The sequence below is a fragment of the Carboxylicivirga fragile genome, assembly GCF_050589805.1.
GTDB classification, from domain to species: Bacteria; Bacteroidota; Bacteroidia; order Bacteroidales; family Marinilabiliaceae; genus Carboxylicivirga; species Carboxylicivirga fragile.
In genome coordinates, this window is record NZ_JBNGOY010000042.1 from 1 (window position 1) to 54,487 (window position 54,487).

Below are 54,487 nucleotides of genomic sequence, written 5' to 3' on the forward strand. Positions count from 1 at the left end.
ATGTAACTCCCATTGAATATGAATTAAATTATTACCAAGTTTTAATTGCGGCTTAAGGTCTTAAAAAAACGTCCGGTTTTTATTTGTAATTCCAATAATCGTTTTGAATGGAAAGACAAGTTTAATAAGGTTAAAACTGATGAGCTGCAAGCTATTTTTAACGAAGATGTAAAAAAACGAAGTATAAAAGAATATAAAAAATCAAAGCTGGTAATGATTGGCCGTGGATGGGTAAAAGCGGGTTTTGATTTTGGGAGTTTTAATGAAAAGAACTTTATCTATAACAAAAGGCGGCAAACTATTTATTTAATTGGCTTACAGCCTGAAATAATAAGTACTACCATTAATCCTTGGTTTATACCCGAAGAAGGTGTTGAGGGCTTTGAGTTTGTACTGGCTAAAAAGGGAGGTTTGTACAATCCGGAGTATACTAAGAAGGTAAAAAGAAACTGTTTGAATAAATTAAAGGCTCAGGCTCAGGAGAAACAAATATTAGAGAAAGCCAAAGAGAATGCGCAAACTAAGCTTAAAGCTTTTTTCGATATTCTAATTGAAGAGGACCTGAAAGATCTTAGGTTCTATTCGAATTACCTTAGCTATAATTTAAATGCATTTCTGAATGATAGCCTTATTGATAAAGATGTGGTTGCTTTGGATTCTATTTTATTACGTTATCATGCTAAGTATGATTCAAAAATTGGGGGCAATTATGTTTTAAGTGCTTTTATGGATTCGATAAAGCGAAAAAAGTACTATGTAAATGATGTAAAATTTCAAGTTCATTCACGAAGCTCTGTGCTGTACGATATAATTAACGATGATCAAATTGATTCATTGGATTATTTAAAAATTAAACAAGCAGATAAGATTAGTTTGACGGATTCTTTATGGTACAACAGTATTGAATTGGATGATCTTCATGCTTACGTTGCAAGCGATGTGGATAGTTTAGTGTCTGGGATAGTTAGATTTTTAAATCGACCTAATACGGTATTTAAGGATTCTGTAACCAATGAACTAAGTAAAGTTCATATGGATAGATTATTGTTTCAACTTGAAGATAAATTTGGAAGTAAAGACGAATAGTGAACCTTCATTTATTTTAGAGTTTTGTCAATCTATTCTTTTAACAGCTCCTTTTTAAGGATTTGATATATTTTATGGCTTGGATATTTATCTATAGCTTGATTTATTGTTTGTAAAGCCTCAAAATAAAAATGCTTATTGTAGTAGCTTGAAATAGTATTCATATATTCATAATGAGACTTTGGCTGATCTACTATATTAAGTTCCTGCAGTTGCTTATTCTTTGCTATTATAATTGTGCCTATTTCAGGTTTCCCGCTTGGAGTATTGCTAATTATCCAATGGTATGATTTGCCTGTTTTAACGTCAGCTTCTGCTAAAGAAACAATACTTTCCGTTATGGAGGTTTGATAAACAAGCTTCTGTGTTTGTGAGTCAATGAGCTTTAACGATAGGTTTAATTCTTTGATATTGTCGTAATTAATGGTTAATGCAATGTTCTTTGGGAATAAAACCTTTGAAGAGCCTGGAAAAACAGCGCTCGTACCACGTATCTGATAAGCCACACCTGATTGGGATAGCAAACTTTTACCTGATTTATTGGTGTTAGCCATTTTTGATAGTTCAGAGGTTTTAGGGGTGTCTTCAATAGGGATAGTGTAATCAGATACAGCGGATATATTAATCTCTTCACCAGAAAATAACATGATGCTAGCATTTCCTTTATTCACTTTTAATTGGTCACTCTCGAGATAGCGCTGAGGTAACTCAAGATTAATTTCTTTCGAGTCACGAATCAAAACCCCTTCGCCATCAAGCGTAAGAATCATGGCTGAATACTTTTCTTCATTTTGCGCGTTGCATAATTGAACTAGACTAATAAAGCCAAGTAATAATGTTATTATTTTCATGAATCTCCATAAAAGTGAAATCAAAAATAGTACTAAATATTGGCTTTTAAACGCTTTGTGTTGTATTGATTTACTTAAATTGCGTCCATGAAAATTATTAAAACCATTATAATATTTTTAATCTGTTCACAACATTTTGTTGCATCTGGTCAAGATGAATCTTCATCGCTATTATACGATTCGATTAACGTGAAAATACAAAATGACTTGCTTGAATACCGAGCTTCTATATCATCAATAGATGCCATTGAAGAGATAAAATTATTAAAAGAAGTTGGGACTAATTATCACCGAATAAATGCTTTGGATAGTGCCGTTTTTTATTATGATTTAGGTGCACAGAAGGCTTTTAATATACAGAACAAGGAGTTATTTTCTGCGTTAAAGTACAACCTTAGTTTGGTGTATTTTAATAAAGGCATGTTCCAATCGGCACTCGACGCGGCTATAATAGCATTAGAAACAGATAAGAAACAGAATAACTTGGATAAGGTGGCTTCGTCATTAAATATTGTTTCACTTATATATCAAGAATGGAGTATTTATGATAGAGCCTTAGAGTATCGTTTGGAATCTATAAAAATAAGTGAGGAGACGGGTAACTATGTGGAGCTAGCAAATGGATACTTTAACTTAGGAAGCCTTTTTGTGAAAATAGGAAAGCACGATAAGGCGATGAATAATTTTAGTACGGCTAAAAAGAAATACCAAACTTTGTTATTCGAGAATCCTTTGGATAAACAATTAAAACAAAATTTGTCGGAATGTATCTATTCTATCGGAGGGGTTTATCTTTATAAAGAAGATTATGACACGGCTCTGGAGATGTTTAACGAAGCCTTGGAGATAAAAATAAATTTAGTTGATAAGATCGGTATAGGGAATTGTTATTATCAAATAGGTTTGCTTAGTTTTTTACACAATGAGTTGGAACAAGCTAAGCAAAGTTTTTTTCATGCCTTGCAGTTTAAAAATAGTGCCGGAGATAAAAAAGGAATAGCACTGGTTTATTACCGAATAGCTGACCTCTATTACCATTGGAAAAGGTTTGATCAGTCAGAGAATTTTGCTAGAAAAAGTATTCACGTGGCAAACGAAATTGAAGATCGTGAGCTGTTACAAGAGGGTTATAAATTGCTTTACCATATCTACTCTGATCAAAAGAAGTATAAAATGGCACTGCATTACCATGAGCTTTATAAATCACATTCTGATTTAATCATCAATGAAAACATAGCTAGTGTTGTTGAGGAGCTTAATGTGCGATACGAAACAGAAAAGCAAGAGAAGGAGAACAAGATTCTTATTGGAGAGAATAGAATAAAGGAGCTAACCATTCAGAAACAGAAATCGATGGGATTCTATTTGATCGGAATGATTGTTTTAATTCTGGTAATCGTTATAGTGCTTTATATACTATATCGCTCCAAACGAAGAGCTAATCGCATAGTCTCGCATAAAAATATCTTATTGGGCGAACAGAATGTGAGAATTGCTCATCAAAATAAAGAGATTGAAGCTAAGAGTAAAGATTTAACGGACAGTATACAATATGCGTTAAGAATACAAGAAGCCATGTTGCTTGATAGTAAACAGTTAAATGAAGTGGTGCAAGATGCTTTTATTCTGTTAAAGCCAAAGGATATAGTAAGTGGTGATTTTTATTGGTTTACTGAGCATGAAGATAAAGCGATTATTGCTGCTATTGACTGCACTGGTCATGGCGTACCCGGTGCCTTTATGAGCATGTTGGGAAATACACTTTTAAACCAAATAGTTTTACGCGAGGGCATTACTTCGCCAGAATTGATATTGGAGCGATTGAGTCAAGAAGTTCAACTGGCACTTAAACAGGAGAAGACTCAGAATCAGGACGGAATGGACATGGCATTGTGTGTGATTGATAAAACAAATAATAGTGTTTCGTATTCAGGTGCCAAAAATCCGTTAATCATCATTAAGGATGGCGAAGCAACGCGTATTAAAGCCAATAAGAAACCCATTGGGATTAGCCGATATGAGAAGGAAGAGTTTGTGAAACATACCTTTGAGGTGGATGAAGAGACTTTTTTTTATATGTTTTCAGATGGTTTTGTCGATCAATTTGGCGGACCTAAAGGAAAGAAATTTATGGTGAAACGCTTTCAACAATTATTATTGGATATTCATCAGAAACCCATGCATGAACAGAGCGATACTTTGAATTCCACTTTAAATAAATGGATGAGGAACGACGAACAGATTGACGACGTATTAGTGGTTGGTTTTAAGTTAGTTGGTAAATAGATTACAGTCAAATTATACATTATTAGATATGCAAAAAGCATTAATTTCCATTCTTTCTATTCTTCTTTTCTATACGGCTTATTCGCAAGAGCCTATTCAGACCGTTCTTCAGAAAGGACATTCTCGTTATGTGACTTGTGTTGATATTAGTGCTGATGGAAAATATGCCATTACAGGTAGTGCTGATAATACCTTAAAGCTGTGGAATATAAAAAGTGGAAAAGAGATTAGAAACTTTACGATGCATACCGAAGCCATTCGTTCCGTTTTTTTTAATGCCGAAGGAACTAAAATAGTGAGTGCTTCAAATGATAATAAAGCCATTGTATATGATGTGATAAAGGGTAAGGTATTGGCCGAGATGCAAATTGATAATAAGTTGGAGAAGGCCTGTTTTACACCTGATGGTAGTAAAGTAATTACGGCTGATGACCGTAATTTGCTAAGCCTTTGGGATGCCAACACTGGCCAGCTTATTGGAGATTACAAGAAGCATTATTCGGCTGTAATATCTAAGCAATCATTTACTAACGACGGTAATGCTTTTCTGCAATATGTGGATAGAAACGAGATGGTAAGCGTAAATCTACAAGATAGTGCTGCTGTAATTTCGTTTAAGGCCGATAAGCCGTACGACTATGCCATTAGCCCCAATAATAAGTATGTTGCTATTGCTACCGAAAAGAAAGAAGTGCTTTTGTTTGATTTAAAAACGGGAGAGAAGTTACGTGATTTAAATGCCACTGTAGATAAACCCTGCGATGGTTGTAAAAGTTATTTGGTGTTCAGTCATAATAGTAAATACATGGCAACGGCATCAAAATATGCACCGGTAACTATTTGGGACATAAAAACAGGTAAGGTTGTTGCCCAATTTGAAACTGACGCCGATTGGTTTGATGAGCTTAAGTTTAGTCCTAATGATGAAAATGTTGTGTTATCTGCCGACGATGAAATGTGGGTATGGAATATTAAAAGCGGTAAGGAGTTATTAAACTTATCATTCGATGGTCTGGAATGCATACCCGTTATAAGCCCTGATAGTAAATCGATTTTAACAACTGGTACATTTAATAGGACGGCACTTTGGAGTTTATCATCTGGAAAATCGTTAAAACACTTAGGAGGATACCTGAATAAGGAGCACCAAGATGGCATACCTTTTAAACAAGGCGATTGGTTTCATACCAACATACTTCGCTACCTTGGTTTGAAGTCAGGAATAACATTGAGTAGTGATGGTAAGTTTTTGGTAAAAGGAAGCATCGACTCAACAGCTTTTAGGCTCAACCTTGAAAATGGTAAAGTGGAGAAGTGGTTTCAAGGGCACACGAAGAAAGTAATAAGTACAGATCTTAGTCCTGATGGTAAATTATTGCTTACAGCCAGTGCCGATGGAAAACTGAAACTGTGGGATGTCGAAACAGGAAAGCTAAAACGCACTTATAAAGGGCATAGTGATTTGGTTTTTGATGCCCGGTTTAGTAATGATGGAACCAAAATAGTGAGTGGTAGCTGGGATTCAAGTTTAAGAATATGGGAGCTTGAAACAGGAAAGATTCATAGCTCAGCTCATTTGGATCAAGCATCACCTTATAGAGTCTCTTTTACACCTAACGATTTATATGTGCTTAGTAGCGACCTAAGTGAGCAGCTTCGTATGTGGGAGGTGGATGTAGCGAAACAATTTAGATCCTTAATCGGCCACACTAAACTGGCCACCGACATTTGTTATAGTCCCGATGGTAAGTACGTGCTGACTGCCAGTTTAGATGGAATGGTTAAAATGTGGGATTTGTTTTCGGGTATGTTGGTGAACAAATTAAGTGGACACAGCTCTGGAGTATATTCACTGGCATTTGCACCCAATGGTGAATTTATTGCATCGGGAAGTAATGATAGAAGTATCATTATTTGGGATCCTACGAGTGGAAAAAGAATTAGAACTTTAAAAGCTCATTCGGGGGCTGTCTCCTCCATACAAATTGACGCTGCAAGTCAGCGTATGGTTTCTTGTAGTGTTGATGGCGAAATTATTGTGTGGGATATGGCTAACTATACGCAGCTTTATACCTATATTCAAATAGATAGGGATAATTGGTTAGCGAAAACACCTGGAGGATATTTTGATGGGACACCCGAGGCCATAAAGAATATCAATTATGTGTCGGGACTCATAGTGGTGGCAGTAGAAAGTTTATTTGAAAAGTATTATACGCCCAACCTTATTACACGTATCAATGCAGGTGAATATTTTCTGGACGAACAAAATGATATCACCACGCAAATTAATACTGCACCTTCTATTCACTTAAATATTCATGATGAGAATTTTCACAATCATTTATCCGAGACTGATTCGGTAGCATGGTTTCAGAATCAAATTGATTTAACAGTTGCGCTTGTTGATGAAGGAAGTGGCTTGGATGAGCTTAGGGTGTTTAACAATGAGAAGCTGGTTTATAGCGAACAATTTTCTAAATCAAGTATTCGTAGAGGTAAAAAAGTAAAGCAGCATATTAATATCGCTGTAGCTCCAGGTGAAAACAATATTACAGCCATCGCCTATAGTAAACAACGTACCGAATCAGCCCCTTCATCCATTAAGATTCATTATGATGGAGTGGAAACAGATGCTAAACTTTTTATTTTATCGGTGGGGGTCAATAAATATAAAAACCCGTCTTATAATTTATCGTATGCGGTTAACGATGCGAAAGCTTATACCAAAGCTATCCGAAAGAGCTCATCTGCTATTTTTAGGGATGTTGAAGAAGTATTTTTAAGTAATGATGAGGTGAGCAAGGAGTCACTAACAGAAGCTTTTGCCAACATCGCATTAAAATCAGAGCCACAAGATGTTTTTGTTTTCTATTATGCAGGGCACGGTGTTATGAATTTGTCAAAGAATAGCGACGAAGATTTTTACATTATTCCACATGATGTCACCCAAATGTATGGCGATAAAGCAATGTTGACACAAAAGGCATTGTCGGCAAAGGAAATGTTAGAGCTATCGAAGGAAATACCCGCACGTAAGCAGATGTTTATCCTCGATGCCTGTCAGTCGGGAGGAGCCTTATCTACTTTTCAAACACGAGGAGGGAATCGCGAAAAAGCCATTGCTCAGTTGGCACGTAGCACTGGCACCTATTTTCTTTTAGCCAGTGGTGCTGTTCAATATGCATCGGAAGCGAAAGAGCTAGGGCACGGTATATTTACTTATGCTATATTAGAGGGTTTAGAAGGGAAAGCTGATGGTATTTCGGGTGATGAAAAAATTACTGCCAATGAGTTACGCGCATACGTAGAGGATCGTGTCCCAGAGCTAACGGATAAATACATGTTAACCCCTCAATATCCTACTGGTTATAGTTTTGGTCAGGACTTTCCAATCGTAATAGTAAAGTAAATATGAGAATCCTTTTTGAGATTGACTAATTTTCCTACGTTACCCATGTAATAAATCTTTAATTGCGGTATGATTACAATTTGTGCGACTATAAGTCCTACTAAAAATATTCGTGCAATGTCACGTAATATCATAGGCCAAGAAAATATTACGGAGATATTTTTAAATACGCCAATTAATGTTTGTGAAAAGCGAGATGTGAAAGGTCTTTATAGAAAGGCCAGGGTAGGGGATATTACAAATTTTACAGGTGTTTCTGCAAAATATGAAGAGCCAACAAATGCTGATTTAACAATCGATACTTCCCTAGTTGAACTTGAAGAAAGTATTAAAATGATTATGCAATTAATAATTGCAAAGATTAAGGATTGAGAGAGTGTTTTTCCATCTGACACTCCTGATAATCTAATACTGTAAGCTTTCCAATATTAAGACTGATCCTCCTCCCAAACTATACATGTACTTCCCTTTTTTGTGTTCAATAAATTAGCTACGGCTTTACTTTCCGATACAAAAGTTCTTAAAGATATTGCCCAATACCTCGTCAGTGTTGATGTGACCAGTTATCTCGCCTAGAAAATGTAAAACCTCACGTATATCTTGTGATAGCAAATCGCCAGACAAGCCAGTTTGTAGACCATCACTTACGCGCAAGATAGCTTCATGCGATTTTGAAAGGGCTTCGTAGTGACGGGCATTGGTAACAATTACTTCATCGTTATCTAAAGCGGTTAGGTTAACTGTTTTAAGTAATTCCGATGTGAGCGTGTCAATGTTGCTTTGCATTTTCGCCGAAATGGGTACAAGAGAGTCAATGCCATTTAGTTCTCGAAATGCAGCTTGATCGAAACGGTTTTCGACCACGATATCTTCTAATAAATCGGTTTTATTAATGACCACGATCAACTGTTGTTGCCCTTCCGTTAGTCGACTCTTAACATTGGTGATGGCCTCATGTATTTTTTCATCCGGATCGTTCACATCCAACATTAATAAAACAATATTGGCTTTGTCAATTTTACTATAAGTACGTTCAATACCTAGATTCTCAATTTTATCTTTGGTGGTACGAATACCGGCTGTGTCAATAAAACGGAATGTGATGCCTTCTATGTTAATGGTATCTTCAATTACATCGCGTGTAGTACCATGTATGTCTGATACTATGGCTCTGTCTTCTTGCAATAGCGTATTGAGTAAAGTTGACTTGCCTGCATTGGTATGTCCAACAATAGCTACTGGAATACCGTTTTTTATGGCGTTGCCCAAGGAAAACGACTGACACAATTTATTAATTAAGGATTCAATGTTATTGACAAGCTCACTCAGTTCTGATCGGTCAGCAAATTCAACATCTTCTTCACTAAAATCGAGTTCGAGCTCAATAAGGGTGATGAAGTTTAACAGTTGCGCACGTAGATTGATTAATTCGTTAGAGAAACCACCACGCATTTGTTGCAGTGCAACACGTCTTGCTGCTTCACTTTGAGAGGCAATTAAGTCAGCCACAGCTTCAGCCTGCGACAAATCCATTTTGCCGCTTAGGAATGCACGCTGAGTAAATTCGCCAGGAGTGGCGAGGCGTGCTCCTTTTTTAATAAGCAATTGCAAAATCTGCTGCTGTATATAGGGCGAACCGTGACAAGCTATTTCGGCAATGTCTTCGCCTGTAAAGGAGTGAGGCGCTTTAAAAATACTTATTAGTACTTCATCAATATTTGTTTCTTCATTGACAATAGAGCCAAAATGCACCGTGTTAGCTTTCTGATCAGCTAGAATTTTATTCTTCGAAGCTGGTTCAAAAATTGATTGACAAATTGAAAAAGATTCAGCTCCAGATAAACGGATGACAGCAATGGCTCCCATGCCTTGAGCAGTTGATATGGCACAAATTGTATCGTTAAATTGCATCTGATAATAGTATTTAGTGCAAAATTAGTAAAATAGATGGTTTCATAGGATTATTAATTCAATGAACTATTTCAAAAATTATAGTAAATTTACATTGTTAAATTATTTTTATGCTTCAAAATCGCCTATTTATTTCATTGTTGATGCTATTGATACTACCGTTTGCTCATGCCAATGAAGCGGATAGTATTCAGGCTCTTATCAATTCAACAAATGATGTAAAAGCAAAAACAGAATGGTACATTGAGTTAGGTAATTATTGGCGAAATAAAAAGATTACGAAGGCGGAAGAGGCATTTAAACAGGCTGTTGTTCTTGCCGAAAGCCTTGATGATAAATCGTTAATGGCACAGGCTTACCTGGGCTTTGGTATAGTCCATGGCCGCTTTCATCGCAGAGATTCAGCCTACTATTATTATAAAGAAGCATTAGTCAGATTTAAGGAGCTGGATGACAAATTATTAATTGGCCGTACTTTAAATAGCCTTGGCTTATTGAATTATAAACAAGGAAATTATTCTGAGGCCAGTAAGTGTTTCGATGAGGCATTAGCCATGCCGGAACTGGAAAATGATAAGGAATTATTAACCATGCTGTATGGTAATATGTCGCTTCTGTATAAGCGTATTGGTGACTATTTGAGTTCTTTGGAGTATTCGCAGAAATCCATTGATTTATGTCGTGAGCAAAATGATTTATATGGCTTGAGCAAGATACTGTCTAATCATGGTTTGTTATATGGACATCTAGGTAAGCATAAAACTGCCATTAAATATCATCTGGAGTCAATTGAGGTAAGAAAGCAGTTAGGCAATCTTTCGCGTTTAGCTTATCCTTTGCATAATATTGGTTTGGCCTATGAAGGTTTAAAGCAATACGACGAAGCTTTGGATTATTATCAACAATCGCTGGATATTAAAAAGAAAGTTAATGATGAAGCAGGAATTGCACGCAGCTATAACAATATAGGAATCATTCATAAGAGTAAAGGAGAATATGAACAAGCTTTGTATTATCTCGAAGAATCATTGAAGATAAAAAAGAAACTAGGTTTAAAAAGTGGCATTATTCATACCGAAGTTAATATTGCAAATCTGTTTAAAGATAAAGGAGAGCATATAAAGGCAATTGATTATTATCTTACTGTTTTAAAGAGTAAGCGAAAAATAATTGATAACTCTGAGTTGTTACGTGTATACAAGGGGCTCTATTCATGTTATAAAAGTGTTGGAAATCTGGAACTCGCCATTGATTATTTAGAGAAATTTAATGTCTTGGAGGATGAGCAAATAAATGAGGAGACCAATAAACAGATAGCTAATCTTGAGGTGAAGTATCTGACAAAAGAAACAGTTGCTAAAAACCTTAATCTGCTTCAACAAAATGAGATAATAAGCTACCAAATTAAGTTGCGAAATATATACAGTTTATTATTAGCTTTGGTATTACTACTTGTTCTTGTGTTAGCTTTCCAGTTTTACAAGTCTAAGATTAGAGTTGCTAAAACCAATCAACTGTTGCAAAATAGAAATGAGGAAATAACTCATCAGGCCAAAGAGTTAGAGAGAGTGAATGAGGATTTGGTAAAGCTTACCCACTTTAAGGATGATGTCAATAGTATGTTGGTGCATGATTTGAAAAATCCTTTAAATACGATTATCAATTTACCAAAACAACTTGATGTTCCCGACAAGGATAATATGATTATTAATGCTGGTAAGCAGATGCTGCAATTAGTGCTTAATATGCTTGATGTGAATCAGTATGAACAAGGTAAATTAGAACTTAATAAGGGCAAGTGCCATTTTTCTGAAATTCTCATTCAAGCCATTGAAGAAGTGTCGTTTTTGGCAAGAACCAGATCGCTTACCATTAAAGATGATTCTGTTCAGGATGTGTTGTTAGAAGTAGACGCAGAGTTAATAAAAAGAGTATTGGTTAATTTATTATCAAATGCCATTAAATTTTCTCCTCTGGATGGGATTATTACTTGTGAAGGAGAAGTGAAAAGTGGAATGTTTACCTTTAAAATTAGCGATCAGGGACCTGGTATTAGCGAAGATTTACAAGGCAAAATATTCGACCGTTTTGAAAGTTCCAAGGGCTTTGATACGGGTTTGAAATCAACCGGTTTGGGCTTGTCTTTTTGCAGAATGGCTATTGAAGCTCATAGTGGAAGCATTGACGTTTCATCTGAATTAAATAAGGGAGCAACTTTCATTCTTAGCTTAAATGTCGAAGAAAGTCCGTCATCTGTTATTGAAGATATTAAAGAGAATCATTCCAGGATTGATTCTCTTTCCATTGATTGTAAAAATACCCTGGTTGAGTTTTTACAAACAATGCAATCTATGGAGTTATATCAACTATCGGAGCTTGAAGTAGTCATTTCAGATTTTGATAAGAAAGGTATTTGTGAGGTTTCATCTTGGTTGCAGCAATTGCGTGAGGCTATTCAGGTTTGTGATGAGAGTAGATACAACGAGTTAATAAATCAAATGAATGAAGTACTCGAATTATAAAATATTGGTGGTTGACGATAAGGTAGAAAGTTTACAAACCATTGTTCACTTTTTAAAGCAATCGTACCAAAATTGTACCATTTATCAGACTAATATTAGTTCAAAAGCTTTGACTATTGCCATTAAGGAACTACCTGATTTGATTGTAACAGATTGGGATATGCCTGATATGAATGGGATTGAGTTAATGAAAGCTTTGAAGTCGGATACAATCACCCGCGATATTCCAGTTATTATTGCTACTGGCGTTATGCTTACCTCTGATAATTTGAAATTAGCGCTTGATGCCGGCGCCATGGATTATGTGCGTAAACCCATTGACCCTGTTGAATTGAAGGCACGTGTGCATTCAGCCTTGGTACTAACGCAATACCATCGGCAGATGATTGATTTAAAGAATAAAAAATTAGCAGATAATGCGGTTAATCTAATTAAAGCAAATGAGTTTAATGTTGAAATTAAAAACAAGATTTCTCATTTAGCCAATCACTTAGAATTACATAATGTTGATTCGCATATTTTATGTGAGATTCAAAGTGAGATAGATTTTAAAATCAAAAGTAATGGCTGGGATCAATTTGAGTCAGCCTTTGAAGCCGTACATCCAAACTTTAAAAAGACCTTACTGGATGCTTACCCGGGATTAACGCCAACCGAATTGAAGTATTGTGCTTTTATCAGGATGGGAATGAGTAGTAAAGATATTGCTTCAGTTTTATACCTTAACCCTGCTAGTGTTAAAGTAACTCGCTCTCGCTTACGCAAAAAGTTGGCCTTGGAAACGGCACAAAATTTAGAGATCTTTTTATCAAATTTTTAAACTGCAGGATTTTTGGCTTATTAGCCGATCGCATAAAGATATTAAGGCTTTACTTAATTAGAGCGTTGGTATTCTCAAAAAAAATTATAACTCTAGTGTTTTAGAGAGCGATTATTTAGAATGTCGAGATAAGTCAAGATGCGTGATGTTCAAATTAACAATGGTGATTACCGAACGTTCTTAGTATACGATATTCTATGTTTTCTCATTATCATAGATTCTTTTTTTTCTTTCATCAAACAAACGTTTACTTTCATCAGCTTTACATTTCAATTTATCCGTGATTTGTGTATTGTTTACCTTTTGCTAACCTATTTTCTGTATCCTTAGTGGGCTTAGTTCGTATCAATGGTGTTAACAATTTTTGTTAACGCTTACTATGCCTTAAAATTTGGCAATTGATATTGAAGAAAATTAATTAAAATAAACCCAGTAAGTAGAAGTATGGAAAACTTTACTCAACGAATTAAACTTTTATTGTGGTTGATGTTATTGTCAACCAGTATTATTTTTTCACAAGAGGAAATTAACGGACCAGTTAATAATACCGTAAAAATTATTAGTGTCACTGATCCTAATTGTGGTGATTGTGATTCACGTGAAGATTGTTGGTATAGAATTGAAGTTGAGGATGCCTCTGCATTTTCGGCTGATGATAGAGTGTTAATTGTGCAAATGAAAGGAGCGTCCATTGATGTTTCCAACACGGCTAGTGGAGGTCAGATTACAGATATTGGAAATGCTGGTAATTATGAGTTCTTTTTAGTTGGTAAGGTTGATTACGCTAACAATTATATTTATCCAAGAGGTGAATTGAAGCGAACCTACGATTATGATGGTTTGATGCAATTGATTAAAGTGCCTACTTACACCGGTGATGTTGAAATTAATTCAGACTTAATTGGGGAGGCATGGAATCCTGCAACAGGCAGAGGTGGAGTCATTGCCATTTTTGTTGACGGTACTTTAACTTTTAATGCCAACATTGATGTATCAGGTAGGGGTTATCAAGGGGTTACCGTAAGTGTTAATGGTTCGCCTGATAATTGTAGTGTGAATCCAAGTACTCAGATGGTATGGCCATCAGCGAATGCAGATGTGAGTCCAAAAGGGCAAGGTATTGTGGTTGATGACCCTCTCTATAATGGTGGACGTGCGCCTCGTGCCAATGGAGGCGGTGGCGGAGTTAGTGGTGACTCTGGTGGCGGCGGTGGATCTAACTATGGTGCCGGAGGTGCTGGAGGTGATCGCTGGTGTGATAATGGAGCTGCCCCGGCAGGTGGTTTAGGTGGTGTTGAAATGACTTCATATATAGCACAGAATCGTATTTTCTTTGGAGGAGCCGGAGGAGCTGGTTTTGTTACAAGTGGTAATTCTGCATCTGCTGCCCATGGTGGTGGATTAATCGTTATAAAAGCCAAAAAAATTATCGGTAACGGACATTCAATTTTGGCATCAGGATCGTCTCCTTCTGCTGCAGGAACAGGTATTGATGGTGGCGGCGGTGGCGGCGGCGGTGGTACCGTTGCTTTTGAAATACAGGAGTTTGAAGGAAGCTTAACCGTAGATGTTTCAGGTGGAGATGGACAAGACCTGGGAACAGCTGTTCTTCACGGCCCTGGCGGTGGTGGCGGCGGTGGTGCCTTTTTGCATAACCTTCCAATATTACCTTCTGGTATTATAGTAGAAGCTAATGGAGGAGAAGGTGGAATACACAACGGAGGCGCACGAAATAATTCAGTTGATGGATCTGCTGGAGGTGTTGTTTCCTATTTTAACTTGGTTTATTCAGATGAGGATTCAGATGAAGATAACATTAGTGACTACTGTGATTTAGATACTGATAATGATGGACTTCTTGATTCAGATGAGGATGGAAACACTGGGTTTGATCCTAGTAAAGATGCCGATGCTGATGGTATTCCTAATTACAAAGATAACGATGATAGTACACCTGGTTTTCCGGCTATGGTGGATACAAATAGTGACGGGATAAATGATCTTTACGATAGAGACAAAGATGGTATTGCGGATTTTCTTGATCTGGATAGCGATAATGATGGTATAATGGATGCTACCGAAGCTGGAGGTGTTGCAGATGCCTCTGGTGCTCTAAGTAACTATACTGATACAGATATTGATGGATTGAATGACTCTGTCGATCCTGATAATGGCGGAACGCCTCTAACTAAACCTGATTATGATGGTGATGGTGCTCCTGATTTTCTTGATTTGGATTCAGACAACGATGGTGTTTCTGATGCATACGAATCATCCGCCTCAACCATCGCTACAGGAGTAGATGATGATAACGATGGTATTGATAATATATTTGATGTTGATCAAGGAGGGGTGTTTAATACGGTAATTGATCGCGATGGAGATACGATTGATGACATGTTTGATATTGATTCCGATAATGATGGAATAACCGATTATTATGAAACCTCAGGTATTGCTCCAAGTGGATCAGACTCTGATGCTGATGGCATTGATGATACCTTTGATCTTGATCAAACCGGGGGAGCTGATGTTGATGGTGATTGGATCGACGATAAATCTTTACCTCTGGATTCAGATAGTGATATGCTTTATGACATCCACGATTTAGATGCTGATGCTGATGGTATCGTTGATAATATTGAAGCACAGTCTACATCTGGTTATGTTGCCCCACTAGGCATAGATACCGATACGGATGGTTTAGATAATGCTTACGATGATGATAATGGAGGAACAATAATTATTCCTTCAAATATTGATGGTGATGATAAACCAGATTTTATAGATACCAACTCAGATGAAGATAGTAAATCTGATATTGTTGAAGCTCATGATTTTAACAGGGATGGTGTTAGTGATATTTTACCATTAGGAACTGATACAGATAATGATGGTATTGATGATATTTTTGATAGCATTGTTGGAAATGACCCTGCTGATGGAGGGGAATTACCAACCGATTATCCAGATGTGGATGATCCTGGTAATGATCGTGATTGGAGAGAGAATTTACCGGGAGTGGTTCTTTCTGTTGACAGAGCTTTATTGGCTGAAAATGTTCAAGTTGCAACTATTACTTTAACATTGAGTGAAACTTCTTACCAACCAGTGACTATACCTTTAACTTATACTGGATCTGCTACAAATGTTGATGATTATAATCGGGCGGTTTTAAGTAATGCTCCAGACGTTAATTCTGTTGTAATACCTGCTGGACAATTGGTCGGTGAAATTACAATTACCACAGTTGATGATTCTGTGGATGAACAACCTGAAACAGTGATTGTGACAGCAGGCGTTGTGACCGGTGGAAAAATAATTGGTGATGATAATAGAACTATTACCATTGTTGATAATGATGCAGCCGGATATACTGTTTCGGCTATTTCAAATAGTATTGATGAAAGCGGAACTACAGCAACTTTTAGTGTTGTTTTAAACTCAGTTCCAACAGCTGATGTCGTGTTGGATTTAGCATTATCAGTTGATGATTTAACGGAGGCAAATATTGATGCTCTAGGAAATGAGCTTACTTTTGAAGTTGGTAACTGGAATGTTGCCCAGGTCGTAACTGTTACTGGACAAGATGATGTCATTATTGATGGTGATCAAACTTTTGATATTGTTATTAGTATCAAATCTACCACTGATGTCAATTATAATGTTTTAGGAGCCCAAACTATAAGCGGAACTAATATTGATGATGATGAAGCTCCTGTTGCTAATGACGATACTGATTTAGTAGCAAATGAAACAAATGAGGATGTTCCTTTTATAATAAATGTACTTTCTAATGATACTGACGACAAGGATGCGCTTAACTTAGCTTCTGTTGACTTAGATCAGGTAACAGGTGGTGTACAGAATAGTATTACAAATGCATATGGTACGTGGAACGTTAGTAATATTGGTGTAGTTACTTTTACACCTTTACTTAACAGTAGTGGCGTGGCTACAATTAATTATACAGTAGCCGATACGGATGGGCTTGTTTCTAATGAAGCTACCTTGTCGGTAAATGTTGTGGCTATCAACGACGCACCTGTTGCTGTTAATGATCTTAATAATTCTACAAACGAGGATACATCTTTAAATGATATTGTGATAGCAGATAATGATACCGATGTTGATGGTTCGGTTCAGGCTTCCACCATCATTTTAATCGATCCGGGCAATGTGACCAATACCGGTAATTCTTCAACTCCACTTATAATTGCTGGCGTTGGTGTTTACTCTGTTGATGCTTCAGGAAATGTGGATTTTGTTCCAGCATTGAATTATAATGGACCTGCTAATGTCAATTATACTATAGATGATGATATGGGTGCTACATCTAATGTTGCAACTGTTTTTATTACTGTGGATTCACAAAATGACGAACCTACTGCTGTTGACGATACAGGTAATAGTACCAATGAAGATAATCCGATTACGGTTGTAACCATTAATAGTAATGATACGGATGTTGACGGAAATGTTGTAGCAACAAGTATTGTATTAATAGACCCTTCGGATGCTGGTAACACAGCTAATAGTGGTGCTGATTTAGTAATTTCAGGTGTGGGAACTTATAGGGCGGATGTTATCGGTAATGTTTCATTTACTCCGGTAGCAAACTACAATGGTGCTGCCAATGTAAACTATACAATCCTGGATAATAGTGGCGCTATTTCAAATGTAGCAACAGTATATATAAATGTTGTGGCTCAGAACGATGCTCCAGTTGTGACAAATCCTGTTAATGTAATTACAGCAGAAGATACGCCATATACTTTTACTGGTGCTTTCCTGATAAGTGTAGCTGATGTTGATGGAGATGATCAAACAGTTACCGTAACAGTAACTAATGGAGTTGCATCTTTATCACAAATTACAAACCTTGCTTTTACAACAGGTGATGGTGATGCTGATGCAACAATGGTATTTTCAGGTACATTAGGTGATATTAATGCAGCTTTAAATAACATCGTTTATACGCCAACAGCGGATTACGATGGATTGGCATCATTAAGTATAAATACTTCTGACGGAACTGCCTCCGATGATGGTGCTGTAAGTATTACGGTAACACCAGGTAATGATGCCCCAGTTGCCGTTAACGATTTAAATAATTCTGTTGATGAGGATAATCCAATAACGATTAATTTTATTGCAAGTAACGATACAGATGTTGATGGGTCAGTATTAGCTTCTACTATTGTTTTGATAGATCCAAGCAATGGAACTAATACAGGTAATTCAAGTACACCACTAGTGATTTCTGGTGTTGGAACTTATACTATTAATGCGCTCGGTAATTTAACTTTTACACCAGTACAAGATTTTAACGGATCAGCAAATGTATTTTATACAATTGATGACGATGGAGGTTTGACATCTAATGTTGCAACAGTGCAGATTACTGTTGATCCGGTTAACGATGCCCCAGTAGCCGTTAATGATGTATTAATTGCTGATGAGGACAATGATGCGACTGTTAACGTAACAACAAATGATACGGATGTTGATGGAACAGTTGATGTAACAACTGTCGATCTTGATCCATCTACCGGAGGTATTCAAACTACCTTTGCAAGCACCAATGGTGATTGGAGTGTAGATAATACCGGATTAGTGACCTTTACTCCTGATGCCAATTGGTTTGGAGATGAAGTAATCAACTATACAGTTAACGATAATGATGGAACCGTTTCAAACAGTGCAACTATAACAGCTACCATTAATGACATTAACGATGCCCCAGTAGCCGTTAATGATGTATTAAGTGCTGATGAGGACAATGCCGCGACTGTTAACGTAACAACAAATGATACGGATGTTGATGGAACAGTTGATGTAACAACAGTCGATCTTGATCCTTCTACCGGAGGTATTCAAACTACCTTTGCAAGCACCAATGGTGACTGGAGTGTAGATAATACCGGATTAGTGACCTTTACTCCTGATGCCAACTGGTTTGGTGTTGAGGTAATCAACTATACGGTTAACGATAACAATGGAACTGTTTCAAACAGTGCAACCATCACAGCTACCATTAATGACATTAACGATGCACCAGTGGCTGTTAATGATGTGTTAAGTGCTGATGAGGACAATATTGCGACTGTTAATGTAACAACAAATGATACGGATGTTGATGGAACAGTTGATGTAACAACAGTCGATCTTGATCCATCTACCGGAGGTATTCAAACTACCTTTGCAAGCAGCAATGGTGACTGGAGTGTAGATAATACCGGCTTAGTGACCTTTACTCCTGATGCCAACTGGTTTGGAGATGAAGTAATCAACTATACAGTTAACGATAACAATGGAACCGTTTCAAACAGTGCAACTATCACAGCTACCATTAATGACATTAACGATGCACCAGTAGCCGTTAATGATGTATTAAGTGCTGATGAAGATAACAATGCAACAGTTAATGTTACGACTAACGATACAGATGCTGATGGTACAATTGTAGTAAGTACAGTTGATTTGGATCCATCTACCGGAGGTATTCAAACTACCTTTGCAAGTACCAATGGTGATTGGAGTGTAGATAATACCGGATTAGTGACCTTTACTCCTGATGCCAACTGGTTTGGTGTTGAGGTAATCAACTATACGGTTAACGATAATGATGGAACACCATCTAATAGTGCTACTATTACAGCTACTATTAATGATATCAATGATGCACCAGTTGCAGTCAACGATGTATTAAGTGCTGATGAGGACAATGTTGCGACCGTTAACGTAACAACAAATGATACGGATGTTGATGGAACAGTTGATTTAACAACAGTCGATCTTGATCCATCTACCGGAGGTATTCAAACTACCTTTGCAAGCAGCAATGGTGACTGGAGTGTAGATAATACCGGATTAGTGACCTTTACTCCTGATGCCAATTGGTTTGGAGATGAGATAATCAACTATACGGTTAATGATAATGATGGAACTGTTTCAAACAGTGCAACTATCACAGCTACTATTAATGACATTAACGATGCACCAGTAGCCGTTAATGATGTATTAAGTGCTGATGAGGACAATGCTGCGACTGTTAACGTAACAACAAATGATACGGATGTTGATGGAACAGTTGATGTAACAACAGTCGATCTTGATCCATCCACCGGAGGTATTCAAACTACCTTTGCAAGCACCAATGGTGACTGGAGTGTAGATAATACCGGATTAGTAACATTTACTCCTGATGCCAACTGGTTTGGAGTTGAAGTAATTAACTATACGGTTAACGATAATGATGGAACTGGTTCAAACAGTGCAACCATTACGGCTACTATTAATACAATTAATGATGTGCCAGTTGCACAAGATGATGTGTACAGTGTAGCCCAAGGTCAAACAATCAATATCAATGCTGCCTCTGGTGTACTTGATAATGATAGCGATATTGAAAATGATCCTATAACAGCCATATTGGTGGATGATGTTTCTAATGGCACATTGACATTGAATGCAGATGGTTCGTTTGATTATTCACATGATGGAACTGTTACTTATACCGACAGTTTTACTTACAAAGTAAATGATGGAACGGAAGATGGTAACACTGTTACAGTAACCATTAATATACTTGGAGTCAATAATATTCCTGTCGGTAATAATGATGTCTATTCGGTTAGTGAAGGTGGTACATTAACTATTGATGCTACTTCAGGCGTATTAGATAATGATACTGATGGTGATGGAGACGCGCTTAATGCCATTTTTGTTGGTGATGTTTCTAATGGTACATTGACATTAAATGCGGATGGTTCATTTATTTATACTCATGATGGCTCAGAGACAACAAGTGATAGTTTCACTTATAGGCCTAATGATAGTAAGCAAACGGGTAATTTGACTACAGTTACAATAACTGTTACACCCGTTAATGATACACCTGTTGCAGTAAGTGATGTGGCTTCAGTTGATGAAGATGGTGTATTGAATGGGACTACTGTATTAGGTAACGATAGTGACCCTGAAGGTGATGATCTTACGGTCAACACTACACCTGTTACAGATGTAACAAACGGTACTTTAGTTATCAACCCAGATGGAAGCTATACTTATACCCCAGATGCTGATTTTAATGGTACTGATTCATTTGAGTACGAAGTATGCGATGATGGTACACCATCGGCATGTGCAAGAGCTACAGTAACCATAACAGTAAATGCGGTAAACGATGCACCAGTTGCAGTAAACGATGTTGCATCAGTAGATGAAGACGGTGTATTGAATGGAACAACTGTACTAGCTAACGATAGTGACCCTGAAGGCGATAATCTCACGATTAACACAACACCAGTAACAGATGTTACAAACGGTACCTTGGTTATTAATCCGGATGGAAGTTATACATATACACCAGATGCTGGATTCAGCGGAAACGATTCATTTGAATACGAAGTATGCGACGATGGGACTCCATCTTTATGTACTAAAGCAACTGTTAGTATTACAGTTAATTCTGATAACGATTCTCCTGTTGCTGTCAGCGATGTGGCTTCAGTTGATGAAGACGGTGTATTGAATGGAACAACTGTATTAGAAAACGATAGTGATCCAGAAGGTGATAACCTGACTGTTAACACAACACCGATAACAGATGTTAGTAATGGTACATTAGTTATTAATATTGATGGAACGTATACTTATACGCCTGATGCTAATTTCAATGGTTCTGATTCATTCGAATACGAAGTATGCGACGATGGCACACCATCGGCATGTGCAAGAGCTACAGTAACTATTACTGTTAATGCAGTAAACGATGCACCAGTTGCTGTCAACGATGTTGCATCAGTAGATGAAGACGGCGTATTGAATGGAACAACTGTACTAGGAAACGATAGTGACCCGGAAGACGATAAGCTCACGATTAACACAACACCAGTAACAGATGTTGCGAATGGTACATTGGTGATTAACCCAGATGGAAGCTATATATATACGCCAGATGCTGATTTCAATGGTGATGATTCATTTGAGTATGAGATTTGCGATGATGGCACGCCATCGTTATGTACAAAGGCTACGGTAAATATCACGGTAAATTCTGTTAACGATGCACCAGTAGCAGTAAATGATATGGCTTCAGTTGATGCAGATCAGGTTCTAAACGGCTCATCTTTATTAGCTAATGATAGTGATCCGGATGGAGATAACTTGCTTATTAATACAACTCCGCTTGTTAATGTAAGTAATGGTACATTAGTTATTGATACCGATGGCACCTACACTTATACACCTAATGCGGGATATGTCGGATCAGATAGCTTCGAATACGAGGTATGTGACGATGGTACTCCATCGGCTTGTTCAAGAGCTACTGTTAGCATAACAGTTCATGATGTTAATGCTGCACCGATAGCTGTAGACGATGAAGCCACAACAGGTAGAAATGAAACCTTAAATGGAAGCAGTTTATTGGCTAATGATATTGATCCTGATGATGATAATTTAACTATTAATACAACACCAGTATTAGAACCAGCCTATGGTACATTAACAATTAATACGGATGGTACATATACCTATGAGCCGAATGCGGATTATGTAGGTACTGACTATTTTGAATATACAGTTTGTGATGATGCATCATCTCAATTGTGTAGCACTGCAGGCGTACGTATCGATATTATAATTAAAGATACCGATGGTGATGGTTTACCGGATGATATAGAAGGCGATGGCGATTGTGATAACGATGGTACTCCTGATTGGTTAGATGCTGATAAGTGTTATGACGAATTAGAGCAACTTGACGGCTTCTCACCAAATGGTGATGGTATCAATGATAATTACATTATTCCTTGGTTGAACCAGTTCGATAAGGTAAGCTTTGAGGTATTCAATCGCTGGGGTAATATAGTTTATCGTCAAGATAAATATGAAAATAACTGGAAAGGTGAGTCCAATGTGGGTATGAGTTTAGGTGATGAATTGCCGGTTGGAACCTACTATTACATCATTGTTATTAAAGACAATGGCCAGAAGTTGAATGGATATATTTATTTGAATCGTTAACCAAAAAAAGATACTCCCCCGGTATAAAGCCGGGGGAATTCCAAAAGCCTAAAAAATATAGCAATGAAGATATTTTTAAAATATAAAAAGCATGTTGTAGTAGTAGCTTTACTCTTACTTGCTTTTACTTCGCAGAAAGCCGTAGCTCAACAGGAGCCTCTGTATACACAATACATGTTTAATACAGTTTCGGTAAATCCTGCATATGCAGGAACGCGCGATGCGATGAATGTGTTATTCTTGTCACGTCACCAGTGGACTGGTATGGATGGAGCGCCAAAAACATATGATTTCACAATGCACACACCACTTAATAATTACCGCATGGGTTTAGGTTTGTCCATTGTTTCTGATAGTTATGGGCCAGTTAATAATTACTACATCAACTTTAATTATGCTTATCGTGTAAAGCTTAATGAAAAGATGACACTTTCCATGGGTGTTAAAGGAGGTATTTATAACTACTATGTTGATTTAAATGGGCTTAATGTCGGAGAAGAGGATCCATCATTTAGTTCAGATTTTGAACAAAAGCTTCAGCCAAATGCCGGACTAGGTCTTTACTTATATACCGACAAGTATTACATTGGTGCATCCGTTCCTAAATTAATATCGACGGATCTAAGCGGAAACCAAACAACAACAAGTACCCTGGGTGAACTTAAACAACATTTCTTTTTGATGGGTGGATATGTGATGGATTTAAATAGCGAGTTTAAGTTTAAGCCATCTGTTATTACTAAGATGGTTCAAGGTGCACCTCCTTCAACCGATTTAACAGCTCAGTTTTTATACCGTGGTACTTATTGGATTGGAGCTACTTATCGTATTGGTGATGCAGTTGCGTTTATTGGTAATATTCAAGTTAATAAGCAGTTGATGGTTGGTTATTCTTACGACTATTCGGTTTCGGAATTAAGTCATTATAACAATGGCTCTCACGAAATAATTATAAGTTACGATTTTGATGGCTTCTTGAAAAACAAAGTTAAGTCACCAAGATATTTTTAATCAAACAACCTAAGCAATACAATATAACATGAGTAATCGATATAAATCCATAATATTATTTCTGCTGTTGTGCTTCGTTTTTGAGGGAGTATCAAGTCAATCTTTTAAGCAGAAGTTAGATAGCTTGTACTCGTCTTATCGAATCGACAGAGCTGATAAAGCGTTTGATAATATGGCCTATAAAAAAGCCATTGACCGTTATGAGAAGATGCATGTCAAACAGCAACTGCCAGATTCGGTCAAGGGGAAATTGGCCATGGCTTATTTTAAAGTGAGTGATACACAAAAAGCTGAAGAAGTATTCGCCAGTGCTAGCGCAGGCAGCTTAAATGAAGAGGAGCTTTTTATTTATGCACAAACCTTGAAATACAATGGAAAATACAGTCAGGCGGATGATTTAATGAATCAATACCATAAACTGAATGCAGCCGATTCAAGAGGGGAGAAGCAATTAAATGCAAGACCTGTCATTGAAAAGATATTATCTGAAGAGCGTTACTTAATTGAAGAAGTAGACTTTAATTCGACAGAATCGGATTTCGCACCTTATGTACTAAAGGATGAATTATTTTTTAGTTCGGCTCGAGATGTTGATTTTGTAATTAAAAGAGAATACGCATGGAAAGAAACACCTTATTTAAACCTCTTTAATACGCGTATAAAAGAGGATGGTGATTTTTCCAATCCAAAAATTTTTTCAAGTGATATGCGTTCGATGTATCACGATGGTCCTGTTTGTTTTAGTGCTGATGGTGAAGAAATGTTTCTAACACGAAATGCTTACCATACAATGCTAAAGAAAGGTGAGGATGGGTATAACAATCTTAGAATTCTTCGCTCTACTAAATTAATTGATGGTAGCTGGAGTAAACCAGAAGAATTACCATTTAACAACCCTGCCTATTCATGTGGTCATGCCTACTTGGTGGCCGACGGTAGTAAGTTGTATTTTACTTCAGATATGCCTGGAGGTTTCGGTGGAGCAGATATCTATTACGTAGAACGTAATGGTGATAGTTGGGGAGAACCGGTAAATATGGGTGCTCAAATCAATACCGAAGGTGAAGAAATGTTTCCTTTCGAAGGCAAAAATGAACAAGTCTATTTTGCCTCTAACGGCCATTTAGGCGTAGGTGGTTTGGATATATTTGTTGCCAATAAAAGTATAGATGGCTATCAAGTGAAGAATATGGGTTATCCTATCAATACTGAGAAAGATGATTTCTCCTTATACATGATGGCTGATGGTATTAATGGTTATTTTGCTTCGAACCGTGAAGGAGGCAAAGGTGATGATGATATCTATCGTTTTAAAGTACTAAAGGAGATTGCTTTCAAGCGTCCGTTAAATGGCCGTTTGATCGATCAGAATACCAAACAAATAATTGCCCATACACCTGTTGAGCTACGCGGACCGGATGGTGCCATAGTTGCTAGTTTAGTTACGGATGCCAATGGTATCATAAGCACTGAATTGGAAGAGATGGCTTCGGTAACAGCTATTGTTAATGCCGAAGATTATTTTCCATATGAAGAAACGGTACAATTGGATACTGAAACAACAGAGTTTGAGTTAGCTCTTGTGCCACGTCCTTATTATGGCATTTATGGATCAGTCTTTTTGTTACCTGATATGACAGCAATTCCAAATGTAACAATGAAGATACAGTCAAAAAGTGGTGCTTTAAATGAACTATCAACAGGCGAAGATGGTAATTTCAAAACCAAATTATTGGCCGATACCGAATATGACATTGTATTTACAAAGAAGCAGTTTTTTACCAAACGTGTTAATTATAGTACCGTTGGTAGAGATACTGGTTATGTGAATTTAAACGAATTCATGGAACTTGAATTAGAAGAAGCTGTGGTTGGAAAAAGTATTGAGATAAATGTGCTTTATGATTTGGGGAAATGGGATATTCGTGAAGATGCAGCCGTTGAGTTAGATGATATGGTTCAATTTTTATTGGATAATCCTGATATTCAAATTGAACTAGGTTCACATACCGATGCGCGAGGAAGCCAATCGAGTAATCAACGCTTATCACAGAAACGTGCTGAATCAGCTGTGAATTATATGGTTGAGAAAGGCATTAGCCAGGATAGAATGACTGCCACAGGTTATGGTGAAACACGCCTTAAGAATAAATGCGCCGATGGTGTTCGTTGTTCCGAGGAGGAGCATCAGGCCAATCGTCGTACAGAAGTAACCATTGTTGCAATGTAATATATTAACGATATAGAATCGGGGGGAAGGGGCTCTTTCGCGCTTTATTAGTTTAAAGTGTGGAGGAGCCTTTTTTAATGCGAACCAGACTTTTTAAAATTCGTTTCATTCCCAAATATAAACCATTCAATATCGAATTAATCGTATTGATCCCTTTTGCACATGAGTTAATAAAGTGACTTGTTAATTTTAAGATATAGTTAACCCATTTCTTGAAATTGATTCAAATGCGCTTTATAATCTATTTAATATCAATATTGTCTCTAATTGGCTGCGAGAAGGATCTGACAGAAAATGCCTTTGTCAAGAAAAAGACCTATACCAGCACGCAGAATATTATCAATTATAATCGCTTGGTTAAGAAATCGAAAACAGAGTTTAAACCGTTTAAACTTGCATTGTGGTCGAATCATGAAGGCAATAATAATTTGCTAAGGGCGCATATGAGTTCAGTATTTAAAGTTGATTTTGGTATTCATTTAGGCGATTTTACAGCTAGCGCTGAACAAAGTGAATATGAAGGCTATATTGAAGCTTGCAAGCAATGGGAGCCGCCGATAATGACGGTAAAAGGGGAATTAGACGGTGGTGAATTATTTGAGAACTATTTTGGTTCTAGCAGCTTTAGCTTCGAATACAATACATGTAAATTTATTGTGTTGGATAATACTACTGAAACGCAAGATTTAGAATGGTTTAGGAAGGAGTTGGAGTGCGACGATAGCAATGTTTATACCATCGTTCTGTCCCACCTAGTTAGTAAAGAAACATTTGATGAAGAAGTTTGGAATAATTACGATGAACTCATTCGTTCCAATAATGTTGACCTTGTCATTCATGGCTATGAAAGTGATTTCATCCAAAGTGTTGATTCAAAAGTATTAATAGTTCCGCCCGCCTATCATCAACAAATAGCAATACTTAATTTTACCGAATCAGGTATACAAATTCAGCATTCTAGTATTTAATCAAACGAATTCCTCCAGGCTTGCCTCATGAGTAGTTAACTTTAAGGATTTTCTTTATTGAAGTAAATAAATAAGGGCAATACCTTTGTCAGGTGTTGAATCAACGCATTTTTTCTTACTTTTATATCAAGTCTAAATACGTAACCTTATCAATATGATCAGAAAGCTGTTGTTATTTTCCCTTGTTGCTTTTGTTATCAGTTCATTGTGCGCGCAAGATGTGTCGGATTCTTTGTTAACAAAACAAGTGTATACTTTCAAGATATTCCGAGAAATTGGAAGTACTTCATGGATTCATACGCAAGAAGCATTTGCAGAAGCTGAGGCAATGAATGCCGATGTAATTCTCTTGCACATGAATACCTATGGAGGGCAAGTTGTATTCGCTGATTCAATTCGTACAAAAATTTTGAATAGTGATATACCAGTACACGTGTTTATCGATAATAATGCGGCATCAGCCGGTGCATTAATTTCAGTTGCTTGCGACAGTATTTATATGCGCCCGGGAGCAAATATAGGTGCGGCTACGGTGGTTAATCAGAGTGGTGAGAAAATGCCAGACAAGTATCAGTCTTACATGCGTTCAACGATTCGTTCTACAGCGGAGGCACATGGTAAAGATACTGTTGTGGTAGGCAAAGATACGACTTATGTTTGGCGACGCGATCCTCATGTGGCTGAAGCAATGGTTGATGAGAGTATTTATATTGCTGGTGTTGTTGATACAGGAAAGATTTTAACCTTTACCACTCTGGAAGCTATCGAACATGGCTTCTGCGAAGGTCAGGCTGATAACCTTAGGGAAGTCTTGGAACACCTGGAGATATATGAATATGAAATGCATTCGTTTGAACCTTCCGTTTACGACGGAATAAAAGGCTTTTTAACAAGCCCGGTATTGCAAGGTATACTGATTTTAGTAATTATGGGAGGCATCTATTTCGAACTGCAATCACCGGGAATTGGATTCCCACTGTTGGCTGCATTAATAGCTGCAGTATTATATTTTTCACCACTGTATATTGATGGATTAGCTGCCAATTGGGAGATTATACTCTTTATAGTCGGACTGGTGCTTATAGGGCTTGAAGTTTTTGTGATTCCTGGTTTCGGTGTTGCTGGTGTTTCCGGTATTATATTGGTTGTATTTGGACTGACGGTGAGTATGCTTGATAATGATTGGTTCGATTTTGCTCCTGTTGGAATGAATAAGATGTTTGAAGCATTGGGTGTTGTTTTATCAGGTTTCTTTGGAGCGTTTTTAGCCATTATATATTTAAGTAAGAAATTATTGACCTCAAGTACCTTTGGCGCTAAAATAGCATTGCAGACAGAAGAGACAGTTGAACTTGGATATATTGGAGTTGAAGCATCAATGCAGGATGTGGTTGGTGAGTATGGTGTTGCAGCTACAACATTACGACCATCGGGTAAAGTAATCGTTGGGAACGAAACCTACGATGCAGTTGCCGAAACTGGTTTTATTGTAAAAGATACCAAGGTAAAGGTAAGTCGTTTTTCGCATGGTCAATTATATGTGATCAAGACAGATTAAAAATATTATTTAATGGAAAAGCAACGATGCGCTTGGTGCGAGGGGTCTGACTTATATCGTGCTTATCACGATAACGAATGGGGTGTGCCTTTACACGATGATGATCTGTTATTTGAGTTCTTAATACTGGAAGGGTTTCAGGCTGGATTAAGTTGGTCAACTATTCTTAATAAGCGAGAAAATTTCCGAATAGCTTTTGATAGTTTTGATGCCCGTATTGTGGCGAACTATAATGATGAAAAGCTTGAGGAATTAATGAATAATGCTGGCATTATTCGAAATCGATTAAAAATAAAAGCCGCCATTACCAACGCCAAATTATTTCTTGAAAAGCAAAAAGAGTTTGGTTCATTCGACAAGTATATTTGGCAATTCACTTCTTATAAAACCATAACTAATCGTTTCAAAGAATTAGCTGAGGTGCCTGCTACAAGCGCCATTTCTGATGCCATGAGCAAGCAATTGAAAAAGGATGGATTTAAATTTGTTGGCTCTACTATTTGTTATGCCTTCATGCAAGCCACTGGCATGGTTAATGATCATGTGTTGAGTTGTTATAGGTATGGTGAAATAATATGAATGTAGATGTGATCATTTTTTACTCTAGCGACATTTTTTTTCATGAGATTTATTCTATGTAGTACTTGGGGTCAAGTATTATTCCATTTTTTAAAAAGACAAAATTGTTGTAATGATTAATTAAAACTAAACTTAGCAAATGAAACAAGTAATTTTATTGTTAGTGGTGTCGTTATGCGCTAGCGTTGGCTTTTCACAGAAACTAAAAACAACGATAGGTGAGCCAAATGTTATTGAAGGAGATAAAAATATAAATATTGTCTTCACCTACAACAATCTGAAAGTAGGTAAAATGGAAGAAAGCGCATATGTTAAGCGCGAAATTAAAGAACGCGATACGAAGAAGGAAGGAACTGGTAACGAGTGGGCAATCTTATGGAAAAAGGATAAAGTTGAGTGTTATCCTGATGGGTTCATAAAACTATTTAATAAATACGGCGAAAAGTTGTTTGATGCTACAGTTGTTCCGAATACAATAGATTCGAAGTATACAATTGAAGTAAATACCTCATATATAGAACCAGGTTTTAATGCTGCAATAATAAGAAGACCCTCAGAAACTAATCATGAGATAAGAATTTATGAAACTGCTAATCCTGATGTTATCATCCATAGTCTTGAACTTGAAGGTAGTTATAGTAACAGTAATAACAGTGCTATGGATGGTGGTGATTATTATAGCGCCAGTCAAAGAATTAGAGAGTCTTTTGCTAGAGCTGCTAAAGAATATTGCAAGTTTATCTACAAAGAACATATCAAATAGAAAGTTTTTTTCACTTTCGTTTTTTAATACAAACAAGAGTGCTTAAAGGAAATTGTAAACCTCCGCTTTTAGTGGAGGTTTTTTTCATTAAATAGTAAAAGATAGCATCTGATGCTTGCTTATAAAACCACTTCTTTCAAGCGTTTTTTGTGAGGCAATATTGTCAATGGCACATCCGCATGAAGGGATTAATTCATTTGCTTCAGCAAGGCTTTTTAGATGGAGTATTATTTGGGCACCAATTCCCTTTTTACGATAATCTGGATGAACCCAAACACCCAAGTCACAGAAATTCCAATCTTGATGTGTTTTGATAATCATGCCGCAGCCAATCAGTTGATTGTGCTTACGAAATAATATTACTTTTTCTTTTTGAATAAACTGATGTAGTTGTTCTTCAGTTTCAAACAACTCCTTAATTGATTCATCCTGCTGCATTAAAAGAGGAATATTAACTTCGCTGGCATTTCTGTAATTTATTTCAGCATCTATTGATAGCACTTTTTCTTTAAAGTCGCGAAATAACAAACCAAGAGGTGAGGCTTGTAGCCCTTTTAATTCGCACATGGATAATAGATCTGTATCAAAGGACTTACAATAGATCTTTTTAATGTTCAGCTCCTTCAGAACTAGTTCAAAATAATTTTGGCTTTTCTCTTTAAACTCTTCCTTGATATGGAATTCAAGAAGCACATGTTCATCGTTGACAATAGCATATGCAATGTTTGTTTCATCGGATTTGAGTAGATAATATGAAGCGTTCTGAATCGTAATTTCAAGAAATAACTCCTGAAACAAAGTAAGGCCGCTTAGGTAAGCTAACCTTAGTTTTTCTATTTGTGCGTAACTGCTTGCGATTATTTGCATCTGGCTTATATTCTTAAATGCCATTAGCTAGAAGCTAATAGCTATCAGCTATCAGCTATCAGCTTTTTTTTACTTCACCAAAAAATCAAACATCTTTTCGCCTTGCAAATAACCTTGCATACGGTCGTTGATAGTGATTGGGCCTACGCCAGCAGGTGTTCCTGTGTAAATTAAATCACCAATCTTAAGTGTGAAGAATTGCGACACATGTGCAATGATTTCATCGATTGGGTAAATCATTAGTGAGGTATTTCCATTTTGACGAGTTTCGTCGTTTACATTTAAATGGAAATCGATGTTTTGTACATCCTTAAATTTATCCTTTGAAACAAATTCCGACAAAACGGCCGAACCATCAAATGCCTTGGCTTTCTCCCAAGGCAAGCCTTTTTCTTTCAGTTTACTTTGTAAATCGCGCGCCGTAAAATCTATACCCAAACCAATTTCATCGAAATAGCGATGTGCGAATTGTGGGGCAATATTTTTCCCAAGACGGTTGATCTTAATAACCACTTCTACTTCATAATGAAAATCCTTAGCAAAATCAGGAATGAAGAAAGGTTTATTCTTCAAAAGAAGTGCGGAGTCAGGCTTAGAAAATATGACTGGTTCACCAGGCATTTGATTGTTAAGCTCCTTAATATGATCGACGTAATTACGGCCTATACATAGAATCTTCATCGGGGGAATTATTTTTTATTAAAACTACGAAGTTTAATATTGGTCAATACCTTCTTGGTGAATAATGGGAAATCACCTTTCATCATCCATCCATAATACGAAGGATCTTTGGCTAGTATATCTTCTACTGATTTTCCTTTGTGTTTTCCAAAGTTGAATACTTCTACACCATTCTCGTCGAAGATGATACGACCAATGAAATCGACATTTTTATTAAACGATGAGAAATCATTTAGAAACTCAACATCATTTTCTAACTCAGGATAACGATCCAACTGAGCCATTAAAACTTCGTAAGTGGCACGGGTGTCGGCCTCTGCTGAGTGAGCATTGGTTAAATCCTTGTCGCAGTAGAATTTATAGGCGGCTACCAAAGTACGCTTCTCCATTTTGTGGAAGATGGTTTGCACATCAACAAACTTACGCTTCTTCATGTCGAAATCAATATCGGCACGAATAAACTCTTCAGCCAAAAGTGGAATGTCAAACTTGTTGGAATTAAAACCACTTAAATCACAACCTTCAATTAGTTTGGCAACTTTTTTACCAATTTCCTTAAAGGTGGGTGCATCTTTTACATCTTCATCGTAAATGCCATGTATCTCCGAAGTAACCTTGGGTATTGGAACCTCAGGGTTTACTCGATAACAAAACGACTCTTCACTGCCATCAACGTTAATTTTGAGTATTGCAATTTCTACGATACGATCTTTTGCGATATTAATACCAGTGGTTTCTAAATCGAAAAATGCAATAGGATTCTTAAGTTGAAGTTTCATCTAATAGTTGTTTTGTTATTATGTAATGTGTCTTTGTGCAAAAATAAATTATTCTTCGGGTTTTGTAACTATCAATTGTAAACGATTAGCAATGGCTTCGTACCATTTTTCAGGAACTTCTAATCGCTGACTGAAACTAGGAATGATGTCATCATCAATTTTTATGTCGTAAAAACCTGGTGTTAAGGCAATGATGAATTTTGCAGAGTCAGCTGAGGCTTTGTAACGACCGACGACATTACCCAATGTATCACACACCTCAATACGCGGTTCGTGAATTGGAATAACTAAACCTGTGTCAGTATCTAGACGGATGTCGCATTTTATAATGGCATTATAGGCTTCCTTCTCATTAAATATGACTTTGTAAATGTCGCGGCAACCTTCTCCTTCTGGACGAATGGCTGACACATAAGCATGTCGTTTACCATAAACCCACGATATGCTATAGTTGTCGTAGGTATCATTAATCGGGAAACCCATATTGATAGGTTCTCCCCACTCTTTACTTATCGGGTTCAGATCAGAATAATACAAATCATATCCACCCATCGATTGCTTGTTGTCAGATGAGAAATATAAACGGGTGCCGTCCTCAGATAATACCGGAAAATTTTCGTTTCCACTTGTATTAATCTTTCCTTTTAAAGGACGTGCTTCTCCCCAATAACCATTAGGAAGCTTGATGGCATAATATAAATCGGTATGGCCAGCAGCATCATCGCCCGAAAAGAAAATAGAATCCTGACCAGCAGTCATCCATACGCCATACTCCGAACCTTTTCCATCCAGCGGCGTTCCAAACTCTTCAATCAAATCGAAGTTGTGTTTACCGTTATATTTTGCATAGGCCATCATTTCATCATTATGCTTATTGTGATAAAACATCAGCTGTTTGCCATAGGGATCGATACCAGCAACCATTTCATCAAATACGCTATTAACCTTCGAACCTATCGTTTTTCCCTTCTCAAAACGGTGTTTGCTCATTTCTGCCACACATACATTGAAGTAATAGATACCAGCATAGGAGTTGTACCTTTTATCTGACGAATAAAAAAGTGTTTGCTCGTTATAGGTAATATATGGATTAATCTCATTTCGAGCCGTGTTTATTTCTTTACCAAGGTTGATGAAGCTAACGTCAATGGGGTTTTGTACCAGTATTTTAGCATTTTCTATCCAAAGAAGTAGTTGATCACTTTCTTTTTTAAGTTCGACGTTTTGACCTATTAGCGCTTTCTTTTTGCTAAGTATCTCTTTAGATTTATCGAATTGATGCGCATGAAATAAGGCAATAGCCATGTCCAAGTGAGCTTCTGCATCATTGGGTTTTAATTCAAGTAATTTTTCGATAAATGGAATGGCGCTTTCTCGTAAGGTATTGTCCTTGAGATGGCAAGTAATAATTTTTTTTAATAAATCAACATTATCCTTATCCTTTCGATAAAGCCGCTTATAATCCTTTAATGCTCTTTCGTAGTTGTAATACTTAAAATATTTATCGGCCCTCTGTTCGTACTTTTTTTGCCCAATGGCGTTTATTGAGAACAAAATAAGGAAAGCAAGTAGTAAATTTCTATTCATTGTACAGGTTCAGTCAAATACGATGCTAAAGAAAGTAAATTTGAAAGACTTATAAAAAGCTTAATCGACCTTTATATTTAAAAGCTCTGTCCTTGAACAAAGAATTAAGGTACTTGTTAAGTAATTATTGAAGAATGGTTGGAAATTATTTACGAAATGAATTGGATTAAGCTTATTAAAGCTCTTCTGGTTATTATAATGAGATAAATATGAAACGTAGACATTTTATAGGCATGCTTGGTTTAGGAACTGTTGGAGCATGTACGTCAGCAGGGAGCAGTAAAACAAGGTCGAATGCTGAGCAAAATGCCGTAAAATCGGCACCCATTTCAGGTCACTTCTTTCCGGCATTACCATTTGATTATAACGCTTTAGAACCGCACATAGATGCGGAAACCATGGCTTTGCATTACGATAAGCACCATCGTGGCTATTTCAAAAAGTTTACTGCTGCTATTGAAGATACTAATTTGGAAACAATGGCCATGCGTGATATTTTTGCCGAGGTTTCGAAACATGGTTTGGGCGTGCGAAATAACGGTGGAGGGTACTATAACCACATGCTTTTTTGGGAAAATTTAAGCCCTGAACAAACAGAGCCTTCTGCACGTTTTTTAAGTCATATCGTAAAGAACTTTAAATCTCTGGAAACTTTTAAGGAAACCTTTTTCAAAGCAGCTAAAACACGTTTTGGTAGCGGATGGGCATGGTTAATACTCACTGATGATCGTAAATTAGAGGTTGTATCTACGCCAAATCAAGATAATCCTTTGATGGATGTTGTTGAGAAACGTGGTATTCCGTTAATGACCATTGATGTGTGGGAGCATGCTTATTATTTGAATTATCAGAATAGGAGAGGTGATTATATAAATGCCTTCTGGAATGTTGTAAACTGGAAAGTGGTAAGTAAGCGATTCGAAAAAGCTTTAAAAGGAGAGTGGTTAGGTTAGGAAAATATTACTTTCAATAATAAATTCGCAAAAGCCCTTAAATTTTAAGGGCTTTTCTTGTATTTTCACCATTGTACAAAATATCTTAACAGATGAGAAAGATCCTTTTGCTTTTTGCACATCCTATTCTTCAGAAGTCAAGAATTAATTCTGCTATGATTGATGCAGTTAGAAATGTAGAAGGACTTACGACTCATAATCTGTACGAAGAATATCCTGATTTTTTTATTGATGTAAAACGTGAGCAACAATTACTTTTAGAGCATGACATTATTATCTGGCAGCATCCTTTCTACTGGTATAGTGCACCTGCCATTTTAAAAGAATGGTTTGATTTGGTATTGGAACATGGTTTTGCCTATGGTAGCGAAGGTGAGGCCTTGAAAGGAAAAATGGCAATGTCGGTAATTACAACTGGTGGTAAAAAAGAATCTTATGCCACAGGCGGATTGAATTCGTATCCGATAAACCAGTTTTTATTACCCTATGAGCAATCTTGTAATTTATGTCAGATGACTTACTTGCCTCCATTTGTAGTGCATGGTACACATTTATTATCAGAAAGAGGTATTGATTTATTAAAGGTGGACTACCTAAAGCTTATGGCTTTGCTAAAGGATAAAAACATTGGTCTGGACGAAATAGATAATACGATGTTTGTCAACCAATATTTAAACGAATAAGTATGCACCTCGATTCTATATTTTTTCAAATAATGATTTACCTCTTGGCAGCGGTTATTCTGGTGCCTCTAGCCAAACGTATAGGACTTGGTTCTGTACTAGGCTATTTATTAGCGGGTATTGTTATTGGTCCATTTGTTCTCGGATTAGTTGGTAGTGAAGGAGCTGATGTAATGCATATTGCTGAATTTGGAGTGGTAATTATGCTATTTCTGATTGGTTTGGAGCTCCACCCTAATATGCTGTGGCGTATGAAACGGCTTATATTTGGCTTGGGTGGTTTGCAGATTGGTATTACAGCCTTTATTATTAGTGTTTTTGGAGCCCTCATGTGGCTCGATACCGCACAAGCCATTACCACAGGGTTAATATTAGCTTTATCTTCTACCGCAATTGTAATTCAGACTTTATCAGAAAAAGGCTTACTTCAAACCATCGGTGGAAAACATAGCTTTTCTGTTTTGCTAATGCAAGACATCTCGGTTGTTCCCATATTTGCAATTGTGGCTTTTATGGCCACATCAAATAACTCTATTGCCATGGGTGGAGATATGGTTGAAGATGTTGTTGTATTGGAGGGTTGGCAGAATCTCTTGCTTGTGATTGGAGCTGTGGCAACAATTATAGTAGGAGGGAAGTACCTCGCTCATTTTATTTTCAAGATTATTGCAGAAACGGGCTTGCGTGAGTTGTTTTTGGCAACCGCCTTACTGTTAGTTGTTAGTATTGCAATCGCCATGGATGCTGTTGGTTTATCGCCAGCCTTGGGTACTTTTTTGGCTGGTGTGGTTCTTGCTAATAGTGAATATAGGTATGAACTGGAAAATACGCTGGAGCCTTCCAAAGGAATGTTGTTGGGCTTGTTTTTTATTTCTGTTGGTGTCAGCATTAATTTCACCTTATTAAAAGATCAGTTTGTGCTTATTTTAGGATTACTATTTGTCCTTTTGGTGGTGAAATTAATTGTCTTATTTGTGCTTGGTAAGCTGTTTAAACTTAATTTAAGGCAGAATTTGCTATTCACATTTAGTTTAGCACAAGCCGGCGAATTTGGTTTTGTTCTAATTTCCTTTGCCTCTCAAAACGGTATATACGATGAATTTACAGGAGGTATCCTTTTAATTGTTGTCGCTTTATCCATGTTGATAACTCCGGTTCTCTTTATTGTGAATGAAAAGATTATATTACCTGGTTTATCTATTAAGAAAGAAACGGAAGTGAAGGCTGATGCAATTGAGGATAATACCAATCCTGTGATTATTGCTGGCTTTGGTCGATTTGGTATGGTACTTGGCCGTTTTTTAAATGCCAATGGCATTAAATCAACCATTCTTGATATCAATCCACACAATATCCAATACCTGAAGAAGTTTGGTTACAAAGTGTATTATGGCGATATAACTAAACCTGAGATGCTCGAAGCTGCGGGAGCTGCCAATGCCAAGGTATTGGTGATTGTTATGGGGGATCGTATGCAGATTGATAAACTCATAAAAGTTGCAAGTAAGAAATACCCGCATCTTAAATTGGTAGTTCGTGCGGTGGATGCAGCCCACGATTTAGAATTAATAAATAAGGAAGTGGCCTCGCACCGACAGGAAACCTTTGATTCGGCAGTGAGTCTGGGTGCTGATGCACTCGAGAATCTTGGTGTAAGCAGATATCAGGCACATCGCGCTGCCACTACATTTAAACATCAGGATTTAAGGTTTATGCGTAACCTTCAGAAGCGTTATGGTGAAGACGATGCGCATTTTGTGATGGAGACGAAACGTTTTTCTGAGCACATCGAGAACATACTACTCATGCAACAAAAGCACCCGTACCAAGATATGGATTGTGCATGGGATACGGATACCTTGATTGATGAAGCGAAAGAATCACAAGAGGAAATTAGAAAAGGTTGAAAATTTGAAGAGTACTATTTAATTCTTGACGTTGTTGTTTCAAGTGCAAAAGTGTTTTTACTGCACGTTCATTCTGCTATTATTAGGGTTCATTCCAAACCTTATACTATAAACTTAAGGCATTGTATTTCTTTGGCAGAAAATAACTTTTGCCATGAGAAAAATACTTTTTACAATCCTTTTAATAATTATTTGTACACCTAATTACGCTCAGAATAGTGTAATCGATACTTATGTGCTTAAAGGCATTGAGAGTAACCTTGTATTACAGCAGCGTGAGTTGGCCTTACAAAGTTCAATCTTAAAACTAAGAGAGGCAAGGGGGCTATTTATGCCTCAGGTAAACTTTAGTAGCCGATTAACCATGAACAAAGGAGGTCGGTCATTTGAATTTCCGATTGGCGATTTGGTCAATCCCATTTATCAATCCTTAAATGCCTTAACCCAGAGCCAGTTTCCTACCATGGGAAACCAAAGTTTTCAACTGATGCCCGAAGAGGAACAGGAAGCTAAGTTATCGGTTTATCAGCCCGTTTATAATCGAAGTTTGATATTAAATAATAAGATTCAAAAGGAAGCGATTGGCATCAGTGAAGCAGAGCTTTTACGTTATCGTCAAACCTTAACCTTTCAGATAAAAGAAGCCTATTATAATGTGTTGCGAAGCAAGCAAATTCTTGACTTAGTAGAATCAACAAAAGCTTTGGTAAATGAGAATCTGAGAGTGAGTCAGAAATTACTTGAAAACGATGTGGTAACCAAAGAAGTTGTTTTACGATCGCGCACTGAGGTTAACCGCATTGAGTTAAATGAAACGGAAGCTCAAAAAGGTTTCCAACTTGCCATTAACTATTTGAATTTTTTAACGAACCAACCCTTGGATACGCCAATTGAAATAGTTGAGTCTATTCAATTGGGTTTACTTCCTAATGTAGGCAATGCTGAAGAGTTAGCACTTGACAGGCGTTCAGAGCTAAAGCAAATAACGCATCAGGTTAATAGTGTTGGATATTTGGCTAAAATGCATCAAGCTGAGAATTTGCCAAATGTTAGTTTGGTAGGCGATTATGGCTACCTAAGCCAAGACTACCATTTTAATAACAATAATGATTTCTTCTCAGGTTCGGTGGTTTTAAACTGGACCTTATTTAAAGGTACCGTAAACAAACAAAAGAAAGCTCAAGCTAAACTTCAACAACAACAGCTAGTTCTGGCTAAACAAGATTTACAGAATGGAATAAGGCTGGAGGTAAAAGAGAGTATACTTGAAATGAAACGCCAAAATACTAATGTTAGTTTAAATAAAACACGAAGTATTGAGGCATCAGAAGTGTATCGGATTAGCGAAAAGAAGTACCGTTTGGGCGAGCTATCTCTAATCGAATTAATTGATGCACGAACCAATATGACAGAGGCGGAATTTACCGCCATCATAAGCAAGTTTGATTATATGTTGAGTATGGCAAAATATGAGTATGTAACAGCTTCTTTCAATCCTCAATAGTACTATTCATTCCGAAAAATGTTGGCTTCGTTCCAAAGCAATCGTTCAGAAATGCAGTCAATCTCCATATTTGTTCGAATAATTCATAAATATTAAAACCATAACCATGCAAACAAATAACTTACCCCAAAGGAATTTAAATCTTATAAAAGGAACATTTATAATTCTAAGTTTGATTTTATCAAGCCTTGGTTTTTACAGCTGTACCGAATTAAAAGCTACTGCTCCTGAAAATGAGGAGTCTGAACTTGCCATCCCAATCAAAACTGCCAATGTCAAGTCTGAATCAATAGCCATTCCAATTGGTATTTCAGGGACACTTTCGCCTCAGAAAGAAACACGACTGAGCTTTAAGGTTGGCGGCGTTGTAAAAAGTGTTTTGGTGGAAGAAGGAGATAGGGTAAAAGCAGGGCAGCTTTTAGCAACTATAAATTTAGATGAAATTAACGCACAGGTGCAACAGGCCAAATCTGGCCTTGAGAAAGCAGAGCGCGATTATAAACGTGCCACAGCCTTGTATGCTGATAGTGTTGGAACATTGGAGCGTCTTCAGAATGCGAAAACGGCGCTTGATATGGCAAATGCACATTTAATAATGTTGAAGCATAACCAGCAATATTCTTCAATTGTAGCTCCGGATGATGGCATTGTTTTAAAGAAGTTCATTGAGGAGAATGAGTTAATAGGAATAGGAAATCCCGTTTTTTTATATGCATCAACAAATAATAGTTGGATGATAAAAGTTGGATTAACCGACAAAGATGTGATTCGCATAAAAGAAGGCGATAAGGCCATTGTAACTTTAGATGCATGGGATGATAAAGAGTTAGAAGGAAAAGTGACCCTTATTGGTGATTCTCCCCATTCTCAAACCGGTTTATACACAATTGAACTTAGCGTAAGCACGGATGATCTGGAAGTTAAACCTGGTTTTTTTGCACGGGCTATTATTCAGCCAAGCAATAAGCAGGATTACACTATGATTCCAATAGAGGCACTTCACGAAGGTTTAGGCGATAAGGCGAGCATCTTTATACTTGATAAAGATCGAGTGCAAAAAGAACAAATAATAGTTAAGCATATTATCAATGAGCATTTAGCTTTAGTTGGAAACGATGACTTAATAAACCGGCAGGTTGTTGTTGAAAGCGCTCGTGAGCTAAAAAGTAATCAGTTGGTTAGTTTAAATTCGAAATAATAGTAAGATGCAATTACCACGTTTAGCCATAAATAATTATCAGTTTACTATTGTTATTGTGCTGATGCTTTCCGTTTTAGGAATCGTATCCTATCGCACAATGCCTAAATCGGAAGACCCATACGTAGAGTATAAAGCAACTAATATATTAGTTGTTAATCCGGGTTCATCTCCTGAAGATATGGAGACTTTAGTGGCCAATCCTATTGAGGAAGCAATTAATGAGTTGGCTTACATTAAGACCATTTCAACAGAGATTACGGATGGTGTTTGTTTTTTATTCATCGAATTCGAATACGGTAACGATTATAATAATATCCATCGCGAAATTGTACAAAAGGTAAATGAGATTCGTGATGATTTACCGGAAACCATTGTTCGCATGGATGTTGATCAGCCATCCATATTGGATGTCAGCATTATGCAATTAGCCATAAGCTCCAGCGTGGAAGGGCCTGAAGTACTTAAGACAACGGCAAAAGATTTAAAACAAAAATTAGAAAGTACAGCCGGAGTTCGTGCGGTTGAGATGGAAGCCGAGAGAAGTCCAGAATTAAGCATTGTTTGTGACCTAGAAAAAATGGCACATTACAATTTGTCTTTAGGACAAGTTATGGCTACGCTGCAAAGTATAAATCGTAGTATACCAGGAGGAAGTGTTGATATTGGAAATAAACAATTCAATGTCTTGTCAAGTGGTTTGTTCAACGATTTAGATGCTATTCGCAATACGGTTTTAAGTGGAGCTAATAGCCATGTGGTTTACCTCAAGGATGTTGCCAAAGTTGAGTTTGATTACGAAAAGGAAAATGTTAAAGCCTATTTTAACGATCAACCTACAGTTTGGTTATCGGTTCGACAGAAAAAAGGAGTCAATATATACGATGTAAATAAACGGCTTGAAGAGCGAATTGAAGCGTTTAAGGGGGCGCTGTTAACAGATGTTGAAGTCAAATATGTATTTAAGCAAGCGGATAGTGTTAGCGCGCGTATTGGGCAATTTTCTTCTAGCTTTTTGCAAGGTATTCTTTTGGTTGGATTGATTGTGATGCTTGCGGTTGGTTTTAGAGCATCCGTAGTGGTGATTGTTTCAATTCCCCTTTCCATTCTAACAGCCATTGGTTTACTCGATTTTGGTGGCTATGGTTTGCAGCAAATGTCCATTGCGGGATTAATTATTGCTTTGGGTATGCTGGTCGATAATAGCATTGCCATTGTTGAGAATATTTACCGTTTTATAAAATTGGGCTACAAACCGGTTGAAGCAGCCGTGAAAGGTGCTTCCGAAATTGGACTCGCTTTGATCAGTTCAACAGCAACAACGGTCTTAGCTTTTGCTCCCATGTTAATGATGGGCAATGATGTTGGCGATTTTATAAAAACACTTGTACTTATCGTCATTTATGCTTTGTTGGCTTCGCTTTTTATAGCTTTAACTTTTGCTCCATTTATTAGTAGTAGAGTCTTAAAGAAGAAAAAGGAAAAAAATAAAAAATCGTTATTAGAACGTTTCATTACTAATTATTACAAACCTCTGGTTAAGGGTGCCATTAAGCGACCTGTTTTAACCATAGCGGTTTCACTCGTTGTGTTTATAGGTTCCATTGCTTTGATGCCCTATATAGGAGTGAGTTTTTTTCCAAAAGCGGAGAAAAATCAGTTGTTGGTTAACGTATCTACCCCTGAAGGAAGTAACTTAAGTTATACCGAGGGTGTGATGAAAGAAGTGAGTGAGGTGCTCAAAAGTTATCCGGAAGTTGATAATGTTGCTGTAACCATAGGAGAAGGAAACCCCATCGTTTATTATAACATGATGACTTTTAAACCTGCTGTTAACAAGGGACAATTACTGGCCGTTTTGGATGATTATGATAGTGAACGAATGCATTTAATAATTAAAGAATTAAGGCAGCGATTCGAAAGCTATAGCTCTGCTCAGGTTGAGGTGAAGGAATTTGCTCAGGGGCCACCAGTAAATGCGCCCATCGAAGTGCGTTTATTTTCAGATGATATGGAACAACTAAAATCCATGGCTTCTGATGTTGAGCTAATGTTGCGAAAAGCCCCTGCTGCAATAAATGTAAATAACCCGATTGGTAAGGATAGAACAGCCTTGAAGATTAAAATCAACTATGATAAGGCTGGTATGCTTGGGGTTGGTGTTTTAGATATCGATATGGCCGTTCGTGCTGCTGTAAACGGACTAAATATTGGCAATTATCAGGATGCTTTGGGTGAAGATTATGATATTATCTTAAAATCAAATATGGTTGGGAACAATGATATTCCGGCCTTGGATCGCATTTTTATACCTTCGCACAAAGGTGGTCAGATACCGCTTTCACAAGTGGCCGATATTGCGTTTGATAAAAATATTAAACGCATTGATCACTACGATCTGGAACGGTATATTACTGTTACAGCCGATGTGGATGAGAATATCGAAAGCATTGCTAAGGTGACCAGTGAATTGATGTTAGAACTTGAGCAATACGATTTCCCTAATGGTACACGATATATGATGGGAGGTGAGCAAGAAAGCAGGGATGAAAGTTTTGGAAGCTTAGGGCAAGCCTTAATAATTGCTTTACTTGGCATTTTCGCAGTTTTGGTATTGCAATTTAAGTCCTTCTCGCAACCATTGATTATATTCTCAGCCATACCCTTGTCTATTTCAGGTGCTTTTGTTGCATTGTTTATTACAGGATATTCATTCTCATTTATGGCCTTTGTTGGTTTAACCAGTTTGATGGGGATTGTTATTAATAGTAGTATCATTCTTGTCGATTATGCCAATCAGAAACGGTTGGAAGGAAGCAATATTTTGGAAAGTGTTGTGGAAGCTGCGCAAACGCGTTTTACACCAATACTACTTACCACTATCACAACTGTAGGAGGTTTGTTACCTTTAACACTTCGTGGAGGTGATATGTGGGCGCCAATGGGATGGGCCATTATTGGAGGTTTAATTCTGTCAACAGGGTTAACCTTAGTGCTTGTTCCTGTATTGTATAATCTTTTAACGAGAAAGAAATAGCATAAACAAATTAACCAGTTTACCCGAATAACTAATAGAATGCCTTATTTTTAAGACCGTTTTTATATTAGAATAAAATTATGAAGATCACCTGGAAGACATTTAAGTGGTTTATTTTTGCAGGACTATTACCAGCCTTGTTTTTTAAGATACAGCATTTCTATTTTGAAGGATTTGGGGCTGATTTTAATATTTTCCGTGATTTTCTATTATGGTTAATTATTTCCGTAGTGCTCACTTCTTCTATTGCATATGTTGTATTATCTGAAATAATTTGGCTTGAAAAGAAATTGCCTTGGAAGAAGCATCAGTTGATTCGTGTTATTGTAGAGGTGTGCTTAACCAATGCAACGGTTATTATAGCAATGGTTTTGGTTAATTTTTTCCTGTATCCTTTGCATGAGTACCTTCAAATGAGTCACTCATTTACTTTTAAGGAGCATTTATTCCAAGAAATCACGATGGGGATTGTAATTAATGCCTTGTTGGTATCATTAGCCGAAGGTGCATTCTTCTTTAATCAATGGAAAGATAGTGTATTGTTATCTGAGCGTTTGCAAAAGGAGAATATGCAGTCTCAACTTGAAGTATTAAAAAGTCAGGTTAATCCACATTTTCTATTTAATAGTCTGAATGTGCTTTCCTCATTAGTGCACGATGATGCAGATAAAGCAGAAGAGTTTATTGATGAGTTTGCCTCAGTGTATCGTTATATTTTAAATATTCAAGGACGCACTGCAGTTAGCCTGCGAGAAGAGCTACATTTCTTAGATTCCTATGTTTTTCTGCAAAAGATTAGGTTCGAAGATGGTTTAAATATGCATTTGCACATTGATGAGGCATATTTGAATAAGTATTTGCCGCCGCTTTCATTACAGATGTTAGTTGAGAATGCCATAAAGCATAATGTGGTTGGAAAAGAACAGCCTCTGGATATAAAAATATTTATTGAAAAAGATAAGCTGGCTATTGTTAATACTTTGCAAGTACGACAAGTGGAAGCAAGTGGTACTGGTATGGGATTAAAGAATTTAAGAGAACGTTACTTCCGAATTGCTGGTCTGGAACCGGTGTTTGAGAAGACAGAGAAAGAGTATGTAGCACATATTCCTTTGTTTGAAGGAGAACATACAGATGCTATTGGAACAAATGAAAGTGATTCGTTTAAATGTCACTCGTTTAAGATGGGCATATTTAAAACTAATTGTAAACGCCATAAGCACCATTCGTAAATGAAAGTATTAATTGTAGAAGATGAGCGTATTGCTGCCAATAAATTGGAGAGGCAGCTCTTGCAATTAGATGCGAATATTTCTATTGAAAATAAAATAGAATCGGTTGCAAGTACCGTGAAATGGTTGGCAGAAAACCAGGTTGATTTAATTTTTCTGGATATACATTTATCCGATGGTTTATCCTTTGGTATTTTTGATGATATTGAGGTTAAGGTACCTGTAATTTTCACTACTGCATACGATCAATATGCCATTCAGGCATTCAAAGTAAATAGTGTAGATTACCTATTGAAACCAATAAATAAGTATGATCTGGAGCGTAGTTTAGATAAATTCAAAAACTATCATGCAAATGAACCAGTTGTTGATTATAAGGAAATAATGCAAGCCATGAAATCTGATTCACTGCAGTATCAAAAACGTTTCATGGTAATGGTGGGTGAGCGAATAATGTCTATTTGTATCGATGATGTTGCTTATTTCTTTGCTGAGGGTAAATACGTTTTTATTGTTGATAAGCAAGGGGAACGTTACTTAATCGATTTTACTTTAGATAAATTAGTTGAAGTACTTGATCCGAGTGTTTATTTTAGAGTCAATCGTCAGATAATAATTCGAATTGATGCAATAAAACAAATGCACAGCTGGTTTAAGAGGCGGGTTAAAATTGATCTAATGCCGGATTTTGACAAGGAGGTGATAGTAAGTAACGAGCGGGTAAAAGATTTTAAAAAATGGTTAAATAGTTAAGCGTTTTGAATCATAGATATTGTTGTTTCCCTTACTAGTTCTAGCTTTTGTTGAAAGTGTATTTTTTCAATTCTTTACTTTATGGCACATTTATTGATGTTCATTTAATAATATTAACAGAAATGAATGCCATGAGGGAAGAGATAAAGAGAAAGTTAATAGCTAGAGATATGGTTTTAGAACTTTTGTTAACTGTAATCGTTTCAGCATTGCTTTTATTAATTGCGTATGTCACCTTGCATATGCTGTAACTATCAGGTTATAAATATAAAAAGGCTACATTGTCTACAGAGCTTGTTTAGTCTTGTTTCATAAAAATACTTAAAAGAGTGGATATTCGGATATAAAGGTCTTAAATTAAGAAAAGAATTGAGACGTTATGGGAAGAATGGGTAGTGTATTAGCAGTGGATGCTAATAAGGATGTTGTGTATGCTCTAAAGTCTTTATTGGAGGTGCATGTGAAGAGGTTTGATTCGGTGAATAGCCCATGTCAAGTCACAAAGTTTTTAAAGAGTCATGAGTATGACGTCGTTATCCTGGCACTTGATATTGAAACAGAAAGTAAACAGAAGGATGCAGGTTTTAAAGTTTTGCATCATATCCTAAAGCATAATGAAAATGCGAATGTCTTATTTTACACACCGCATGGACGAATTGAAGATACCGTAAATGCGATTAAATCGGGAGCCAAGGATGTGATTAAAACACCTTGGGAAAATGAGCGACTTGTTCAGAAAGTATTATCCTATTTAAAAAAGGAAGAAAGCCCACCAATTAAAAAGAAACCATCCAATGGTGATATAAAGTTTATTTATCGATCACCGTGCATGCAGGAGATTGTGCGTACCATAAATAAGGTTGCGCCATCTGATGCAAATGTATTAGTATTAGGGGAAAATGGAACAGGGAAGGAGCTTGTAGCAGATGCACTTCACAAGGTTTCATCGAGGAAAAAGAATTTATTACTAAGTGTTGATATGGGATCCTTAAGTGAATCCTTATTTGAGAACGAATTATTTGGTCATTCTAAAGGAGCCTATACTGATGCTAAAGCAGCATGTCCTGGACGATTTGAGATGGCACATGGAGGCACTGTATTTCTCGATGAGATTGGCAACCTTAATTTATCTTGTCAATCAAAACTTTTAACAGTAATTGAAAAGCGTGAAATAACTCGTATTGGTGAATCGAAACCTCGACCGATTGATGTGAGGTTGGTGTGCGCTACTAATAAATCAATTTACCAAATGGTAAAGGATGATGAGTTTCGGCAGGATTTATTATATAGAATTAATACGGTTGAAATAGTTTTACCTCCACTTCGTGAGAGAAAGGAAGACATTCCTTTATTAGTATCACATTTTATAACCTTGTATTGCAGCCATTATCGAAAGCCACCAATGAAGGTAGATAAGTCTGCACTCCGATGCATGATGGATTACGCATGGCCTGGTAATGTGAGGGAGCTTCAGCATGCGGTTGAAAAAGGGGTTATTATGGCTGATAATAATCTGCTGTCCAAAAAAGATTTATGTCATCATAATGGTGATAGTTATGGCGACGATGTGTATTTCGATACTTATAACCTTGAAGAGATTGAGCGACACGTCATCAATAAAGTACTGCAAACACAGGAAGGCAATCTTACGCATTCGGCAGAGGCATTAGGAATAACGCGTACAGCCTTATATCGACGAATTAGAAAGTATGGTTTATAGTTCCATCTGGTTTTCGATGCGTTGATATTATTTATATTAAACCTTTTTTATCTTCGTAGAGCAAAATGACAAAATCATGAATATTGTTTTAATTGGTTCTGGTAATGTAGCAACACAATTGGGTTTAGCTCTGGTTAAAAGAGGACATAGAATATCACAGGTATTTAGTAGAACTCATACTAACGCAGAAGTGCTGGCGAATAAGTTATCGTCTAAGGCCATTAGTTGTAAGAGTGAACTAAATTTGCAAGCTGAACTTTACATTGTATCGGTTAAGGATGATGCTTTGGTAGAGTTTATTGCAGATTTACCTGAATTGAAAGGTATAGTGTGTCATACAGCAGGTAGTGTAGATGTGCAAGTATTGAATCGTTTTGATCAATATGGTGTTTTTTATCCATTCCAAACTTTTACCAAGGAAAAGCAAGTTGATTTTAAGCAAGTGCCAATTTTATTGGAAGCAGATAATGATAAGGTCTACAAGTGTTTATTGAAACTAGCAGAAAGCTTATCTGACAAAGTAAGCAAGGCCAGTTCTCAACAACGTGGCCAACTGCATGTTGCTGCTGTTTTTGCTTGTAATTTTGTCAATCACATGTATCGTCTATCCGAAGATTTATTGGATGATAGTGGACTATCATTTGAATTATTAAACCCTTTAATTAAAGAAACAGCTGATAAGGTAATGAGCCTTTCACCTCGATTAACACAAACCGGACCGGCTAGTAGAAACGATCAATTGATTATTCAAAAACATATGCGCTTATTGAAGGGTAATGAACCTTTTGAATCTATTTATAAAAACTTAACTGAATCGATATTAGCTTTGAGCAAGAGTAAATAAAGTATTGTTCTCTTCTAATTCCATTTTACATCACAGGATAGCTATAAGTATATTAGTCTTTCTTTTACATTAAACTTTTTGTAACACCAAAATGTATTGCAAGTCTCATGTTTTGAAAATGAGGCAATATTGAAATGTATGTTAATATTAACCAAATTACATTAATCCTTAGTTTTTTGGTACACCATATGGATATAAGTGAACGATTGTTAAACATTCCTTTTGGTGTAACCACTCCGATTAATTTTCGTTGAATGGAACATTAGGGGGCTAAGAGAGTTGGGATGAAAAGATATATTGAACAATTGATTGAAGATTTAGATGTGGCACGTTGTAATGCTGCGGATAAGCTAAGCGGCCTGCATACAAACACTTTTCTTAATGAGTATATACCATTTATTGATGATGACCATAAAGGCATAAGGGTTGCAGACTTAATTGGACTTGAGCAGTTTGTATTCCCTCGCTTGTCACTTTTGTCAAATATTGAGGTAACTGAACTTTGTCAGTCATTAATTGAAGTATACAAGGCATATGGTTTAAATCCAATATTTTCACCTTGTGTTCCTGATTTAATTCGATACGGACAATTAAGGGAACACATTAAACACCATGTTTACCCACAGGTTGGTTCTATGGTTGACATTGAATTGTGTGATTATATTCCACCTGATTGCCCATTCTTTAAAATTTGCCCTTCAACTAAAAATGGAGCTAAATGTTGTAGCGAGCTACAAAAACGCGCCTAATACTATTTAAGTATTGCTTCTACGTCCTCAAATTTAATTAATGATCTTTCATGCTCTTTGACAAATTCAAGAGCTTTGTCTACTTTATTAGTATTAATATAAAGTCGCGCACCAAGATCTTTACAAAGTTTTAGTTCTTTTTCATCGATTTTAAGATCGACCTTCATTAATTGAACCATTCGAAAGAACATAAAAAAACGTTCTCTTTCTGTTTTTGGAGTTTGGAAACTAAATTTCTCAAGGTTTTCATTTATCTCCTTTAGCTCTTGTGGACTTATGCCTAAACTAATGGTAACAAAGTTTAACCACATGTTTTCTGAGGTTAAGAGTTCACCGTCAGCTTGTGCCAATTTAATTAAACTAGCGGCGTAACATTTCTTTTCATCAAAATAATCTGAAAAATTAAGCATGGATTGCTTCGTATTATGAGTTATCTATATCAATTGTCGTTGTAAATATAAATTAATCATAATTATTAAAGCGCATTCTATGCATATAATTTTTGCAGATTCTATTCTTCTACAAACTTTAAAGAAATGGAATTAACACAGTGTCGTGTGTTTTTTTTTGTAAATCCCTCACCCAGAAATACGTGACCCAGATGACCATCACAATTGGCACAAACTATTTCGGTTCGTTTACCATCAATGTCTGGGATGCGTTTCACTGCGTCTTCAATTTCATCGTCGAAACTTGGCCACCCACAATGCGAATCAAATTTTGAGTTTGAATGATATAAAGGTGCATCACATTGTTTACACTGATAGGTACCCTTTCCTTTATGATTGGTAAATATGCCAGTATACGGTAATTCAGTTCCTTTATTTATTATAACTCGTTTTTCTGCTTCATTCAAAGAATTGTAGTTAAGACTGTCTTTTGCTTGTGCCATAAGTTGTGTGTTTGATAAAAGCATTAGGCTTAAAACAATTAAAGTAAAGGATATATTTTTATAATGCTTGTTATGCGTTTTCATGTGTCTAAAATTTAATTCTTAATGGTCACATGGAACTCGCCTCCTGATAGCTATCGGGATTAGTCATTCTCCTGTGCGAGAGAGCTTCTCTCATGGCTCGTTTCATATTATGAATACTAATAAAGTATGTCTGTTACTTATACTAATTATAAATAAAGCAAATCAACAGGTTTTTTGTTCATTTAGTGATGATTTGAAAGAGTTTAGTGTTTTTGTTGAAGTCTTGTTGTCTAATGTTCAGTTAATCAGTGTTAATAGTGGCTGGTGATGGTGTTGCTTATGCATGCTGAAAAAGCCTTTGTTGAATGTGTACATATTATAAGTGTATGATTGTTAATGTTTTTGTTTGAGCTTTGTTAATTCACTTGTTTTTATATATTTGTCGTCCGTTAATAATTCTTTACCAAAATATTGAAGCGATGGGATTAAAAGTTATTGTTCTTGCTAAGCAAGTTCCTGATACCCGAAATGTTGGCAAGGATGCCATGAAAGCTGACGGAACGGTGAACCGTGCGGCATTGCCTGCCATCTTCAATCCTGAGGATTTAAATGCTCTTGAGCAAGCGCTCAGATTGAAAGATAGATACCCTGGAACCGAAGTTACTATATTAACAATGGGACCAGGACGTGCAGCTGATATTATTAGAGAAGGTTTGTTCAGAGGAGCCGACGATGGTTATTTGTTAACCGACCGTGCGTTTGCCGGATCTGATACCTTAGCTACTTCTTATGCTATTTCGTGTGCCATTAAAAAGATGAATGGGGTTGATTTAATTATTGCTGGTCGTCAGGCCATTGATGGTGATACTGCCCAGGTTGGACCTCAGGTTGCCGAGAAATTAGGTTTGCCTCAGGTTACTTATGCCGAAGAGGTATTGTCAGTAGACAAAGATAAGATGGTTATTAAGCGTCGTTTGGAGCGTGGAGTAGAAACAGTTGAGATGCCATTGCCTGGTGTTATTACTGTTAATGCCAGTGCACCGGATTGTCGCCCGCGTAATGCTAAATTAACTATGAAATTTAAGCATGCGAAAACCATAACAGAACGCCAAGGCGAAGCCGAAGATTATATCGACATGACAGCTGATCGTCCATATCTTAACATTGCAGAAATGAGTGTTAATGATATTGATTCGGATGCTAAATGGTTAGGTTTAACAGGTTCTCCTACTAAAGTGAAGAAAATTGAGAACGTTGTGTTCCAGGCGAAAGAGTCGAAACGCTTAACGCCTTCCGATGAAGAGATTGATGAGTTAATGAAAGACTTAATTGCAAATCACACAATCGGATAATTGTTGACAACAAGTTGGTTTGATAACATCAAATCACATGTCGTAATCTTAAATCTTATACAATGAACAGCATATTTGTAATTTGCGAAATAGAGGAGGGAAAAGTTGCCGACGTTAGTCTGGAATTAATGACTAAAGGACGTTCCCTTGCCAATGAATTAAAGTGTAAGTTAGAAGCTTTGGTTCTTGGACATAACCTTAAAGGAGTTGAAAAAGAGTTATACCCTTTTGGTGCCGATGTGGTACATATTGGTGATGACGCTCGTTTAGATCCGTATACAACATTGCCACATACTTCGGTAATTGTTGAATTGTTTGAAAAAGAACAACCACAAATAGCATTATTAGGAGCTTCAACATTTGGTCGCGATTTGGGGCCACGTGTTTCCTCAGCTCTTCAAAGTGGTTTGACTGCCGATTGTACTTCTTTGGTAATTGGTGATCACGAGGATAAAAAAGCGAAAAAAGAATATAAAGACTTATTATACCAGATTCGTCCTGCGTTTGGTGGTAATATTGTTGCTACCATCATTAACCCTGATTGTCGCCCACAGATGGCTACAGTACGTGAAGGGGTAATGAAGAAGGAAGTGTACGATGCCGCTTATAAAGGAAAAGTTAATAAGTTGGACATTGACAAAATGTTAAAACCTGAAGATTTGGTGGTGAAAGTTATCGAACGCCACATGGAAAAATCGAAGGTTAATATTAAAAATTCTTCAATTATTGTAGCTGGTGGTTACGGTGTTGGTTCAAAAGAGAATTTTGCTCAGTTGGAAGAATTGGCGCATGTATTGGGTGGTGAAGTTGGTGCTTCACGTGCAGCAGTTGATGCTGGATATGCCAGTCATGAACGTCAGATTGGACAAACAGGAGTAACGGTTCGACCTAAGTTATACATTGCTTGTGGTATTTCTGGTCAGATTCAGCATACAGCAGGTATGGAAGAGTCGGCTATGATTATTGCCATTAATAATGATCCGAATGCACCAATTAATAAAATTGCCGATTATGTAATAACTGGTGATTTGGGTGCTGTTGTACCTAAGTTGATTAAGTTCTATAAAAAGAACACTAAATAGATTAGTAGACAACGAGATGATAGACATGCTGAATAAAGTCTAATCGTCTAACATCTAAAAATCTATTATCTAATTAAATAAATGTTGGATCAGAATTCCGAGTGATTGGAACTCAAAATATAAAACAAAATGGCAAATTTTTTCACAGATAACCCGGATTTAAAGTTCCACCTGGAGCATCCGTTAATGAAAAAGATTGTGGCTCTTAAAGAACGCAATTTTGCTGATAAAGATAAATTCGATTACGCACCCATGGACTTTGAGGATGCCATGGATAGCTACGAAAAAACCTTAGACATTGTAGGTGAGATTTGTGGTGACATAGTAGCACCAAACGCCGAAAGTGTGGATCAGGAAGGTCCAAAGATTGTTAATAACGAAGTGGTTTATGCCAAAGGAACTCAAGAGAACCTTGACGCCTTGGTGAAAGCTGGTTTGATGGGCATAACATTACCTCGTAAATACGATGGGTTGAACTTCCCTATTGTACCTTACATCATGGCTGCTGATATTGTATCACGTGCCGATGCTGGTTTTGTTAACATTTGGGGCTTACAGGATTGTGCCGAAACAATCAATGAATTCGCTGATGATGACCAGAAAGAGCGCTATTTAAAACGTGTTTCGCATGGTGAGACAATGGCTATGGATTTAACTGAGCCGGATGCTGGTTCAGACTTGCAAGCTGTTCAGTTAAAAGCTGAATTGAAAGATGGCAAGTGGGTACTTAATGGTGTGAAACGTTTTATCACCAATGGTGATGGACATATTGCATTAGTGTTGGCTCGTTCTGAGGAAGGTACTCAAGATGGACGTGGTTTATCTATGTTTATCTACGACCGTAACGATAAAGCAGTTATTGTACGTCGTTTAGAGAATAAAATGGGTATCAAAGGTTCTCCTACCTGTGAGTTAGTGTTTAAGGATGCTCCGGCTGAATTGGTTGGTTCACGTAAAATGGGATTGATCAAGTATGTGATGGCCTTAATGAACGGTGCTCGTTTGGGTATCGGTGCTCAATCTGTTGGTGTTTCTGAATCGGCTTATCGCGAAGCTTTGGCTTATGCTAAGGAACGTGAGCAGTTTGGCAAACCTATTATACAGTTCCCTGCTGTATATGAGATTTTGGCAACAATGAAAGCTAAGCTTGATGCGTCTCGTACTTTATTGTACGAAACATCTCGTTACGTTGATATTTACAAAACATACATGCACATTTCTGAAGAGCGTAAACTTGAAAAAGAAGAGCGTCAGGAAATGAAACGTTACCAAAAGTTGGCTGATTATTTCACGCCACTGTTGAAAGGTATTACCAGTGAGTACAGTAACCAATTGGCCTACGATGCAGTTCAGGTTCATGGAGGTTCAGGATTCATGAAAGATTATCCGGTTGAGCGTATTTATCGCGATGCTCGTATTACATCTATTTATGAAGGAACAACTCAGCTGCAAGTTGTAGCGGCCATTCGTGGTGTAACTACTGGTGGTTTGTTAGATCGTATTCGTGAATTCGAAGTAATGGATCTTAAGCCTGAACTACATGGATATCGTCGTACCTTAATTGGTATGACCGATGAGTACGAAAGAGCTGTTAAAGCTGTAGTTGACGTTAAGGACACTGAGTACTTGGATTTTCAAGCACGTCGTTTAGTTGAAATGGCAGGTAACATCGTTATGGGTTACTTATTGTTATTAGATACCCAACGTGATGACAAATTCAGAGGATCAACAGATATTATCATTAAACGAGGAAAAGCAGAAAACCATTCAAAAGCTGGTTTCATCTTTAACTCAACTATCGATGATTTAGGATTCTATAAGCCTGGGTTAGAAGAAGCATAAGAGCAATATAACTGATTATAAAAAAAAGGCCATTCTGTGAGGGATGGCCTTTTTAGTTGGTAGCACTAAGGGTTACATATGCTTCTGTATCGCTTGTGTAGGGTGCTGGCCTTGTTGCATACCGTGCTGTATACCTTACATACGCTTCTGGTCTCCTTACATATGCAACTATCAAGCTTAAATACTTCGTTGCTTCTATTGGTTGTCGTTTTGTAAACCTTACATACGCAGCTATATGCTATGCATTAAGCCCCAATACTGATACATACGATTCTGTTGATTATACACATGGTGCTATTTTTCTTACATGCCATGCCGACTGGACTGCTTAGTAATTAACCTGAGATGCTAATAGTCTACATTAGTTTGCAATTTTATCACATTTCACATCCAGTTATTTGTACTGTTAATAATGAAGGTGAAATTTTGTTTATTCGTCAGTAAAATATATCGGTTCACATGGTAATTTGCCGTATTTATCATGTTAGACTAAAATTATTATCTAAAAACATGTTACGTTTTCGCGTTTCTGCAATTAACTGGTAGTGTTTAATTGGGAAGATTTTTTTACATAAAAAATATTGAATTAAATAATTAAAAAATGAAACAAAACCAAACCCTGATTACCCTGTTAGCAGTCTTGCTATTGTTTGCGGGGTGTTGTAAGGATGATGAAGCGTCGCCACCTTACAACGTACTGAATGGGCGCAGTACAGCTGTTTTTAACCCCGACAAAAATTACGGAACAGTTAGCGACATTGATGGCAATGTA

The 54,487-nt window shown here is 36.9% G+C and carries 35 protein-coding genes; 27 read left to right on the forward strand and 8 right to left on the reverse strand.

The window, feature by feature from the left end:
• The first annotated feature begins 45 nt into the window (after window positions 1-45).
• Window positions 46-1,086 carry a DUF4230 domain-containing protein gene (locus tag ACRD7B_RS16920; protein WP_430825789.1) on the forward strand — a complete coding sequence of 347 codons (1,041 nt, stop codon included), beginning with the start codon at window positions 46-48 and terminating at the stop codon, window positions 1,084-1,086.
• 32 nt (window positions 1,087-1,118) lie between these two features.
• Here the strand turns inward: ACRD7B_RS16920 and ACRD7B_RS16925 are convergent, their stop codons facing one another.
• Window positions 1,119-1,937 (reverse strand): hypothetical protein, encoded by an 819-nt coding sequence (locus ACRD7B_RS16925; protein WP_430825790.1) that lies wholly within the window; start codon window positions 1,935-1,937, stop codon window positions 1,119-1,121.
• A gap of 87 nt (window positions 1,938-2,024) precedes the next feature.
• On the opposite strand from ACRD7B_RS16925, the gene ACRD7B_RS16930 reads away from it, so the two are divergent.
• From ACRD7B_RS16930 to ACRD7B_RS16940, 3 genes are all read left to right on the forward strand, one after another.
• On the forward strand, window positions 2,025-4,223 hold the full coding sequence (locus tag ACRD7B_RS16930; protein ID WP_430825791.1) for a SpoIIE family protein phosphatase: 2,199 nt from the start codon (window positions 2,025-2,027) through the stop codon (window positions 4,221-4,223).
• 28 nt (window positions 4,224-4,251) lie between these two features.
• Complete coding sequence (locus ACRD7B_RS16935) at window positions 4,252-7,635, forward strand: caspase family protein (RefSeq protein ID WP_430825792.1); 3,384 nt, start codon at window positions 4,252-4,254, stop codon at window positions 7,633-7,635.
• 69 nt (window positions 7,636-7,704) lie between these two features.
• Window positions 7,705-8,007 (forward strand): adenylyl-sulfate kinase, encoded by a 303-nt coding sequence (locus tag ACRD7B_RS16940; protein WP_430825793.1) that lies wholly within the window; start codon window positions 7,705-7,707, stop codon window positions 8,005-8,007.
• A gap of 126 nt (window positions 8,008-8,133) precedes the next feature.
• On the opposite strand, the gene mnmE is transcribed toward ACRD7B_RS16940, so the two are convergent.
• Window positions 8,134-9,546 carry a tRNA uridine-5-carboxymethylaminomethyl(34) synthesis GTPase MnmE gene (gene mnmE / locus ACRD7B_RS16945; RefSeq protein ID WP_430825794.1) on the reverse strand — a complete coding sequence of 471 codons (1,413 nt, stop codon included), beginning with the start codon at window positions 9,544-9,546 and terminating at the stop codon, window positions 8,134-8,136.
• 110 nt (window positions 9,547-9,656) lie between these two features.
• On the opposite strand from mnmE, the gene ACRD7B_RS16950 reads away from it, so the two are divergent.
• The 9 genes from ACRD7B_RS16950 (at window position 9,657) to ACRD7B_RS16990 (ending at window position 30,029) form a co-directional block, all read left to right on the forward strand.
• A complete protein-coding gene (locus ACRD7B_RS16950; RefSeq protein WP_430825795.1) occupies window positions 9,657-12,068 on the forward strand; it encodes a tetratricopeptide repeat protein in 2,412 nt (803 codons plus the stop codon).
• On the forward strand, window positions 12,049-12,888 hold the full coding sequence (locus tag ACRD7B_RS16955; RefSeq protein WP_430825796.1) for a response regulator: 840 nt from the start codon (window positions 12,049-12,051) through the stop codon (window positions 12,886-12,888). Before ACRD7B_RS16950 ends, ACRD7B_RS16955 begins: the two co-directional genes overlap by 20 nt.
• A 444-nt stretch (window positions 12,889-13,332) precedes the next feature.
• Window positions 13,333-22,920, forward strand: a complete 9,588-nt coding sequence (locus tag ACRD7B_RS16960) for a cadherin-like domain-containing protein (protein WP_430825797.1) — start codon at window positions 13,333-13,335, stop codon at window positions 22,918-22,920.
• 63 nt (window positions 22,921-22,983) lie between these two features.
• Window positions 22,984-23,931, forward strand: a complete 948-nt coding sequence (locus tag ACRD7B_RS16965; RefSeq protein ID WP_430825798.1) for a PorP/SprF family type IX secretion system membrane protein — start codon at window positions 22,984-22,986, stop codon at window positions 23,929-23,931.
• 28 nt (window positions 23,932-23,959) lie between these two features.
• Complete coding sequence (locus ACRD7B_RS16970) at window positions 23,960-26,161, forward strand: OmpA family protein (RefSeq protein WP_430825799.1); 2,202 nt, start codon at window positions 23,960-23,962, stop codon at window positions 26,159-26,161.
• A gap of 227 nt (window positions 26,162-26,388) precedes the next feature.
• Complete coding sequence (locus tag ACRD7B_RS16975; protein WP_430825800.1) at window positions 26,389-27,129, forward strand: metallophosphoesterase family protein; 741 nt, start codon at window positions 26,389-26,391, stop codon at window positions 27,127-27,129.
• 154 nt (window positions 27,130-27,283) lie between these two features.
• Window positions 27,284-28,687 carry an NfeD family protein gene (locus ACRD7B_RS16980; protein ID WP_430825801.1) on the forward strand — a complete coding sequence of 468 codons (1,404 nt, stop codon included), beginning with the start codon at window positions 27,284-27,286 and terminating at the stop codon, window positions 28,685-28,687.
• 12 nt (window positions 28,688-28,699) lie between these two features.
• Complete coding sequence (locus tag ACRD7B_RS16985; protein WP_430825802.1) at window positions 28,700-29,266, forward strand: DNA-3-methyladenine glycosylase I; 567 nt, start codon at window positions 28,700-28,702, stop codon at window positions 29,264-29,266.
• Between the two features lie 139 nt (window positions 29,267-29,405).
• On the forward strand, window positions 29,406-30,029 hold the full coding sequence (locus ACRD7B_RS16990) for a hypothetical protein (RefSeq protein ID WP_430825803.1): 624 nt from the start codon (window positions 29,406-29,408) through the stop codon (window positions 30,027-30,029).
• Window positions 30,030-30,116: 87 nt separating this feature from the next.
• Here the strand turns inward: ACRD7B_RS16990 and ACRD7B_RS16995 are convergent, their stop codons facing one another.
• Genes ACRD7B_RS16995 through ACRD7B_RS17010 form a run of 4 tightly spaced genes read right to left on the reverse strand, consistent with a single transcriptional unit; the run spans window position 30,117 to window position 33,943 of the window.
• A complete protein-coding gene (locus ACRD7B_RS16995; RefSeq protein WP_430825804.1) occupies window positions 30,117-30,920 on the reverse strand; it encodes a GNAT family N-acetyltransferase in 804 nt (267 codons plus the stop codon).
• Between the two features lie 45 nt (window positions 30,921-30,965).
• Entirely contained in the window at window positions 30,966-31,577 is a 612-nt protein-coding gene (locus ACRD7B_RS17000; protein ID WP_430825805.1) for a fumarylacetoacetate hydrolase family protein, read from the reverse strand.
• Window positions 31,578-31,585: 8 nt separating this feature from the next.
• Window positions 31,586-32,356 (reverse strand): exonuclease domain-containing protein, encoded by a 771-nt coding sequence (locus ACRD7B_RS17005; RefSeq protein ID WP_430825806.1) that lies wholly within the window; start codon window positions 32,354-32,356, stop codon window positions 31,586-31,588.
• Window positions 32,357-32,404: 48 nt separating this feature from the next.
• On the reverse strand, window positions 32,405-33,943 hold the full coding sequence (locus ACRD7B_RS17010; RefSeq protein WP_430825807.1) for a tetratricopeptide repeat protein: 1,539 nt from the start codon (window positions 33,941-33,943) through the stop codon (window positions 32,405-32,407).
• A gap of 209 nt (window positions 33,944-34,152) precedes the next feature.
• Here ACRD7B_RS17010 and ACRD7B_RS17015 point away from each other — a divergent pair, with 209 nt between their 5' ends.
• The 11 genes from ACRD7B_RS17015 to ACRD7B_RS17065 all read left to right on the forward strand — a co-directional run bounded on the left by ACRD7B_RS17015 (window position 34,153) and on the right by ACRD7B_RS17065 (window position 48,523).
• Window positions 34,153-34,896: a superoxide dismutase gene (locus tag ACRD7B_RS17015; protein WP_430825808.1), complete on the forward strand. Its 744-nt coding sequence runs from the start codon at window positions 34,153-34,155 to the stop codon at window positions 34,894-34,896.
• A gap of 92 nt (window positions 34,897-34,988) precedes the next feature.
• Window positions 34,989-35,579 carry an NAD(P)H-dependent oxidoreductase gene (locus ACRD7B_RS17020; RefSeq protein ID WP_430825809.1) on the forward strand — a complete coding sequence of 197 codons (591 nt, stop codon included), beginning with the start codon at window positions 34,989-34,991 and terminating at the stop codon, window positions 35,577-35,579.
• Window positions 35,580-35,581: 2 nt separating this feature from the next.
• Window positions 35,582-37,486, forward strand: a complete 1,905-nt coding sequence (locus ACRD7B_RS17025) for a cation:proton antiporter domain-containing protein (protein WP_430825810.1) — start codon at window positions 35,582-35,584, stop codon at window positions 37,484-37,486.
• Between the two features lie 154 nt (window positions 37,487-37,640).
• The gene (locus tag ACRD7B_RS17030) at window positions 37,641-38,990 is read left to right on the forward strand and encodes a TolC family protein (protein WP_430825811.1); all 1,350 of its coding nucleotides are present in this window, start codon (window positions 37,641-37,643) and stop codon (window positions 38,988-38,990) included.
• A gap of 106 nt (window positions 38,991-39,096) precedes the next feature.
• The gene (locus ACRD7B_RS17035; protein WP_430825813.1) at window positions 39,097-40,188 is read left to right on the forward strand and encodes an efflux RND transporter periplasmic adaptor subunit; all 1,092 of its coding nucleotides are present in this window, start codon (window positions 39,097-39,099) and stop codon (window positions 40,186-40,188) included.
• Between the two features lie 7 nt (window positions 40,189-40,195).
• Window positions 40,196-43,225 carry an efflux RND transporter permease subunit gene (locus tag ACRD7B_RS17040; protein ID WP_430825814.1) on the forward strand — a complete coding sequence of 1,010 codons (3,030 nt, stop codon included), beginning with the start codon at window positions 40,196-40,198 and terminating at the stop codon, window positions 43,223-43,225.
• A gap of 80 nt (window positions 43,226-43,305) precedes the next feature.
• Entirely contained in the window at window positions 43,306-44,457 is a 1,152-nt protein-coding gene (locus tag ACRD7B_RS17045) for a sensor histidine kinase (protein WP_430825815.1), read from the forward strand.
• Window positions 44,458-45,210, forward strand: coding sequence for a LytR/AlgR family response regulator transcription factor (locus ACRD7B_RS17050; protein WP_430825816.1), 753 nt, complete (start codon window positions 44,458-44,460; stop codon window positions 45,208-45,210).
• 379 nt (window positions 45,211-45,589) lie between these two features.
• Window positions 45,590-46,930 (forward strand): sigma-54-dependent transcriptional regulator, encoded by a 1,341-nt coding sequence (locus ACRD7B_RS17055; RefSeq protein ID WP_430825817.1) that lies wholly within the window; start codon window positions 45,590-45,592, stop codon window positions 46,928-46,930.
• Window positions 46,931-47,006: 76 nt separating this feature from the next.
• A complete protein-coding gene (locus ACRD7B_RS17060) occupies window positions 47,007-47,774 on the forward strand; it encodes a Rossmann-like and DUF2520 domain-containing protein (protein ID WP_430825818.1) in 768 nt (255 codons plus the stop codon).
• A gap of 284 nt (window positions 47,775-48,058) precedes the next feature.
• Complete coding sequence (locus tag ACRD7B_RS17065) at window positions 48,059-48,523, forward strand: hypothetical protein (RefSeq protein WP_430825819.1); 465 nt, start codon at window positions 48,059-48,061, stop codon at window positions 48,521-48,523.
• 2 nt (window positions 48,524-48,525) lie between these two features.
• Here ACRD7B_RS17065 and ACRD7B_RS17070 read toward each other — a convergent pair whose 3' ends face one another.
• Entirely contained in the window at window positions 48,526-48,933 is a 408-nt protein-coding gene (locus ACRD7B_RS17070; protein ID WP_430825820.1) for a hypothetical protein, read from the reverse strand.
• A 101-nt stretch (window positions 48,934-49,034) separates the two neighbouring features.
• Window positions 49,035-49,499, reverse strand: a complete 465-nt coding sequence (locus ACRD7B_RS17075; protein ID WP_430825821.1) for a methionine-R-sulfoxide reductase — start codon at window positions 49,497-49,499, stop codon at window positions 49,035-49,037.
• Between the two features lie 419 nt (window positions 49,500-49,918).
• Here ACRD7B_RS17075 and ACRD7B_RS17080 point away from each other — a divergent pair, with 419 nt between their 5' ends.
• The 3 genes from ACRD7B_RS17080 to ACRD7B_RS17090 all read left to right on the forward strand — a co-directional run bounded on the left by ACRD7B_RS17080 (window position 49,919) and on the right by ACRD7B_RS17090 (window position 53,715).
• The gene (locus ACRD7B_RS17080; protein ID WP_430825822.1) at window positions 49,919-50,791 is read left to right on the forward strand and encodes an electron transfer flavoprotein subunit beta/FixA family protein; all 873 of its coding nucleotides are present in this window, start codon (window positions 49,919-49,921) and stop codon (window positions 50,789-50,791) included.
• A gap of 62 nt (window positions 50,792-50,853) precedes the next feature.
• Window positions 50,854-51,873, forward strand: a complete 1,020-nt coding sequence (locus tag ACRD7B_RS17085; RefSeq protein WP_430825823.1) for an electron transfer flavoprotein subunit alpha/FixB family protein — start codon at window positions 50,854-50,856, stop codon at window positions 51,871-51,873.
• Window positions 51,874-52,002: 129 nt separating this feature from the next.
• Window positions 52,003-53,715 (forward strand): acyl-CoA dehydrogenase family protein, encoded by a 1,713-nt coding sequence (locus ACRD7B_RS17090; protein WP_430825824.1) that lies wholly within the window; start codon window positions 52,003-52,005, stop codon window positions 53,713-53,715.
• Window positions 53,716-54,487 lie beyond the last annotated feature (772 nt).

Excerpts from the sequence above, each read along its gene's own strand:
- ACRD7B_RS16925 (WP_430825790.1), bottom strand. The coding sequence starts at position 1,937 with ATGAAAATAATAACATTATTACTTGGCTTTATTAGTCTAGTTCAATTA.
- ACRD7B_RS16930 (WP_430825791.1), top strand. The coding sequence starts at position 2,025 with ATGAAAATTATTAAAACCATTATAATATTTTTAATCTGTTCACAACAT.
- ACRD7B_RS16935 (WP_430825792.1), top strand. The coding sequence starts at position 4,252 with ATGCAAAAAGCATTAATTTCCATTCTTTCTATTCTTCTTTTCTATACG.
- ACRD7B_RS16940 (WP_430825793.1), top strand. The coding sequence starts at position 7,705 with ATGATTACAATTTGTGCGACTATAAGTCCTACTAAAAATATTCGTGCA.
- mnmE (WP_430825794.1), bottom strand. The coding sequence starts at position 9,546 with ATGCAATTTAACGATACAATTTGTGCCATATCAACTGCTCAAGGCATG.
- ACRD7B_RS16950 (WP_430825795.1), top strand. The coding sequence starts at position 9,657 with ATGCTTCAAAATCGCCTATTTATTTCATTGTTGATGCTATTGATACTA.
- ACRD7B_RS16955 (WP_430825796.1), top strand. The coding sequence starts at position 12,049 with ATGAAGTACTCGAATTATAAAATATTGGTGGTTGACGATAAGGTAGAA.
- ACRD7B_RS16960 (WP_430825797.1), top strand. The coding sequence starts at position 13,333 with ATGGAAAACTTTACTCAACGAATTAAACTTTTATTGTGGTTGATGTTA.
- ACRD7B_RS16965 (WP_430825798.1), top strand. The coding sequence starts at position 22,984 with ATGAAGATATTTTTAAAATATAAAAAGCATGTTGTAGTAGTAGCTTTA.
- ACRD7B_RS16970 (WP_430825799.1), top strand. The coding sequence starts at position 23,960 with ATGAGTAATCGATATAAATCCATAATATTATTTCTGCTGTTGTGCTTC.
- ACRD7B_RS16975 (WP_430825800.1), top strand. The coding sequence starts at position 26,389 with ATGCGCTTTATAATCTATTTAATATCAATATTGTCTCTAATTGGCTGC.
- ACRD7B_RS16980 (WP_430825801.1), top strand. The coding sequence starts at position 27,284 with ATGATCAGAAAGCTGTTGTTATTTTCCCTTGTTGCTTTTGTTATCAGT.
- ACRD7B_RS16985 (WP_430825802.1), top strand. The coding sequence starts at position 28,700 with ATGGAAAAGCAACGATGCGCTTGGTGCGAGGGGTCTGACTTATATCGT.
- ACRD7B_RS16990 (WP_430825803.1), top strand. The coding sequence starts at position 29,406 with ATGAAACAAGTAATTTTATTGTTAGTGGTGTCGTTATGCGCTAGCGTT.
- ACRD7B_RS16995 (WP_430825804.1), bottom strand. The coding sequence starts at position 30,920 with ATGGCATTTAAGAATATAAGCCAGATGCAAATAATCGCAAGCAGTTAC.
- ACRD7B_RS17000 (WP_430825805.1), bottom strand. The coding sequence starts at position 31,577 with ATGAAGATTCTATGTATAGGCCGTAATTACGTCGATCATATTAAGGAG.
- ACRD7B_RS17005 (WP_430825806.1), bottom strand. The coding sequence starts at position 32,356 with ATGAAACTTCAACTTAAGAATCCTATTGCATTTTTCGATTTAGAAACC.
- ACRD7B_RS17010 (WP_430825807.1), bottom strand. The coding sequence starts at position 33,943 with ATGAATAGAAATTTACTACTTGCTTTCCTTATTTTGTTCTCAATAAAC.
- ACRD7B_RS17015 (WP_430825808.1), top strand. The coding sequence starts at position 34,153 with ATGAAACGTAGACATTTTATAGGCATGCTTGGTTTAGGAACTGTTGGA.
- ACRD7B_RS17020 (WP_430825809.1), top strand. The coding sequence starts at position 34,989 with ATGAGAAAGATCCTTTTGCTTTTTGCACATCCTATTCTTCAGAAGTCA.
- ACRD7B_RS17025 (WP_430825810.1), top strand. The coding sequence starts at position 35,582 with ATGCACCTCGATTCTATATTTTTTCAAATAATGATTTACCTCTTGGCA.
- ACRD7B_RS17030 (WP_430825811.1), top strand. The coding sequence starts at position 37,641 with ATGAGAAAAATACTTTTTACAATCCTTTTAATAATTATTTGTACACCT.
- ACRD7B_RS17035 (WP_430825813.1), top strand. The coding sequence starts at position 39,097 with ATGCAAACAAATAACTTACCCCAAAGGAATTTAAATCTTATAAAAGGA.
- ACRD7B_RS17040 (WP_430825814.1), top strand. The coding sequence starts at position 40,196 with ATGCAATTACCACGTTTAGCCATAAATAATTATCAGTTTACTATTGTT.
- ACRD7B_RS17045 (WP_430825815.1), top strand. The coding sequence starts at position 43,306 with ATGAAGATCACCTGGAAGACATTTAAGTGGTTTATTTTTGCAGGACTA.
- ACRD7B_RS17050 (WP_430825816.1), top strand. The coding sequence starts at position 44,458 with ATGAAAGTATTAATTGTAGAAGATGAGCGTATTGCTGCCAATAAATTG.
- ACRD7B_RS17055 (WP_430825817.1), top strand. The coding sequence starts at position 45,590 with ATGGGAAGAATGGGTAGTGTATTAGCAGTGGATGCTAATAAGGATGTT.
- ACRD7B_RS17060 (WP_430825818.1), top strand. The coding sequence starts at position 47,007 with ATGAATATTGTTTTAATTGGTTCTGGTAATGTAGCAACACAATTGGGT.
- ACRD7B_RS17065 (WP_430825819.1), top strand. The coding sequence starts at position 48,059 with ATGAAAAGATATATTGAACAATTGATTGAAGATTTAGATGTGGCACGT.
- ACRD7B_RS17070 (WP_430825820.1), bottom strand. The coding sequence starts at position 48,933 with ATGCTTAATTTTTCAGATTATTTTGATGAAAAGAAATGTTACGCCGCT.
- ACRD7B_RS17075 (WP_430825821.1), bottom strand. The coding sequence starts at position 49,499 with ATGAAAACGCATAACAAGCATTATAAAAATATATCCTTTACTTTAATT.
- ACRD7B_RS17080 (WP_430825822.1), top strand. The coding sequence starts at position 49,919 with ATGGGATTAAAAGTTATTGTTCTTGCTAAGCAAGTTCCTGATACCCGA.
- ACRD7B_RS17085 (WP_430825823.1), top strand. The coding sequence starts at position 50,854 with ATGAACAGCATATTTGTAATTTGCGAAATAGAGGAGGGAAAAGTTGCC.
- ACRD7B_RS17090 (WP_430825824.1), top strand. The coding sequence starts at position 52,003 with ATGGCAAATTTTTTCACAGATAACCCGGATTTAAAGTTCCACCTGGAG.